This window comes from Paraburkholderia rhizosphaerae (assembly GCF_004366595.1).
Lineage (GTDB): Bacteria > Pseudomonadota > Gammaproteobacteria > Burkholderiales > Burkholderiaceae > Paraburkholderia > Paraburkholderia rhizosphaerae.
Genome location: NZ_SORE01000017.1, coordinates 1 through 57,671 on the forward strand (window position 1 = coordinate 1; position 57,671 = coordinate 57,671).

Here is a 57,671-nt window from a genome sequence, read left to right on the forward strand (position 1 = left end):
AATCAGTTCGCTATTCTGTTCGGCGAGCGATTCACCAGCGCCATGACCTGAGATCTTTTAACCGGCCTCAGCACACAAGATTTCTGACACCTCCGTGCCCGGTACGACCGACAAAGCGTATGGCACAGTGGTGGTCCAATGAAAAGAGCAATCCGCGTCGTTATCCTTTTCACAGCAACGCTTTTCATTGGAAGGCACATTGCAAACATCTACCTTGAATGGCCTACCCCGATGCCCGGGTGGCTTCGCTACCTGACGAAGTTGTGCTTACGCACTGCGGGGCTTAGCGACGTCGGCAACAACGACGACGCCGAAGTGGTGGCAACACTGATCGTCGCCTGCATCTCATGGACGTTAACCGGCCTTCTGCTTTGGCTGCTTATGGCGGCGTTTCGACGTCTGAAGAACGGTCGCAAGACCTAACGCCCACGATGCGCTCATGGAGGGGGAAGATTTTGCAGTCGCCCTCCACTCCCGTTTGTCAATCTCGCTTTCAAGCGCTAGAGTAATGAACCAAGCACTTCGTGTTGGAGCTTTCGTTACATTGACCTTCTATATCGGAAGATCAATCTCGAACAAATTTTGCTGTGGCCTGCCGGGATGCCTGATTGGCTTTTCCACACGACGATATTTGCGTTACGCGTCACAGGACCTGGCGACGTTGACAGTACTGACGACGCCGAAGTCATGGCTACGCTATTTGTTGCCATGACTTCATGGACCCTCACCGGTCTAAGCCTATGGCACCTCGCGCGCGCAGTATGACGCCGGAGAACCCGGACAAACCGCTAACACAGCGTCGCCCCCAACCCGGAATCCCTACCACCCCCCCCCCCCCCCCGCAATCCAAAAAAACACCCTCCGCATTACGTCGCATTACATCCTTTCTGCATCGCCGTCACCCGACCAGTTAAAGTGAGAGGTCACTGCCGCTGCCGAGCCAACCGATAGCAATTCGTAAGGTGTGCGTGCGGTACATAACGTCATCCTATGCACTTTGAGCACGGGCTGACACATCATTCGAAAGCCTGTTTTAATCACGATCCTGGTTGGACGGGGTGCTCCTTCTGACGGAGAACCAATCATGAGAATGCGACTGCAGTCCAGTTATGCGCCCGGCATCGGCCGGCGTACCCGCGCACGCGCGCCACGGTGTCGTCACCGTTCACCCTTACCAGCTACGAGGCACCCGTGAACGCCGTGTCGACGCCAGAAAAGAAACCGAGCCGTCGCGGTCTGCTCGCGATCGTCATCATCGCCGTTGTGCTAGTCGCGATCGTCGTCGTGCATCTGCTGCACAGCAAAAAGCCGCAGCGCGTCGCCGCCGCGCAGGTCGTCACCGTCGCCACCGCGACGCTCGGCCCGATGCCCGTCACGCTGAGTTCGCTCGGCACGATCACGCCGATCGCAACCGTCACCGTACTGCCGCAATTGAGCGGCTACCTGACCGCCGTCGGTTACCACGAAGGTCAGGACGTCGAGAAAGGCCAGTTCCTCGCGCAAATCGACCCGCGTCAGTTCGAAATCAGCAAGCAGCAGGCCGAGGCGCAACTCGCCAAAGACAAGGCGTCGCTCGCGCAGTCCAAAGCCGATCTCGCACGCTTCACGCAGCTCAACGAGCACAAATCGATCGCCGAACAGACCTTCGTCGACCAGCAGTTCCTCGTGCAGCAAAACGAAGCAGCGGTGAAGGCGGACCAGGCGAACATCGCGCAATTCGACCTCGATCTGATCTATTGCCACATCACCGCGCCGATCTCCGGCCGCATTGGCCTGCGCCTGATCGATCCGGGCAACTACGTGACCGCGTCGAGCCAGCCGGGCATCGCCGTCATTACGCAGATGAAACCGACCACCGTCGAATTCACGGTGCCGCAAAACTCGCTGGATCAGGTGCTGCGGCGCTTCAATACAGGCGCGAAGCTGCCGGTCACCGTCTATAGCAGCGACAACACCCGCAAGCTCGCGACCGGCGAGCTCTACACCGTCAACAACCAGATGGCGACCGCAACCGGCACCGTCACGCTGCGCGCGAGCCTGCCCAACGACGACGAAGCGCTGTTCCCGAATGAATTCGTAAACGTCACGCTGCTCGTCGACACCTTGCAGAATGCGGTGCTCGTGCCGACCTCGGCGGTGCAATCCGGTGCGCCCGGCGATTACGTTTATCTGGTGAACGACAACAATACGGCTTCGGTCCACAAGGTCACGATCGGGCCGACCAGCGGCCAGTACACGGCGATCATCTCGGGCCTCGCGGCCGGCCAGCGCGTCGTCACCGACGGGCTCGACCGCCTGTCGGACGGCGCGCATATCCGACCGGCTGCGGCGTCGGCTGCACCGGCGAGCGGCGCAAGCGGTGCGCAAGGTGCACACGGAGCAAGCGCCGCATCGGTACCAGCAGGTGCTTCGGCCGCGCGAACCGCGCACAGAGCGCACTCCGCACACGCAGCCGCCTCTTCAGTTGCCTCTTCAGCTGCCTCCTGAGTCGCCCGCCCCGCACCGATGAATTTCTCCCGTCTGTTTATCCTGAGACCGGTCGCCACGTCGCTACTGATGATCGCGCTGGTGCTGGTCGGCCTCGTCGCCATGAAGTTCCTGCCGGTCTCGTCGCTGCCGTCGGTCGACTACCCGACCATTCAGGTGCAGACCTTCTACCCCGGCGCAAGCCCGCACGTGATGGCAACCACCGTCACCGCGCCGCTCGAAGTGCAACTGGGCGAGATACCCGGTCTGCAGCAGATGATCTCGTACAGCTCGGAAGGCGCATCGATCATCACGCTGCAGTTCGACCTCGCGTTGAACCTCGACGTCGCGCAGCAAAACGTGCAGCAGGCGATCAACGCGGCAAACAGTTTTCTGCCCGCCGGCCTGCCCGCGCCGCCGACCTACGCGAAGGTCAATCCGGCCGACCAGCCGATCCTCACGCTCGCGGTCACATCGAAGTCGATGTCGCTGACGCAGTTGCAGGACGCGGCCAACAATCGCCTTGCGACGAAGATCTCCGAAGTGCCGGGCGTCGGCCTCGTCGCCGCGGCGGGCGGCAACGTGCCGGCCGTACGCGTCGAAGCCGATCCGCAAAAACTCGCGGGCTACGGCCTGAATATCGACGACCTGCGCACGCTGCTTGCGAACATCAACGTCAGCCAGCCGAAGGGTAATTTCGACGGCCCCGATCTCGACTACACGATCAACGGCAACGATCAGATCACCGACCCGAGCGACTACATGAACTCGGTGATCGCCTATCAGAACGGCGCACCGGTGTATCTGCGCGATGTCGCGCACGCCAGTCAGGCGCCACAGGATGTCGAACGCGGCGCGTGGTTCAACAAGGAACCGGCGATCATCCTCAACGTGCAGCGCCAGCCCGGCGCGAACGTGATCCGCACCGTGAACCAGATCATGCAGCAGCTGCCGAAGCTCGAATCGACGCTGCCGGCAGGCATGAAAGTCACGGTCGTCGCGGACAGCACCGGCGTGATCCGCTCGTCGGTACGCGACGCGGCGTTCGAACTGATCCTCGCGATCGTGCTGGTCGTCGCGGTGATCTTCGTGTTCCTGCGCAATGTGCCCGCGACGATCATCCCGAGCATTTCCGTGCCTGTGTCGCTGATCGGCACACTCGCGGTGATGTACCAGCTCAACTATTCGATCGACAACCTGTCGCTGATGGCGCTGATCATCGCGACCGGCTTCGTCGTCGACGACTCGATTGTGATGATCGAGAATATCGTGCGGTACCTCGAAGAAGGCATGGGGCCGCTCGAGGCCGCGCTCAAAGGCGCGGGCCAGATCGGCTTCACCATCCTTTCGCTGACCGTCTCGCTGATCGCGGTGCTGATTCCGCTGCTGTTCATGGGCGGTGTGATCGGCCGGCTCTTCAGCGAGTTCGCGATCACGCTCGCGGTGACCATCGTGCTGTCGGCTGTCGTATCGTTGACAGTCGTGCCGATGATGTGCGCGCGCATTCTGCGTGCGCAAGCCGAACGGCATCCGAGCCGCTTCGAACGGATCAGCGAAGGGCTTTTCAACAAGACGCTTGCCGCGTACGAGCGCGGCCTGCGCTGGGTGCTCGACCACCAGACGCTGACGCTGTTCGTCGCGCTCGGCACCGTCGCGCTCACGCTGATTCTCTACATCGTGATACCGAAGGGCCTGTTCCCGGTGCAGGACGTCGGCGTTCTGCAAGGCATCAGCGTGGCCGACAACTCAGTGTCGTATCAGACGATGGTCAAACGTCAGGCCGCGCTCGCGCATGCGATCCTGCAAGACCCCGATGTGACGTCACTGACGTCCTATGTCGGCATCGATGGCACCAACACGACGCTCAATAACGGCCGCTTCCTGATTAACCTGCGCCCGCGCGACGACCGCTCGCTCAGCGCCGAGGAAATCGGCCGCCGCATCCAGCAGGAAACTGAAAACGTGCCGGGCATCCGGCTGTACCTGCAGCCCGAACAGGACCTGACGCTCGACACGACAGTCACGAAGAACCAGTACAACTTCGTGTTGCGCGGCCCGAGCCAGGAAGCGTTCCAGCAATACGTGCCCGCGTTGATCGCGCGCATGAAGCAGATTGCGTCGATCACCGACGTTGCAAGCGACCTCAACGTGGATGGCCTCGGCGTCTATGTCGATGTGAACCGGCAACTTGCCGCGCGCTACGGCATTACCGCGGCGACAATCGACAACGCACTGTACGACGCACTCGGCCAGCGCATCGTCTCGACGATCTTCCAGCAGTCCAACCAGTATCGCGTGATTCTCGTCGCGAAGCCGGATGCGCTGCCGGACATCCGCTCGCTCGGTAACCTGTATCTGCCGAGCCAGACCAGTAGCAGCGGCCAGGTGCAGCTATCGGGCATCGCGACCATCCGCGTCGTGCATACGCCGCTCGTGGTCAGCCATCTCGCGCAGTTCCCGTCGGTGACGATCTCGTTCAATCTTGCGAAAGATGCGTCGCTGAGCGCCGCCGTGCGTTCGATCCGCGACGCGGAAAGCGCGGTGAACCTGCCGCCGTCGATTACCTCGACCTTTCAGGGCGCCGCGCAGGCGTTCGAAGACTCGCTGTCGAGCGAGGTGTATCTGCTGATCGCCGCGCTCGCGGCCGTCTATATCGTGCTGGGCGTGCTGTATGAAAGCTACATCCACCCGGTGACGATCCTGTCGACGCTGCCGTCGGCCGGCATCGGCGCGCTGCTCGCGCTGATGATTGCAGGCAGCGATCTCGACGTGATCGGTATTATCGGCATCGTGCTGCTGATCGGCATTGTGAAGAAAAACGCGATCATGATGGTCGACTTCGCGCTCGAGGCTGAGCGCGTGCACGGCAAATCGCCGCGCGACGCGATCTTCGAGGCCTCGCTGCTACGTTTCCGGCCAATCCTGATGACCACGCTCGCGGCGATGCTCGGCGCGCTGCCGATGCTGCTCGGCAGTGGCACGGGCTCCGAACTGCGCCGGCCGCTCGGCCTCGCGATTATCGGCGGCCTGACGTTGAGCCAGATACTGACGCTGTTTACGACGCCCGTCATCTATCTGTTCTTCGACCGGCTCGCGCAGCGCTTCTCACGCAAGCGCCGTGAGCGCGATAGTGATGCAGACGGTGCGCCGCGGAGCACGCCGTGAACATCCCGGCGCTGTTTATCCGGCGACCTGTCGCGACCAGTCTTCTCGCGGTTGCGATTCTGCTGTCGGGGTTGCTCGCGTATTTCCAGCTGCCGGTCGCGCCGCTGCCGAATATCGCGTATCCAGTGATCGTCGTGCAGGCGAACATGGCCGGCGCGAGCCCCGAGACGATGGCGGCCACCGTCGCCGAACCGCTCGAACGGCGCCTGGGCACGATTGCCGACGTTGCCGAACTGACGTCCACCAGCTATGTCGGTTCATCGATGATCGTTGTCGTGTTCGGTTTGAACCGCGATATCAACGGCGCCGCGCGCGACGTCGAGGCCGCGATCCAGGCGGCCCGCGCGGATCTGCCGACCACGCTTCGCGCCAATCCGACTTACCGGCAGTACAACCCGGCCAGCGCGCCGATCATGGTGCTCGCGCTGACGTCGGACACGCTGACGAAGGCACAGCTCTACGACTCCGCGGATTCGGTCATCCAGCAGCAGTTGTCCCAGGTGGACGGCGTCGGCCAGATCACACTGGGCGGCGGCGCATTGCCGTCAGTGCGCGTCGAATTGCAGCCGGGCAAACTGAACAGCTACGGCATCGGCCTCGAAGACGTACGCGCGGCGATCGGCGCGGCCAACGCGGACAGCGCAAAAGGACATATTGACCAGAACGGCCAGCGCTACGAGGTGCTGTCGAACGACCAGATCAGCAAAGCGGCGCCGTACCGCGACATCGTGATCGCGTACCGGTCGGGCGCGCCGGTGTTTCTGCGCGACGTCGCGAGCGTGATCGATTCAAACGAAAACATCCGCAACGCGGGCCTGTACAACGGCAAATCCGCGGTGCTGGTGATCGTCTATCCGCTGCCGGGCAGTAACGTCGTGAAGACGGTCGCGCAAATCCAGGCGCGTTTGCCCGCGATCGAAGCGGCGCTGCCGAATTCGATCCATGTGAACGTCGCGATCGACCGCTCGGAGTCCGTGCGCGCATCGACCGCGGATACCGGGCGCACGCTGTTTATCGCGGTGCTGCTGGTGGTTGGCGTGGTGTTCGTGTTCCTGCTGTCGCCGCGCGCCACGCTGATCCCGGCGGTCGCGCTGCCGCTGTCGATTGTCGGCACGTTCGGACCGATGTACCTGATGGGTTACAGCATCGATAACCTGTCTCTGATGGCGCTGACGATCGGCACCGGCTTTGTCGTCGACGACGCGGTCGTGGTGCTCGAAAATATCGTGCGACATCTCGAAGCCGGGCTCGACCCGAAGGAAGCGGCGATACGCGGCGCCGGCGAGGTCGGCTTCACGGTCATTTCGATGAGCCTGTCGCTGATCGCGGTGTTCCTGCCGATCCTGCTGATGCCGGGCATCGTCGGCCTGCTGTTCCATGAATTCGCGGTGACGCTGTCGATTGCGATCCTGCTGTCGCTGGTGATCTCGCTGACGATTACGCCGACCATGTGCGCGTACGTGCTGCGCCGCGAGCGCGCCGGCCATTCGAAGGCGCGCATCGCGGTGTGGATCGACGCGCAATTTGCGCGGTTTCGCGACGCGTATAGCCGCTCGCTGGATCTCGTACTCGATCATGCGGGGCTGATCATCATTTCACTGCTCGCACTGCTCGTCGCGAATGTGTTCCTGTTCCGTCTGCTGTCCGCGACGTTCTTTCCCGAACAGGACACCGGCATTCTGATCGGCCAGATCATCGCGGACCAGAGCATCTCGTTCAACGGCATGCAGAAAAAGCTCGCGCAATTGCAGGCGATCGTGCAGAAAGATCCGGCCGTCGCTTCGGTCGCCGGCTTCACTGGTGGACGCGCGCTGAATACCGCGAACGTGTTTATCGAGTTGAAACCGCTTGCACAGCGGCATCTGTCGGCCACTCAGGTCGTGAACCGGCTGCGGCCTAAACTCAGCGCGGTATCCGGTGCGCAACTGTTCCTGCAGGCGCAGCAGGACTTGCGCATCGGCGGCCGGCAGTCGGCCGCCGAATACCAGTACACGCTGACGAGCGACGACCCCGACGCGCTATTCAAGTGGGTGCCGAAGCTCGTCGCGGAACTCGGCAAATACCGTGGCCAGATTCTCGACGTGAATTCAGATCTGCAGCAACACGGGCTGCAAGCGTATGTGAATATCAGCCGTAGTACCGCGATGCGGTACGGGTTCGCGGCGAACCAGATCGACAATGTACTTTACGACGCGTTCGGACAGCGCACGGTATCGACTATCTTCAATCCGCTGAACCAGTACTTTGTCGTGATGGAAGTCGCGCCCGAGTACTGGCAATATCCGCAGTCGATCGACGGCCTTTATCTGAGCACCGCCGCCGGCAACCCGAGCGGATCGCAGCAGACGCAGATGCAGGGAGCAACCGTTTCCGGCGTCACGCAGCCGGTCGCGATCGCCGCGCCCGCCAGCGCGGCCGCCACCACCAACGCGCTCAATTCGAATGCGCAAGCCAATGCGGTGACCAACAGCATTGCGAACAGCAAAGGCGGCAGCTCGAGCGGTAGTGCCGACAGCACCGCCGCGGAAACTATGGTGCCGCTGTCCGCGATGATGACCTGGAGCAGCAGCCATACCGCGACCCAGGTCAACCACCAGGGCGGCCTCGTGGCCGGCACGATCTCGTTCAATCTGCCGGCCGGCGGCTCGCTAAGCGCAGTGGAAACGACCATCCAGAAAGCGTCGCGCGATATCGGCATGCCCGCTTCGGTGCATGGCGCGTTCGCGGGCGCGGCGCAAGCGTACGCGCAATCGATGGGCACGGTGCCGTTGCTGATTCTCGCAGCGCTGCTGGTCGTCTATATCGTGCTTGGCGTGCTGTACGAAAACACGATTCACCCGCTGACCATTCTGTCGACGCTGCCGTCCGCCGGCATCGGCGCGACTCTCGCGCTGCTGATTTTCGGCACGCCGTTCTCGGTGATCGCAATGATCGGCATCATCCTGCTGATCGGTATCGTGAAGAAGAACGGCATCATGATGGTCGACGTCGCGATCCAGTTGCAGCGCAATGAAGGCCGGGACGCGCGCAGCGCGATTCACGAAGCCGCGGTCGTGCGGCTGCGCCCGATCATGATGACGACCGCGGCCGCGGTGCTCGGTGCACTGCCGCTCGCGATCGGTATCGGCCAGGGCGCGTCGCTGCGCCAGCCGCTTGGCGTCACCGTGATGGGCGGGCTGCTGTTAAGCCAGGTGTTCACGCTTTACACGACACCCGTCATTTATCTTTATCTGGACCGCCTGCGTTCGAAGGTGGCGCGCTGGTCCGCGCGACTGCCGTGGAACCGCCGGCCCGACACTCCCGATGCAACGGATACGAGCGCATCATGAACACGACCCGCACCCTCCTCGCAATCTCGCTTGCCGCGTTGACGAGCGGCTGCATGGTCGGCCCCGACTATCACCGTCCGGCTGTGCCGGTGCCGGCGACCTGGCAGGAATTGCCCGGCTGGGAGCAGGCGCAGCCGCACGCGGCCGAGGGGCCGAAAGGCGACTGGTGGACCGCTTTCAACGATCCGTTGCTCAACGAACTCGAGCCACAGGTCGAGGTATCGAACCAGACCGTGCGCCAGAGTTATGCGAACTACCAGCAGGCGCTCGCTGAAGTGCGGCTCGCGCGCGCGGGTCTGTTCCCGATCGTCGGCGTAACCGGGTCGGCGACGCGCGAGCGCAGCCCGACCAGCGCGTCCGGCAGTTCGTCGTTCCTTCCACAAGGCGGCGGCGCGCGCATCAACAACGGCGGCTCGCTGGAGGGCAGCGCGAGCTGGACGCTCGACGTATGGGGCGAGGTGCGTCGCACGATCGAGGAAAACTCCGCAACCGCACAAGCGAGCGAAGCGACGCTCGTGAATGCGACCCTCTCCGAGCAGATCGCGCTCGCGAACGCGGTGATCGACTTGCGTATCACGGATGCGAATATCGACCTGCTGACGCAGACCGTCGAAGCGTTTCGCGAATTCCTGCGCATCGTGACCGAGCAGGACCGTGCGGGCACGGTGCCGCCGTCGAATCTGGTCCAGGCGCGCACACAGCTCGAGAGTGCGCAGGCTAGCCTGATTGCGCTTGGCGTATCGCGCGCGCAGTTTCAGCACGCAATCGCGGTGCTGGTCGGCAAGAACCCGGAAGAACTGAGCATTGCCCATAGCACCACGATGCCGACGCTGCCCGACATTCCGGCTGGCGTGCCGTCCACGCTGCTGCAGAGGCGTCCGGACATTGCCGTCGCCGAACGGCAAATGCAGGCCGCGAACGCGACGATCGGCATCGCGATAGCCGCGTACTATCCGGCCATCTCGCTGTCCGGGCTCGCAGGGTTTACGCAGTCGCCGCTCAACGGCCTGCTTCATGTCAGCAACTATGTGTGGTCGCTCGGCGCCAGCGCGAGCCAGACGATATTCGATGGCGGCCAGCGCGGCGCCCAGGTCGACGCCGCACGCGCAAGCTATGACGCGACCGTCGCGAACTATCGCGGTACGGTGCTGGCCGCCTTCCAGAACGTTGAAAACGATCTGTCCGGTTTGCGCATTCTCGCCGAGCAGGCGCAGGTGCTCGATGCCGCGGTACAGGACGCGATACATGGCACGCAGATCGCGTTGAACGAGTATCAGGCCGGCACCGTCGATTACACGACCGTCGCAACGGCCCAGGCAACGCAATTGACCGACCAGCAGAATGCATTGAACGTGCAGCAGCAAAGATTGCTGAATGCCGCCGCGCTGATTGGAGACCTTGGGGGCGGATGGTCCGGCGCATTGCATGAGCCGCTGCACCCGAACCTTGAGTCGCCGCGCGCGGCGGCCAACCCGTAGGCTTCCATCAAGCGTCCGCCTTTGCGGCTTCGATTCGCACGCCGCCGTTAATACAAGGTTTATACACGCCGCGTGTCTCTTTTCGGCAAATTAACGTCCTTCGTACTGTAATAACTTTCTTCGTCATCCCGCCGACAAATCCGTTAGCGACTGGTCACTCGCCAGTCCGCTGCGGCTTCTTGTATTTTCTGAATAGACATGAAAGACGACGCTTACCGCGATATCAACGACCTGTATCTGTCGATGGTTTCGCCGGAGGAAGTTTTAGCCAATGACATTCACGACCCGGTGATGTCCGAATGGATCGCCCGCACCTTGCCCGATCAGGCTTCCATTCTGGACGCGGGGTGTGGGATGGGTTATCACATGGTGGCGTTGCATCGCGGACTGCCTGCGAAGCAAACCGGCAAGCGCTATCAGGTGTTCGGCGCGGACTACAGCGAAAGCATGCTGAAAAGCGCTCGAGCCAATGGCCTGAAGGCCGGCATTCCTGCCGATGCATACCGGCAAAGCGCGTTTGCCGACCTGAAGCATATCGGCCCGTGGTCGGCCAAATTCGATTGCGTGCTGATCAATTACGCGATCTATAGCTTTCCGGATTCCGTGCACGATTACGACGCGTATTTCGGCGAATGCCTGACCGGGGTCAATCATGTGCTGCGTCCCGGCGGACATTTGCTATTCAATGTGCGCGACTGGGCGAGCGTCGTCAGCGGCCCGAAGGATCACGATTACATCAATACGCACGACGGTATTACCTACCACTGCCGGTATAGCTGGGAGTTCGGCCCGAACCGTCACCACAAGGCACACGTGACGATGCGCAACCGCGACTCAGATCTGAAGCGGGAAACGATGCTCAATTTCGCCGAACGCACGCCTGACGAATTGATGTCGTTGATGGAACAACACGGCTATGACTTTGTGTCGGCGCAGCCGCATGGCGCGGGCATACTGAAGTTCGACACGCTGATCGCAAGGCGGCGCGTTTAAACGCCTTCACTTCGCCGGCGGAGCCCTTGTTTTAAGGCCTTCGGCCTCCGCCCGCCGCGCTTATTACGCGACCTCGCCGGCTGCACGTGCGGCGGCAGCGGACTGTTGCGAAAGATGCCGCAACAGCTTGCTCACCATCGCAACCACCGTCAACGCGAGCAGCACGAAGAACACCGCGAGCGGCGTCAGCGCCTTCACCGACACGAAACCGGCAAGCCCCATCATCGCGGCCGACACAAGCAGCAGCGCACAGCCGAGAATCGCGCTCGTCAGGCCCGCGATGTGCGGGAACAGCGAATTACCCTTGGCCATCAGCGTCGGATACATCGCGCCTGCGCAGAATCCCATCACCAGCACCGGAACAGCGAGCGTCCACACGCGCAAGCCGACCGTCAGCGCAAGCACCAGCATCGCGATCGACGTGACGGCCATCACGCGCGCGCCCATTTTCAGCCGCTGCTCGACACTCGGTAGACGCGGGCCATGGATGCGATTCGACAGGCCACCGAGAAAGTACGTCATGCCGATACCGAGCGCAAGGTAGCCGAAATACGTCGGCGGGTAATGCAATGTGTTTTGCACCATGAACGGCCCGACGATATTGAAGACGAGCAGGATGCTGTAGCACAGGCCCTGCGCGAGAAAACAGCTCTGGAACACCGGGCTCGACAGCACCTTGCGCGTGTTGGTCATCAGTGTGCGCGGCGCGAGATGCACGCGCTGCGGCAAGGTCTCGCGATAGCGCCACAGCAACGTCCACAGCACCAGCGAATAGATGAGCAGGAACACCAGGCAGGACTTCCAGCCGAACATCGTTTGCAGATGAGCGCCGATCACCGGCGCGATAATCGGCGCAAGCCCCCACGCTATCGCCATGTAGGTGAACGCATGCATCAGCGCCTGGCCGGTGAAAGAATCGGTGATGATCGCCTTCGTCAGCAGATTGGTCGCGGCGATGCCGAAGCCCTGCAGACAGCGGGCAAGCAGGAATATTTCAAGGTTCGGCGCGGCGAGCGACAACAGACAGCCGATGGTGAACACGATCAGCCCGAACACTAGCACCGGCTTGCGCCCGTGCGCGTCGGCGATCGGCCCGAAGATCAGCTGGCCGAGCGCGTACGCGGCCATATAGCCTGACACGCTCGACTGGATCGCCTGCGGCGATGTCGCGAAGTAACGGGCCATCTCGGGCAGCGCGGGCACGTAGATGTCGATCGCGAACTGCCCGGCGGACGCGAACATACAGATCAGAACTAGCAGAAAGCGCGGCGAGTTGGGTAAATGTAAGCGCGCCGTGGCGGAGGAAGATTTGGGAATAGCCTGATTCATGAAAGCATCGTCGAAGTGGATCGCAATGACGCGGCAATTTGCGGTGCGCACTTGCGTACATCGGTCATTCGGCAGTTCGAATGTCGAACGCAACATCGTTACGGCGTCAGAACGCGTATTGTGCCCGTCTTCTTGCGTTCGATGTGACGTCCCCATCAAGCGTGTGGATTGTTTAATTGGGGCACGGCGGCGCGGAAACTTTTTTGCCCGATTGGCTCATCCTGTTCGCGCGCCACGCTCCGCGTGCACTTTCGACAAGTCCATTTCACCTACCGCAAGTTCAAAACCCTCATCAATCCAGCCCGTCACACCACCGATCATCACTTTCACCGGACGCCCTAACTCAGCCAGCCGGATTGCGCCGCGAGTCGCGCCATTGCAATGCGGTCCTGCGCAGTAAGTGACAAAGCGCGTGTCCGGCGGATAGTGCGCGAGTTTCGAAGCGATGATCTTCCGATGCGGCAGATTGATCGCGCCCGGCACGTGCCCTTGTGCAAACAGTGCAGGACTGCGCACATCCAGCAGCACGAAATCGACACCGCCCGAAGCCGCTTCCGAAAATGCCGCGTGAACATCGCTGCAATCGGTTTCGTATCGGAGCGATGCTGCAAAGTGATCCAGCGCCGCGGCACTATCAGCGGCGGGTGTGTCAAATACGGACGACATCGAAAGCTCCTGTCGTTGTTGTGGGAGGGTCGATGTCATTGTCCCGCCCCGCTCCGTTCATTGGCAGTGGCGCAATCGCCAATCTACGGTAACATCGCGCCATGTCCCCGCCTCGTCCTCATCAGGTCGTTGCCATCGCGTACGACCGCCTCTGCACGTTCGAATTCGGCTGCGTCACCGAATTGTTCGCGCTCGAACGTCCGGAACTCGGCGTCGACTGGTACCGCTTTGCCGTTTGCGCAATCGAACCCGGGCCGCTGCGCGCCGCCGGTGGCATCACCGTTTCGGCGCCGCACAAGCTCGCGATGCTCGATCGCGCCGACACGATCATCATTCCCGGCTGGCGCGACCCCGACGAGCTGCCCCCTGCCGCGCTGCTGAAGAAACTACGTGCGGCGTATGCGCGAGGCGCGCGGCTATGCTCGATCTGTTAGGGCGTATTCGTGCTTGCCGCGGCGGGCGTAGTCGACGACAAAACCGTAACCACCCACTGGCGCTATGCGAACCGGCTCCAGCAACGCTATCCGGCACTGCGTGTGCAGCCCGATGCGCTTTACGTCGACGAAGGGCAAGTGCTGACGTCAGCCGGATCGGCAGCAGGACTCGATATGCTGCTGCATCTCGTGCGTCGCGATTACGGAAGCGCGGTCGCGAACCGGGTCGCGCAACGCCTCGTCGTACCGCCGCATCGCGACGGCGGGCAGGCGCAATTTGTGCCTCGTCCGATGCCCCGCGACGAAAGCAGCCGGCTCGCAAAGCTGATGGACTGGGTGCGCAAGCATCCGGCTTTGCCGCATAGCGTCGAATCGCTTGCGGCGAAGGCGTCGATGAGCACACGCACGCTGCAGCGTCAGTTTCGCGATGCGACCGGAATGGGTCCGTACGAATGGGTGGTGCGCGAGCGGGTGGCGATCGCGCGTGATCTGCTGGAATCGAAGCCTGATGTGCCGATCGCGCGGATTGTCGAACTCGCGGGTTTCGGCTCCGAAGAATCGCTGCGCCGCCATTTCAGGTTGGTCGCGCGCACGAGTCCGGCGGCGTACCGGAAGAGATTTGGTGCACGCGACAGCGCAAGCAATGTCGATTGCGCGAATGCTGTTCTAATGGAAAAGAACTAGACGGGCCGATATATCCATTTTGGATGGCGACGTAACTTCAAAAAAAGTTGTGTGCGAAACGTTTTCCTTTCCGTCGACATCTTGCCGGGACGAAATGTTGTTTGTATGATCATCCGCGGCAATGGCAAACACACCCGAACACGACAACGCCATTCCGATAAGAATAGCTAATTATCTGAGAGCCGTGGCGGCCGCATCCAGCCGTCACCGGTACACCGAAAAATGCGATTCACATGGCAAAAGCGACAGCAGTCGCACGGGGGCCATCATGAAATCGAACGACGCATTGCTGCGTGGCATCTATACGAAGGCAGACCGGTTGATGCTCGCGGTCGTCTGGTGTCTTGTCGGCGTTTCCTGTCTGCTCGCGAGCAGCAACTTCACATGGTTCGCTGTATGGACGGTCGCGCTGCCCACTGCGGTTGTCGCATCCGCGCTGGTGTTCTGGTGCGCGGGCGCGCTCGCCACCCGGCTCGTTCTGGCGGCCAGTCTGATGACCCTGGCCGCACTCCAGATACATCAGGCACGTGGCCTCGCCGAACTGCATTTCGGCGTATTCGTGCTGATGTCCTTTCTGCTGGCCTATCGCGACTGGCGGCCGATCATCTGTGCGGCGGCCGTGATCGCGGTACACCATTTCACGTTCAACTATCTGCAACTTGCGGGCTTCGACGTGTATTGCTTCACGCAGCCTGCGTTGTCGACGGTGCTCATTCACGCCAGCTATGTCATCGCGCAGACAGGCTTGCTGATCTTTATCGCGCTGCACATGAAAACCGATGCGCAAGCGGGAAAGGAACTCGCCGTCCTCGGAGAGAACCTGTCGCGCGAGCAAGGCCGATTCGATTTGCGCTTTCCGCCAATCGCGCTCAAGGGTGACAGCAGCCGCGCACTCAAGGCGACCCTCGATGCGATTCACCGCGTCTTACAGGAAATCACGACGACAATCGACCGGATGGCCGTATCGTCGGAGAACATTGCCGCTGAAAATCAGACCCTGCTGCATGAAATCGCGACGCAGGCCGATGGGCTCAAGGCGACTAACGTCGCGATGGCGCAGATGGCGCAACGTGTCAGGGCAAGCGCCGAGCATGCGGCAACCGCGGATCGTCTCGCGAAGCAGACATCGAGTGCTGCTCAGCAAAGCGGCACTGTGGTCGGCGAGGTCGTAGGCACAATGAGCGAGATCGACGAGACAGTGAGCCGTATGGGCGACATGATCGCGACCATCGAAGGCATCGCATTTCAAACCAATATTCTCGCGCTTAACGCGTCCGTCGAAGCCGCCCGCGCCGGCGAGCATGGGCGCGGATTCGCGGTGGTCGCCGACGAAGTGCGCAAACTCGCGCAAAGGAGCGCGAGCGCGGCACACGAAATCAAGGCGCTGATCACGGAATCGCTGCAACGGGTCGAGCGCGGCTCGACACTCGCGACCGAGGCAGGCGACGCGATGCGACGTGTCGTGGGACACGTCGAAAACGTCGCGCAATTGATCCAGCATATCAGCGCTTCCAGTGACGCCCAGAGCCACGATGTCGACCAGTTCAGCCAGGGCATCGGCGACATGGACGTGGCGCTGGGCGGCAATGTCGAACACGTCAAGAGCGTCGCGTCCGCATCGGGCAGCTTGCGCGAGCAAGCCCAACAGTTACGCGGCGCGATGTCGGTGTTTCTCGTCGCGTAGCGCTAGCGCTGCGATTGCGTCAGCGCAGATCGGCGCTGATTTGCGAAACAACCCGCTGTCGCGCGGCAAATTCCTGTGCCGATCGCTGCCTGATCAGCGCGACCGCCGCAGGCGGCGCGATATCCGGGTCACCAGCACTGAACGGCGGCGCGGGCGCATATTCGAGTTCGAGCTGAATTGCTTGGGCTTCGTCGGGCCCCGCCAGTTCCGCGGCCACCGTCAAGCCGAAATCGATGCCCGCGGTCACCCCTCCTCCGGTGATCAGGTTGCCGTCACGCACCACGCGGCCGCGCGTCGGAATCGCGCCCAGCGGTTCGAGCAACGAGTGGAACGCCCAGTGTGTGGTCGCGCGCCGCCCTTTGAGCAACCCTGCCGCGCCGAGTAATAACGCGCCGGTGCACACCGACGTCACATAGCGCGCGCCAGCGGCCTGTTTCCGCACGAATTCGATGGTTCGAGCATCCTGCAGCAGATCGGTCACGCCGCTTCCGCCCGGCACGCAAATCACATCGAGCGGCGGACAGTCGTCGTAGGTGGTGCTCGGTGTCAGCACGAGCCCATTGCTCGACACCACCGGTTCGCGCGATTTCCCGATCAGTTGCGCGCTCGCGTCGGGCAGCGACGCAAGTACATCGTACGGGCCCGTCAGATCGAGTTGCTGGACCCGCGGAAACACCAGAAAGCCGATTTGCAGCGTCATGGGAATACCTCATCGAATAGTGGGAAAATGCGCACCCGCAGCAGAAGTCACGAAGTGGACAGTTCGATTCTATGCAGGTAGGCTTTGGCAAAATTGCCATTTGCCCCTCGCTTTCCGCCAGATCATGTCGAACGCTCCCCGATCCATTCTGCTGCTCGCGTTTCCAGACGTGCAACTGCTCGACGTCTGTGGCCCACTGCAAGTGTTTGCGTCCGCCAATGAAATTGCGGAGCAACGCGGGCTCGACACACCTTATGTGTGTCGCGTCGTCTCAGCCGACGGTGGCCTCGTCACCTCCGCGTCCGGCCTCGCGTTACAGGCCGATCCGATTCGCGCGGTAAAAAGACCCGTTCATACGTTGATCATTCCGGGCGGGCGCGGTGTGATTGCGGCGACGGCAGATCAGCGCTTGACGCGGTGGACGCAACGGCAAGCGACGCGTGCCACGCGGGTCGCGTCGGTGTGCTCCGGCGCATTCCTGCTCGCGGAGGCTGGGCTACTGGACGGACGCCGGGTGGTCACGCACTGGGCCCGTTGCGACGAACTCGCGAGCCGGTACCCGCGGCTTCGCGTCGAAACCGATCCGATCTTCGTTCGCGACGGCACGGTATGGACATCCGCGGGCGTCACAGCGGGAATCGATCTCGCACTCGCGCTCATCGAAGAAGACCTCGGACGTTCGCTAGCGCTCGAAGTCGCTCGCGAACTCGTTGTCTTTGTGAAGCGGCCGGGTGGTCAGTCGCAGTTCAGTGCGATGCTGTCGCTGCAAAAGGCGGATGACCGGTTTGGCGAACTGCACGCGTGGATGTCCGCGCATCTGGCTTCCGATCTGTCAGTACCGATGCTTGCGAAACGCCTGCATATGAGCGAGCGCAGCTTTATGCGTCATTACAAGGCGGAAACCGGCCGAACGCCCGCGCGCGCGGTCGAGCAACTTCGCGTCGAGGCGGCGCAGCGGTTACTCGGCGAAACGGCGTGGTCGGTCAAGCGGATCGCAACCCGATGCGGATTTGGCAGTGAAGAGACGATGCGGCGCAGTTTTGTGCGTCAATTGCGCGTGGCGCCACAAACGTATCGGGAGCGTTTTTCATTTTCATGACGCCGCCGAATTCGCAAAAACAATTGAGAAACGTGGGGTTCGATTGTCATGCGGCTTTGACCGGAGTAGTTTCTCCCCGAACAAAATCCCCCTTAACGATGTTGTGCGGGCCACGCTAGTCGCCGAATGCCTTCATGACTCGCGGAGTACCCATGAGCCAGTACCGTTCCCGTTTGCCGATGCTGGATCGCGACCAGGTGTTTCTCACCCCGGGCGGGCTGGGAACATCGTTATTGTTTCGCGAAGGGCTCGATTTACCGCATTTCGCGTCCTTCGACTTGCTCAAGGATGAGAGAAGCGCCTCATTGATCGAAGACTTTTTCGACCGCTTCGCGATGCTCGCCCGGGAACGCGGCGTCGGCATGATGCTGACCACGCCGACGTGGCGCGCGAATCGCGACTGGGGACGCAAACTCGGCTATTCCGACGATGCGCTTGCCGCCGTGAACCGGCGCGCGGTCGATCTGATGCTGAAGGTTCGCTCAAAGTGGCAGACGCCCGGCATGCCTGACATCATCGCGGGCACGATCGGGCCGCGCGGCGACGGCTATCAGGCCGATGCCCGCATGAGCGCCACCGAAGCGCGTGACTATCATCATGCGCAGATCGCAACCTTTGCGGCCACTGAGGCCGATATGGTCGGGGCCAACACGCTGACCTATGTCGACGAGGCGATCGGCATTGCATATGCAGCGCGAGCGTGCGCGATGCCGCTCTTCGTTTCGTTCACCGTCGAAACCGATGGACGCCTGCCTTCGGGTGACACGTTACAGGAAGCGATCGAACGCACCGATGCGCAGACCGACGGCTATGCAGCGTTCTTCATGATCAATTGCGCGCACCCGTCGCATTTTCAATCGGCACTGCAAGCAGGCGGCGACTGGGTGCAGCGCATTCGCGGCGTGCGGGCAAACGCGTCGCGGCGCAGTCACGCCGAATTGAACGACGCATCCGAACTCGACGATGGCGACCCCGCGGACCTCGGCGAGCACTATGCGGTACTACGCAGGTTGCTGCCGAGGCTCACGATGGTCGGCGGATGTTGCGGCACCGACCTGCGCCACGCAGATCAGATATGTCGGGCCATGCAACGCGTCAGCGGGATTGAATCGCCATCCTGATCGCCCGGCCTGCAGGTGCGCGAGTACGGTATCCTACGCCGATGCATAAATATGAAATCAATCGCGCACTCGGCCTGACCCAGATTCATTTGGCGGTATTGCTCGCAGGCTGCGCCGGCCTGTTTGCGAAATTGCTGACGGTCAATGCAGCGCAATTGACGGCCGGCCGGACGGTCTTCGGAAGCCTCGCGTTACTGCTATTCGCGTTAGCTTCCAGGAAAAGCCTGCGTCTCGCGACGAAACAGGACGCGGCTGCACTTGCACTGTCCGGCGTCATACTGGCGCTGCACTGGTACAGCTTTTTTCACTCCATTCAGGTCTCGACGGTCGCAATCGGCTTGCTCGCGTTCTCGACGTTTCCGTTATTCACAACCTTTCTCGAACCGCTCGCCTTTAGCGAACGGATCCATCGCGACGACGTGATCACCGCGCTGATCGTCACGGTAGGCCTGGTGCTCGTTACGCCGAGCCTCGATTTACGGAACGAGCTGACTCAAGGTGTGCTGTGGGGAATCCTGTCGGCATTCGCGTATGCCGTGCTCGCACTGTTGAACCGTCTTTATACGGCTCGATATCCGTCGGTTAGCATTTCGTTTTATCAACAGGCGGTTGCCGCGCTATGCATTCTTCCGTTTGCATTGCAGGCGCAAACCCATATATCGCCGACCGACTGGGTTTATCTGATCGTCCTTGGTGTGGTGTTCACCGCACTGGGGCAAGGCCTCGTGGTCGCGAGCCTGAAGCATCTCAGCGCTCAAACCACCAGCGTCGTGTTCGGTCTTGAACCCGTATACGGCATTGCGTTGGCGTGGCTGCTGATCGGCGAAACACCTGCGATCCGAACCGCGGTCGGTGGCGGCCTGATCTGCAGCGCCGTGTTCGTCGCATCGTTCAGGCGACGCTAGCATCCGCAGCGCCGACCCATGCGGCATAGAAGGACCCGCGCGTCCATTCAGACGTCACCACGCCGCATGTTTACCACTACACTTGACACTTCAGGCTCGCCCGCGCGCCGTTCAGCAACGACAGCGCGCCCCACTCTCGTCGCGTCTTCGATATGGCCTCGCCTGCTGCAGACCGTCGTACAGTGCTTGCCCGTCTCGCACGACTCGCGCCGGGCCTGGCCTCCTTCGTCCACTACCGCCGCGATGACCTGCGCCATGACATCGTGGCGGGCGTGTGCGTCGCATCGGTCGCGTTGCCGGTCGGTGTTGCGTACGCGGAGCTGGCTGGCTTCAATCCCGCTATTGGCCTCTACTCGTGCTTATGGCCGCTCGTCGCCTATGCGCTGTTCGGCACGTCGCGACAGCTGATCGTCGGCCCCGATGCGGCAACCTGCGCGTTGATCGCCGCGGCGTTGACGCCGTTCGCGGCGCCAGGCTCCGATGCGTACCTGGCGCTGTCGGCAACGCTCACATTCGTCGCAGGATTGATTTGCATCGCGGCGGGTTGGGTCGGCCTCGGCGCGTGTGCGGACTTTCTGTCCCGGCCGATTCTCACCGGCTTTATGAACGGCATTGCGATTTCAATCGCGCTGGGGCAGGTCGGCAAACTGCTCGGCTTCAAGATTGCATCGACCGGCATCATTCGCCCGTTTATCGAAATCGTCGAGAAGATCGGGCAAACTCATTGGCCGACGCTAGCGGTCGGGTCAGGCGCGTTTGCGCTGCTCATTGCGCTGCCCAAGCTAGCGCCTCGGGTGCCGACCGCGCTGGCGACGCTCGCGATTGCCGCGGGCGTCGTCGGCCTCTTTTCGCTTGATTCATACGGGGTGCGCACGATAGGCGCGGTACCGCCCGGCTTGCCATGGCTCACGCTGCCGACCCTGTCGTTCACGAAGCTCGACACACTTGTCGTCGATGCCGCCGGTATCGCGCTCATTTCGTTTTGCAGCGCGATGCTGACCGCACGAAGTTTCGCCGCGAGAAACCACTACGAAATCGACGATGACCGCGAATTCGCCGCGATTGGCGCGGCCAATATCGTGTCGTCGCTGACGCAGGGGTTTGCGATCAGCGGCGCGGACTCACGCACCGCGATGAACGATATGGCGGGCGGCCGCACGCAAATGGCTTCGCTGGTTGCGGCCGCATCGATTGGCCTGGTGCTCGTGTTTCTCACGAAGCCGCTGCAATACGTGCCGACGCCGGCGCTCGGTGCGGTGCTGGTAATGGCGGCCGTGTCGCTCGTCGATCTCGCGACACTGAGGACGTTATGGCGCGAGTCGCGCAGCGAGTTCTTCATCTGCATATCGGCAACTCTTGGCGTCGTGCTGTTCGGCTCGCTAAGAGGCATCCTGCTAGCGGTCGTACTTGCGTTGTTCCGCTTTATTCGCCTCGTCGCGCGGCCATCGTGCGAGGTGCTCGGCACAGTGGAAGGCATGAAAGGTTTTCACAGCATTGCCCGTCATGCAGACGCGCGTCAAACGCCGGGCCTTTGCCTGTTCCGTTTCAATGCGCCGATCGTCTTTTTCAACGCACGGCATTTCCGACTGTCCGTGCTCAATGCGATTGATGCGAGCGTTCCAACGCCGACATGGTTCGTGCTAGATGCGATTACCGTGACCTCCGTCGATGTGACGGGGCGACGCGTCGTCGAAGAATTGCGCGAAGAACTCGGCCGTCGCGGTGTGACCTTCGTGTTGGCCGGACGGCGAACGCAGCGGCTGGAGTGGCGCGAGAAACACGGACTGCGCCACGCCGCGGATAATCAGCTTCACTATCCGACGCTCAGAGCCGCGGTCCAGGCTTTTCACGCGATGCGCAAGCCAAAGAAGCCGTCGCAGTCGCCGACGTAGTTCGGCGTATCGACAGTCAAAGCGGGGGTACCGCGACGCCCCGGTATCACCCGACAGTGCCGGTCCCCGACGCCCGCGCCTTCCGAAACGTATCGAGCACCGTCGCCGCTTCAAACGGACCGCTCGCACTCTTCGTGCTCTTCATCAATGCATCGATGCGCTGCGCGGTATCGGTCGACGGCGCGGGCGTGTAAACCATGATGCGCATCCCCGGCGCGTCGGGCACCTCCAGCGACAACGCATCCAGTTCAAGCACCCCTGCGACCGGATGCTCGATCACCTTGCGCCAGTCGCTGCGCTTGAGCACCTCATGCTCGGCCCACCAGCGGCAGAAATCCGCATCGGTATCGTTCAGTTCTTCGACGAGGTCACGCAAAAAGACTTCGCCCGATGGCCGCAGGATGTAATCGCCGCGGAACTGCGCGAGCACGCATTTCGCGTACGCATCCCAGCCTCGAAACAGCGTGCGCGCGCCATCGTGCTGGAAGGTGAACCACAGCAGATTGCAGCGCCCGGCCGGCATCTTCCGGAAGTCGGTGAACACGCGTGTGGCCGCGTCGTTCCACGTCACATAGTTCCAGTTGCCGTCGACCACGTACGCGGGCATGTTGCCGAGTTGATCGAGCATGCGACGCACGGTATCGGTAACGTTCTGCGCAATCGGATAAGGGCCGGGCGGCGTGTAGTGATTGGCCAGTTCGAACAGATGCGTGCGTTCATGCGGTGAAAGCTTCAGCGCATTCGCGAGGCTTTCAATTGTCTTGAACGATACGTTGACTTCCCTGCCCTGCTCGAGCCACGCGTACCAGGTCACGCTAATACCCGCGCGCTCCGCGACTTCTTCGCGGCGCAGCCCGGGCGTCTTGCGCCGGCTGCCGCACGGGAAATCGACGTCTTCCGGCCGCAGACGCGCGCGCCGCGTCTTGAGGAAATCAGCCAGTTCGTTCAAACGCTGCTGCTTCTCCATCTGTCGTCTCCTCGCTATCCCTGTTACTGCCATTACTAGTAATAGCAATTGCTAGATGCACCCCGTCAACCATGCCACATTGGCGCCGTCGGGATGCACATCGAGTCCAGCACGGTAGCGCCAGATTATAGATCGCGTCAGCGCATGCGCGATGGTCGAAAAGTGCGAATTCCCCGGCAAAAACCAGAACATTTACGGAGACAATCATGCGTCGTTCGACCCGCTTTCAACGTGCGAGCGTGCTCGCCGCCGCGGCTTTCATGCTCGCCGCTCCTTTGTCCGCGCACGCGGACTACACCGGCGCGCCGCGTACGTTCCTGTTCAATCCGGCCGTGCAGATCCCGTTCTCCGATACCGCAAAGTTCAAGAAAAAGCCCCCGTATGTGATCGGCTTTTCAAACGCGGGGCTCGGCGACAGCTGGCGTGTTGTGATGCAGCAATCGTTGATGAAGGAAGCCTCGGAGCACCCCGACCTCATCAAGCAGTTGCTGATCACGAACGGCAACATGGACGATGCGAAGCAGGCCGCGGATATCCAGGATCTGATCTCGCGCGGTGTCGACCTGCTGATCGTGAGCGCGAATACGCAGAAGGCGCTCGACCCGGTCGTCACGCGCGCGATGAAACAGGGCATTCCGGTCGTGATGGTCGACCGTCGAATTTCGTCGGATAACTTTGTTTCGTTCGTCACCGGCTCCGACGCGATGATGGGCCGGTTGTGGGCGCAATGGATTGTCGAGAAGCTGCACGGCAAGGGCAATGTGATCATGCTCGCGGGCCAGGCGGGTTCGAGCGTCAGCGCGGACCGCGAAGCGGCCGCGCATCAGGTGTTCTCGCAGTACCCGGGCATCAAGGTGCTCGACACCGTGTATTCGGACTGGAGTCCCGTTAAAGCCAAGCAGCAGATGCAGGCGATGATCGCGAAATACGGACACAGCATCAACGCGGTGTGGTGCGCGCATGGCCTGCCGGTCGCGGGTTCGATCGACGCGTTCGTCGCAGCCGGTTTCAAGCCCGGTGAAATTCCGCCGCATACGACCGCCGACCTCAACGGGCCGCTGCAACTTGCGCTGAAGTACAAGATCCCGATGCTCGAAATCGGCTATCCTCCATCGATGGGCAGCACGTCGCTCGATGTCGCGCTCAAGGTGCTGCAAGGGCAGTCGCTGCCGAAAATCTACGAAATCAGCCCTCAGATCGCGCTGACGCGCGGCGATGAAACAGCGTCGGTCCCGCATCCGGATCAGTACATCGACCAGGTCGTCGATGCGAAAGGGCCGCCCGACGAGATTATCGATAGCGGCATGGGGCCGGGCTACAACCCGTCGACATTCAAGGTCAAGCTGCCGGGTGAGAAATGAACGAACGCGCACCCAGCGCCGCGGGTGAGCATCGCGGTGCCTCATCGCAGCCCGATGTGATCGAAGCGGTCGGCATCACCAAGCAGTTCCCCGGCGTCAAGAGTCTCGACGCGGTGAGCTTCGGCGTGCGCGGCGGCGAGATTCATGCGCTGGTCGGTGAAAACGGCGCAGGCAAATCGACGCTGATGAAAGTGCTCGCGGGCGCTTACACGCCGGACGACGGCGAACTACGCTTCGATGGGCAACCTGTGCAGTGGAAATCGCCTGCGGACGCGAAAGCGCGCGGCATTCACATCATCTATCAGGAACTCGTGTTGTTCCCGCAGTCGAGCGTCGCGCAGAACATCCTCGCGGGAATCGAACCGCGTACGCGGCTGGGTTCCATCGATCATCGCGCGATGAACGAACGCGCCGCGGCATTGCTTCGCGAACTCGGCGTGCAACTCGATCCGCGTGAGCGCGTCGGTGCGCTGTCCGTGGCCAACCAGCAGATGGTCGAGATCGCGAAGGCGATGGCAAGCGAAATTCGCGTGCTGATTCTCGACGAGCCGACGGCCGTTATCGCCGGCAAGGAAGTGCAGCTGCTGTTTCAGCGCTTACGCGTGCTGCGCGAACGCGGTGTCGCGATCATCTACATCTCGCACCGCCTCGATGAAATTTTCGAGCTTTGCGACCGCGTGACCGTGATGAAAGACGGCTGCAAGATCGGCACGCAGCCGGTGGCGGACACGTCGCACGACGCGCTCGTCCGGATGATGGTCGGCCGCGAAATGAAAGACATCTACCCGCCGAAGGCTCATCAGGATAGCAACGGTACGGTACTGATGAAAGTCGCAGGCCTGCATGTCGGCAGCCGCGTCGTCGATGCGTCGCTGTCGGTGCGCGCCGGCGAAATCGTCGGTCTCGCCGGCATGGTCGGCTCCGGGCGCACCGAGCTCGCATCGGGCATCTTCGGCGCGCTGCCCGCACGCGGCAGCATCGAGGTACGCGGCACGCACCACACACGCATGACGCCTGCCACGGCAATCCGGCTCGGCCTCGGCTTCGTCACCGAAGACCGCAAGTCAGAAGGCCTGCTGATGTACCTGAATGTCGCGCAAAACGTCACCGCAGCGACGTTGCGGCGCGTGTCGCGTTTCGGGCTGCTGCGCGCGAACCATGAACGCGCCGCGGGCGCGCACGCAATTCGTGAATACAGCGTTGCCGGCGCCCGGCCGACCGGCAGCGTCGCGACGCTATCGGGAGGCAACCAGCAGAAAGTGCTGATCAGCCGCTGGGTTCGCGTATGCACCAGCGTGCTGATTCTCGACGAACCGACGCGCGGCGTCGATATCGGCGCGAAGGCGGAAATCTACCGGCTGATGCGGCAACTGACGGAGCGCGGCCTCGGCATCCTGATGATCAGTTCCGAGCTGCAGGAAGTGATCGGCATGTCCGACCGCGTACTGGTGATGCGCGAAGGGCGTATCGCCGGCGAGCTCAGCGGCGAGCGGATGACCGAACAGCAGATCATGGCGCTCGCGACGGGCTCGCGGTCCACACCCACCGGAGGGGCTCATGCGTCTGCTCACTGACAACCCGCCCGCGTTTTTCCGGCGCCACGTCGCACCGAACGGCGCCGGCTATATCGTCGCGGGTCTGATCGTCGTGTTGCTGGTTGCGGGCGCAAGCGTCAGCGACCGCTTTTCGACGCTTTCGAATCTGCTCAATATCCATCAGCAGTCGACCGGGCTCGCGCTCGTCGCGCTCGGCCAGACGCTTGCCGTGCTCACCGGCGGCATCGATCTGTCCGTCGGCTCGCTGATCAGCGTAACCGCGACGCTCACATCCGGCCTGTCGGACAGCACGCAAGGCGCATGGCAAATAGCGATTGCCGCCGCGCTTGGTTTGTCGATTGTCGTTGGCCTGCTGAACGGCCTGCTCGTGCTTTGGCTTCGCGTGCATCCGCTGATCGTCACGCTCGGCATGGGTGCGGTGCTGCAAGGCGGCATCCTGTACTACGCGAACGGCCCGGCCGGCGCCGTGCCGGACGGCTTCGACGCATTGGCCTACGGCCGATACGCAAACCTGCCCGTGACCGCCACCATCGTACTGCTGCTGTACGTCGCCATGTCGTACTTCATGCGCAACACGCGGCTCGGACGCTACGTGTACCTCGTCGGCGATGACGACAACGCAGCGACGCTAGCGGGCATTCCCCGCAAGCGCGTGATTCTGTTCGTCTACACATTCTCAGCGTTCTGCGCGGGTTTGACGGGCGTCTACCTCGCGGCCCAGTTCGGCTCCGGCCAGCCATATCTCGGCGCGAACTACACGCTCGCGTCCATCACCCCCGTGGTGGTTGGCGGCACGATTCTGAGCGGCGGACGCGGTGGCGTGATCGGCACGCTACTCGGCGTGTATCTGCTCAGCATGCTGAACAACCTGATCAACTTTGCCGGCGTGCCTTCGCAATACCAGTTGATCGTGCAAGGCATCGCGATCATCGCCGCTGTATGCGTGAACGTTCAGCAGAAACGGAGGATCGCATGAACCCGGTGGCTCCGCGTCGTGATACCGCGCCCGCGCGCGCCCTTCCGCTGGCGCTCGTGCAACGCTACGGTATCTATCTGTTTCTGGTGCTGCTTATCGCGTTGTCGGGCGCATGGTCGCCGACCTTCCTGCGCATCGACAACGTGCTCAATATGCTCGTGCAGTTCGCTCCGCTCGGCATCGTGGTTATCGGGCAGACGTTCGTCATTCTGGTCGGCGGACTCGACCTCTCCGTTGCGTCCGTAATGGCGACGGCTGCCGTCATCGCGACAGCATTCGACAGCACCAACCACTCCGCGCCCGCCATTTTCGGCATCACGTTCGTTCTATCTGTGGGCGCTGGGCTGCTCAACGGCCTGCTCGTGACGAAGCGCCAGGTATCGCCGTTCCTCGCGACGTTCGCGACAGCCGTCGTGCTTGACGGCTTGCGCTTTGCGTACACCCAGGGCGCACCGTCAGGCAACGTGCCGCCGCTCTTTCACGTGATGGGCACGGGCTCGATTGCCGGTATCCCGGTCAACGTGCTGATGCTGGCGGTATGCGCTGCGCTATTCGGCACGCTGCTGCATCTGTCGACATTCGGGCGCCGCGTGTACATGGTCGGGGGCAACCCGATCGCCGCGAAGCTGGTCGGCGTCAGCCCGGATACCGTGCGTATCGCCTGCTATGTGATCAGTGCGCTGCTTGCCGGGCTCGCCGGCCTCACGTTATCCGGCTACGTCGGCATCGTCGATAACTGGGTGGGGCGCGGCTTCGAGCTCGACTCGATCGTCGCCGCGGTGATGGGCGGACTCGCACTCTCCGGCGGCCGCGGCTCGTTGCCTGGCGCGCTGGCGGGCGCCGCGATCCTTGTCATCGTGTTCAACATCGTGCTGCTGCTCGGCATGCCGGTGCAGGCACAGATCATCGTGAAGGGCGCCATCATCATCGCCGCATCCGCGTGCTACGTGAGCCGCCAGCGCCGCTGACATTTTCCAGTTGCATAAGGCCATCTGAAATGGCCCGTTCATCATAGGAGTCGAGACATGAGAGCTGTACGTTTCCATTGTGCCCATGATATCCGCGTCGAAAACGTGCCGGACCCGACCGGCATGGGCGCGAATCAGATGATTGTGAAGCCGCTATGGTGCGGCATCTGCGGCACCGATCTGCATGAATACCAGGCAGGCCCGATTGTCGTGCCGACCGAGCCGCACGCGTTGACCGGCGCAAAAGCGCCGCAGGTGCTGGGCCACGAATTCAGCGCCGAAGTGGTCGAAGTCGGCAAGGACGTGAAAAACGTCCAGCGCGGCGACCGGATCTCGGTGATGCCGCTCGCGTCATGCGGCCAGTGCTACTACTGCGTGCGCGGCATGCGCCATCTGTGTACGAAGATGGGTTGCGTCGGCTTGAGCTGGGATGGCGGCGGCATGGCCGAATACACCGTGCTCAACGACTATCACGCGAATCGCCTGCCCGATAACGTGAACGACAAACAGGGCGCGCTGATCGAACCGGCGGCCGTCGCGCTGTACGCGGTGGACCGCGGCGACGTGACCGTCGGCTCGACTGTGCTGATTACCGGCGCGGGACCGATCGGCGTGCTGGCCGCGCTCGCGTGCCATGCGGCGGGCGCGACGAAGATATTCGTTAGCGAACCGAATGCGGCACGCGCTGCGAAGATGGCCAGTTTCGGCGTGACGACCGAGATATTCGATCCGTCGGACGGTGAACTGCCGCAAAAGATTCGCGACCTGACCGACGGCGTCGGCGTCGATGTCGCGATCGAATGCGCGGGTAACCAGCATGCGCTCAATGCCTGCGTCGATGCGGTGCGCTCGGCCGGCGCGGTCGTGCAGGCAGGCCTGCATGTCGGCAAGGCGAGCGTCGACCCGATGAAATGGTCACTCAAGGACATCCGCATCGAAGGGACGTGGTGCTATCCGGTGACGATCTGGCCGCGCATCATCGGCATGATCGCGAACGGCAAATTCCCGGTGGAAAAACTGATCCACGATCTGATCGATGCGGACGACGTCGTTGAAAAAGGCTTCGATGTGTTGAGCGACAAAGGCAGCGACAAGATGAAGATTCTCATCAATCCTCAGACACGGTGACGACATGGCGCAACATCAACAGCAGGACAACGCACGCATCGGCTGGCTTGGCCTCGGCAAAATGGGCACGCCGATCGTGCGCAATCTGCTCAATGCCGGATTCGATGTAACCGTCTACGACGTCGATCAACAGCGCGTGGACGAAGCCGTGCAACTCGGCGCACATCGCGCCGCCGACATTCCAGGCGTCGCGCGCGCCGCGCAACGCGTGTTCTCGATCATTCCCGATGACGCGGTGCTACGAAAGGTCGCACTCGGCAAGGATGGCGTCATCGCAAACGCAAACGGCGGCGCGGTTTATATCGACATGAGCACCGTTTCGCCGGCCGTGTCCGGCGAAGTCCGCGATGCCGCGCGCGGCCGTGGAGTCAGCTACATCTGCGCGCCGGTGTCGGGCAGCACGGTGCTCGCGGAGAAAGCGCAGCTGACCGTTTTCGCATCCGGTCCCGAGCAGGCGTATGCGCATACGTTGCCGGTCTTCCAGGCCATTTCGGCACGCCAGTACTACGTTGGCGCTGACCAGCAGGCGCGCTATCTGAAACTCGCGATCAATCATCTGGTCGGCTCGACCGCGGTGCTGCTCGCCGAAGCACTCACACTCGGCACGAAGGGCGGCGTAGACTGGACCGACATGCTGACGGTCATCGGCGATAGCGTGGCCGCATCGCCGCTCGTCAAATACAAGCTGGGGCCGCTGAAGGAACGCGACTTCTCCGCAGCGTTTTCGGCAAAGCAGATGCTGAAAGACATGTCGCTCGTCGTCGATGCCGGCAACGAGGCCGGTGTACCGATGGCGGCCGCGGCGCTCGTGCGCGAGCAGTTCGCGCAGTACGCGCAAGGCGATGGCGCGGAACTGGACTTCTTCTCGATCGTCCGCGCGGTCGAAGCGCACGCGGGTATTGCCCGCTAATTGCCCCCTGGGCCCACCAAACTCTCTGATTCCTTTCTGGAGCCACCATGCACTACACCGTCTACTGCCTCGATCACGACAACATGGTCGAGCGCCGGCTAGCGCACTACGAAGCGCACAAGGCCTATCTCGCGACCGCGCCGGTCAAAATGGTGATGTCGGGTCCACTGCTCGCCGGCGACGAAAAGACTATGATCGGAAGCTTCTTTCTGTATGAAGCCGACGACATTGGCGACGTGACGCGCTTTAACAGCAACGACCCTTTCAACAAGGTGGGAATCTGGCGCACGGTCGATATCCGACCGTTTCTGAAGCGCGTCGACAACCGCTAACCGTACATCGGATTCGACCATGCGAAATCTCGACGAGAACACGATCACTGAAGCCGTTCTGGCTCGTCATGCGCAAGCCACCGACGAACGGCTCAAACACATCGTGACGAGTCTGGTAAAACACCTGCATGCGTTCGCGCGCGAAGTGAACCTGACCGAGAGCGAGTGGGAAGCGGGTATCCGCTTTCTGACCGAAGTCGGCCATATCACTGACGAGCATCGCCAGGAGTTCATTCTGCTATCGGACACGCTCGGCCTGTCGATGCTGGTCACCGCGCTCGCGCATCGCAAGCCTGCAGGCTGCACCGAAGCGACCGTATTCGGCCCGTTCTTTGTCGACAACGCGCCGCCCTATAACAATGGCGACGATGTCGCGAACGGTGCGCCCGGCGAGCCCTGTTTCGTGTCGGGCGCCGTGCGCGGGCCCAACGGCGAGGCGGTAAGCGGCGCGCGCATCGAGGTATGGCAAGCAGACGCCAAGGGCCTCTACGACGTCCAATACAACGACACCGGCACGCACCGCGCGCGCGGCGTGTTGCACAGCTTGCCGGACGGCCGTTATCACTTCCGCTCGATCGTCGCCGAACCGTATCCGATTCCACATGACGGCCCGGTCGGACGCATGCTTGATGCGCTCGGGCGGCATCCATGGCGGCCCGCGCATCTGCATTTCATGATCACCGCGCCCGGTTACGAGCGGCTCGTCACGCATGTGTTCCGCGAAGGCGACCGCTACCTCGACTCCGATGCGGTGTTCGGCGTGCGTTCGTCGCTGATCGCGCAATGGCACCGGCATCCGGCCGGCACCGCGCCTGACGGCACCGCGATGGCCACACCATACAGCACGCTCGAGTTCGACTTCGTCCTGAACCGCTCGACATGATCTCATTCACTTACACCAGCCGGCCCGGCCGAATCGTGTTCGGCACAGGTTCGCTCGACCAGCTTGCGGCCGAACTCGATGAACTGTGCATCCGCCGCGCGCTCGTTCTATGCACGCCGGAGCAGCGCTTTCTCGCTGACCGCGTGCGTAAGCTTGCGGGCGAGCGCTGCGTCGATATCTTCGATCAGGCAGTGATGCACGTGCCGGTCGAAACCGCCCAGGCCGCCGTGGGCGCCGCACACGCCGCGGGCGCGGACGGACTCGTCGCAGCGGGCGGCGGCTCCACGCTCGGTCTCGCGAAAGCGATCGCGCTCGAAACCTCGTTGCCGATCCTCGCGATTCCTACGACTTATGCCGGATCTGAAGTCACGCCGATCTACGGCTTGACCTCCGCCACCGAGAAGAAAACCGGCAAGAGCTATCGCGTGCTGCCGCGCACCGTGATTTACGATGCGTCGCTGACGCTCACGCTACCGGCAGCGCTCTCGGCAACCAGCGGCCTGAATGCGATTGCGCATGCCGCCGAAGGGCTGTACGCACAGGATGCGAACCCGGTGATGTCGCTGTTTGCCGAAGAAGGGATACGCAGCCTCGCGCGCGCGTTGCCGAAAATCGTCGCGCGGCCCGACGACATCGAAGCGCGCGAACTCGCGCAATATGGCGCATGGCTGTGCGGAACGGTGCTCGGCAATGTCGGCATGGCGCTGCATCACAAGCTCTGTCATACGCTTGGCGGAAAATTCAATCTGCCGCATGCGGAAACTCATGCGGTGATGCTGCCGTACTCGATGGCGTTCAATCTGCCGGTCGCACCCGACGCGCAGCAGCGCCTCGCGCGAGCACTCGATGCGCAAGATCCGGCCGCCGCGTTGCACGCGCTCGGACGCGCGCTCGGCGCGCCGCCTTCGCTGAGCGCGCTCGGTTTGCGCGCAGCGGACCTCGACACCGCCGCGAGCGCCGCGATGCAGGCGCCCTACTACAATCCGCGACCGCTCTCTTACGACGCGGTCCACCGTTTGCTGCAATTCGCACTCGAAGGCATCCAGCCGGACTGCCGGATATTCGAACGCGAATAGCGCACTTTCCCCCGCGTAACAGGCATTTTTTTGATCTCACTGACCATGGAAAAAAAGGCACTCATCATCGGTGCGACGGGTATTGTCGGCGGCAATCTCGCGCAACATCTGCTCACGCGAGGCGACTGGCGCGTGACCGGGCTTTCTCGCGGGCGCACCGCGCTTCACGCCGGCGTCGAATCGGTCGCGGCCGATCTGACTTCGCCGGAATCGGTGGCCCACGCATTGAGCGGCCGCGACTTCAGTCACGTGTTTTTTACCGCGTGGTCGCGGCAGGCGAACGAACGCGAGAACATCCGCGTCAACGGCGCCATGGTGCAACACGTGCTGGACGCCGTCGGGCCGACCGGCAAACTGCAACACGCGGCGCTCGTCACCGGGCTCAAGCACTACCTCGGCCCGTTCGAAGCGTACGCGCAAGGCAATGTGCCGCTGACGCCGTTTCGTGAAGAGCAAGGCAGGCAGCCCGTCGATAACTTCTACTATGAGCAGGAAGATCGTGTGTTCGACGCGGCCCGCAAATACGGCTTCGGCTGGAGCGTGCATCGTCCGCATACGATTATCGGCTTCGCGTTAGGCAACGCGATGAACATGGGCGTGACGCTCGCCGCTTATGCGACGTTGTGCAAGGAGACGCAGCAGCCGTTCGTGTTCCCCGGCTCTCCCGCGCAATGGAACTGCCTTACCGATATGACCGATGCGCGACTGCTCGCACGCCATCTGGAATGGGCGGCCACCTCGCCGAACGCGCGCAATGAAGATTTCAACGTCGTAAATGGCGACGTGTTCCGCTGGAAATGGATGTGGTCTCGTATCGCGAACTACTTCGGTATCGACGCGGCGCCATTCGACGGACAAACGCGGCCGCTCGAAACACGCATGCAGCATGCGGGCAAGCAATGGGCGGAGATCGCCGCGCGCCATCAGTTGAAAGAGCCCGCCATCGACCGGCTGGTATCGTGGTGGCACACGGATGCGGACCTTGGTCGCCCAATGGAAGTGCTGACCGATATGACGAAGAGCCGCAAAGCCGGCTTTCTCGACTACCAGAGCACGCCGGATGCGTTCTTCGAACTGTTCGACCGCCTGAAGGCCGAGCGGATTATTCCGGCGTAAACGCAGTCACGCGCGTCACGCGGGTTACGCGCATCCGGCTCGCGGGGGCGCGTGCATCACGAGCACGCGCCCCCGTGCGCCGACCTGCAAGAATCGCTGCGTCAGATCACATTAATCGCTACATCGATGTTGCCACGCGTCGCCTTCGAATACGGGCAGATCTGATCGGCCGCATGCACGATGGCCTGCGCTACATCGCGTGCAATGCCCGGCATGCTCACTTCGATGCGCGCGGCGAGCAGATACGCATCACCGCTCTTGCCGAGATCGACCGCGATATCCAGCGCGAGGTCGTGCGGCAGTTCGACCTTCTGTTCTTTCGCCGCGAGCCCGATCGCGGAAATCAGACACGCCGACCATGCGCCCGCGAACATTTGCTCCGCGGTCGGATGCGCTTGAATGGCCGGGAATGCGTATTCCGGCAGTGCGCGATTGCGCGGCGCCGACAGCTTGATGTCGAGACGCTCTTCGCGTCCGCGCGAATGGGCGTCGTGGTTGACGGTCGTGTGCGTCTTGCCAGTGGTCAGGACAGTGTCGATTCGGGTCATTGTGAACTCCTTGGTTCGGTGGGTAGACAGGTATGCCGCCATTTAAATCGCATGCGATCTAATCGCATGGACCGAATAATGGTCGATCAACCTGAAAAAGTCAATCGCATGCGATTTAATCGTTCGATATAACCGATAGCGGCAGCCAAACGGCCCGTGGCGCCGGGACGCCTCGCGCCCCGCGCGTAGGGGCGCCGCAAGAATGCCTGGCCGCGTTGCGGCAACTCGACTACCCTCTCCATTGGATTGTTGGCCGAACGATTTCAAGCGCGGCGTTGCTGCGCCGCTGGAGGACTATCCGCGATGAGCAACGAGCGAGAGTCAGACCCGGACAACGCGACGCCCGCCCGGCAGTCAACCGACGACACGAGCGGTTTCGACGACACCCCGATCGTCGAGGACCCGAGCGTGCGCGATCATCCGCGTCACGCGCAGATGTTTCCGGTGCTCACCGACGCGGAAGTCGAGCGAGTGAGCCGCTTCGGCAGCCTGCGCCGCTTCGCGGCGGGCGAACTGCTGTATCGCGCGGGCAACCCGTGTCCGGGCATGTTTCTGCTGCTCTCCGGCAAGGTGCGAATTGTCGGCCGCGACGGTCTCGGTCACGAGCGGATTATTTACACCTATACGCATCGCGGCGATTTCACCTCCGATGTCACGCAGCTGTCGAACAAGCCCGCCGTGGTGGACGCGCATGTGATCGAAGACGTCGAAGCCGTGTTGCTGCGAGCCGACGAGATCAGCAACATGATGATCAGCGAGGCCGACATCGGCGAGAAGATCATGCGCGCGCTGATTCTGCGGCGCGTGCTGGTGATCGAGCGCGGCCACGGCGTCGTGCTGGTCGGTTCGTCAAGCGACGCGCGGCTGCTCGCCTTGCAGAATTTTTTGCGCCGTAACGTATTTCCGAACATGACGCTCGATGCGAACGTGGATGCGGAGGCCATTGCACTGCTCGAACGCCTGATGCCGCAGCCTGACGATTTGCCGCTGGTCGTCTGTCCGGATGGCACCGTGTTGCGCAATCCCGATGAAGGACAACTCGCGTCCTGTCTGGGGCTCGTGCCCGACTTCGATCCGAACCATGTGTACGACGTCGCGATCGTCGGCGCGGGACCGGCCGGACTCGCCGCAGCCGTCTATGCGGCATCCGAAGGCCTGTCGGTCGCGGCGCTCGACTGTCGCGCTCCGGGTGGCCAGGCGGGCACCAGCTCGCGCATCGAGAATTACCTCGGTTTTCCGACCGGCATTACCGGCCATGCGCTTGCGGGCCGCGCGTTCGTTCAGGCGCAGAAGTTCGGTGCGCATATCGGCATTCCGTGCGAAGTTACCGCGCTGTATTGCGACAAACAGCCGCCGGTCATCGAGCTTGCGGATGGGCGCCGCATCACCGCGCGGGCGGTCGTGATCGCGAGCGGCGCCGAATACCGGCGTCCCGCGGTCGACGGGCTCGAGCGCTTCGAGCGCAGCAGCCTCTACTACTGGGCCACACCGATCGAGGCGAGGCTATGCCGCAAGGAACCGGTGCTGCTGGTCGGCGGCGGCAATTCGGCGGGACAGGCGATCGTCTTTCTCGCCTCGCACGCCGAACACGTTCACGTGCTGCTGCGCGGCGCGAGCCTGTCGAACAGCATGTCGCACTACCTGACCGAACGCGTGACGTCACTGCCGAACGTAACCGTTCATACGCGCATCGAATTGACCGCGCTCGAGGGCGATGCGCGTCTTGAACGGGTGCACTACCGCGGGGCCGGCGGCATTGAAGGCAGCATGACCACGCATCACCTGTTTGTATTTATCGGTGCGGAGCCGAATACCCGTTGGCTGAAGCCATGCGGTGTGCAGCTCGATAGCAAAGGGTTCGTGCTGACCGGCACCGACCTCGCGGAAGCAGGCGTCCCGACGATGCCGTTGCAAACGAGTGTCGAAGGCGTGTTTGCGATCGGCGATGTGCGCGCGGGGTCCACCAAACGGGTCGCATCGGCAGTCGGTGAAGGGGCGGCGGTGGTCGCGCAGATTCACAGTTTGCTTGCGGCGCAGCGGGTGCCGCAGCATGCGCGCCGCTGAAGCCGCGCTTTATTTGCGAAGTGCGTCCATTGCATCGCGAGCGCTCGCGCGGCGCGCCGCTTCCTGCACGCCGCGAACGGCCGCGGCAACGATCAGCCCGGTAAACAGCACACCGATCAAACCGAGCACCACTGCATCGATCTGGCCGAATGCCGTAGTGGGCACCACGTCGCCGTAACCGATCGTCAGCGCGGTGATCGCGCAAAAATAGACCGTTTGTCCGATCGGCGCCTGGGCTTCGATTCACCGTTTCGACCGGCCCTCCGAAGTGATACATGCCGATCGTCAGCAACACGAATAGCACCAGTATCGCGGCGAGAAATGGGCGCAGGTACCAGAGTGTCGTGCTGAATTCATGCACGATCTCGCGAGGCCGCAACCGCGTGGTTCTCTCTGTTGTCTGATGCTCCATCGAAGCACCTCTCAGGAATACGTCAGGCATTTCCTGTCGCTCGCGGCGCGCGTTCAACCGCGAACCGGGTCATGACGACCACCGAAATACTCGAAAAGCTGAAGCACGCCGCACGCGTAGACCGTCACCGCGATAAACAGCGCCATCCGCACCACGAACGCGGTGTAGACATCCTTGCCGGCCACACTGTCCTGCACCGATTGGCCGAGCAGGATGATCAGCGTGACCAGTCCGTTCAGCCAGAATCCGGGCGAATAACGCGTCGGGCTGATCCGATAAAGCTTGCGGCCGATCAGCAAGCCGAACAGCAGCATCCACAGTGAGAACATCCACAGATCGACGAAGAGCTTCAGCGCAAACCAGAACACGATCGCAAGCAGTCCGCCGAGCAAGGTCGAGCCGAGCAGTTCGCGCGCGGCGCCGCGCGCTGAAATCACGCAGCTCTGCCGGCCGAGACTGACCGATTTCATGATGATCGGCATGTAACTGGCCGGATCGTTCATCGCAAGCAGCCACGCAGGCATCACGATCAATGCGGCGCGCAGCGCGATACGCCGTGCCGCTTCGTCAGTTATCGCTTTCGCCTCGCCTGGTGGACGCACGCTCTGTTGCTCGGGAAACAAAGCGTGACTCACCGCCGACATCAGTACCGCAAGCAGCAGCCCCTTCACCAGTGCCCCCGTGACGGTTAAGCCCAACTGGAAATCCTTGGTGCCGGCCGCCGTGATCATCGTCAGACCTGCCGCCAGAAACGTGGCGACGAGATTATTCCCGCCGCGCAGACCGTAGTAAAAAGCGAGGAAAAGGCCCAGGCCGACCAGCAGCACGCCGGCCACCGCGTAATACCGCAGCAACGGCACCATCAACAAGCCGCTGCCGGTCGTCGCGCCAACGATCAGCGCGAGCGCCAGCCCAGCCTTCAAGTTGAGCGGCCGGTTCTGCGTCGCCAGCAGAAAGACCGCGAACACGGGTGCAATCACCGGAATCGGCAAATCCAGCCCGAAACTGATCGCGACGCACAGCGCGGTGCCAGCGGCCATGCGCAGTGCGCGTTGACCGGACGGAAGGAGCTGGCGCGACATAGGTGGCATCAGTAGAGATACGAGACCCAGCTCATCGCCCGGATCAACACCCGGCCGAGCGGATTGAGCGGGTTGCCTTGCGTCGGAAACGCCATTACCTCCGCTTGCCCGCCCACACGAATGTCACGCAACCGCGAGCGCTCATCCTTCGTGAACTCGACGATCACCGGAAAGCGTTGCGCCGGGCGCAGCCAGTCGCGGCTGTTCTGCACGGTCGGCAAGCTGCCGGGCGGCGTGCTTTGCCCGACACTGACGCCATATCCGATGCTGCGCACGCGACCGTCGAACAGTTCGCCGGGCCGCGAGTCCAGCGCAATGGCCACCGGCGTGCCCGGCTTCAGGTGCCCCAGATTGTTCTCGGTCATATCGGCGCTGATCCATACATCGCGAATCGCGATCAGCGTCATCACCGGGTTGCCGGCCGCCGCAAACTGGCCAACTTCAGTACGCAGATCCGTGATGACGCCCGCTGAGCGCGCGCGTATTTTCGTATTCGCGAGATCGAGTTCGGCCTTTTCCAATGCCGCGGCGGCGCTGCGCAACTGCGCATTCCCGGCTTCGCTGCCGCCTTGCTGTTCGCGCGCGCGTTCCACTTCCGCGCGGGCCGCGTCCACCTGGCTGCGCGCCTGGTCGTACGTCGCGCGCGCCACTTCCAGGCGCCGCAGTGACACCGTGCCTTCATCCTCGCGGTATAGCCTTTCGAGCCGCTCGCTGTCCTGGCGCGCCTTCACTTCATTGGCCATCGCTGCCTGTAACGACGCGAGCGCCGACTGGATGCCCGCCGTGCTCGCGCCGATCTGTCTGCGCGTCGACTCGAGATCGGCCCGCGCGCGATCGACGGCAATGCGGTATTGCTCGGTGTCGACCTCGAACAACACGTCACCCGCGTTCACCTGATCGTTGTTATGCGCGAGCACGCGGGTGACGCGCCCCGACACCTCTGCCGCGACCGGCACGACATTGGCTTCGATGCGCGCCTGTTGCGTATAAGGCGTGAAGCGGTCCGCGAGCAGATACCAGATCAGACTCACCGCGATCACGCCCATGACCCACCTCACCGCCTTTTTCGACGGATCGGCGGCAGGCGCGGGCTGATCCGGCTGCTTCGCGGTGGTGGGCTCGGGCGTGTCGCTCATCGGGACGTCGTTCCGGACGAAGGAGAAGTGGCCGCCGGCGCGTTCGTCTCGTCCAGCAGATCGCCCCAGTCGGTGCGTTGCTGCATCTGCTTGCGAGTCGCCGGATCGATCAGCGGCTGATCCGAATACCAGCCGCCGCCGACTGCCTTGTAAAGCGCGATCAGACTGCCCACCGCATTGCCACGGTTGACGATATACGCGTCCTGCTGCGCAAACAGCGCGCGCTGCGCATCGAGCACCCGCTGGAAGTCCGAGTACCCTTCGCGATAGATCGTACTGGCGAGCGACAGCGAACGCCGCGCGGCCGCTTCCGCGTCGTACAGGATCGTATCGCGCTGCAACGCGGCGATCATCGCGGTGGCGGCATCGTCGGCTTCGCGCGCCGCCTCGCGTACGGTGTTCTGATAAACGACGATCAACTGCTGCAGACGGGCATCCTGCACGCGCACGTTGTTGGTGATCTTGCCGTGGTCGAATAGATTCCACGTGACGCTCGGGCCGGCGATCACGGCGAGCGTGTTCGGCGACCCCGTCAGCGAGCTGGCGCTCCACACCAGCGAGCCGAGCAACGACACCGACGGGTACAGGTCCGCTTCCGCGACGCCGATCTGCGCGGACTGCGCGGCCATCTGCAACTCGGCCGCGCGGACATCCGGCCGGCGCAGCAGCAGATCGGCCGGCACGTCCTGCAATACCGCGCGGCCGACGAGCGGAACCACGCCCGCCTTGTCCGGCTGCAAGTCGATTTCCGGCAACGGGCCAGGTGGCCTGCCAATCAGCACGCATAGCGCATGACGCGCGAGCACGATCTGGCTTTCGAGGTCCGGCACGCTGCTCAGCGTGCCCAGATACTGCGTCTTGGCCTGCTGCAGGTCCAGTTCGTCGCTCTCGCCGCTTTTGAACAGCTTCTGTGTGATTTCATAGCTGCGCTTTTGCAGCCTCGCGTTTTCACGCGCAATCCGCAGCCGCGCTTGCGCGGTGCGCAGCGTGAAATAGGTATCGGCGACCTGCGCGTGCATCAGCACCAGCACGTCGTCGCGGTTCGCCTGCGAGGCAAAGAACGAAGCATCGGCCGACTCGATAGCGCGCGCGAAACGCCCCCAGAAATCCAGCTCCCAACCAATACTGAAGCCGGCCGCATACTGCCAGTAACCGCCCGAGCGCGGGTTGAAGCCGTCGGAGCGTTTGCGTGCCGAGTAAAGCACGTCGGCATTGGCCTGCTGCACTTGCGGATATCGACCCGCGACCGCGATGCCGAGTTGTGCGCGCGCCTCGATCACGCGCAGGCCGGCAATTTTCAGATCGCCATTATTCGCATCGGCTTGCGCAATCAGTGCTTCGAGATTCCGGTCATGGAAAATGGTCCACCATTGCCGCGCGTCGGGTTCCAGCTTCTGCTCGGTGACCTGCCTGATCGACTCGCTGGTCCAGTGTTCGCTCCAGCTCTCGCGCTGCGGCTGAAAATCCGGTCCTACACGGGCACACCCGCTCAGACACGCTGCACTGAGGAGCGCTAGCCAACAGGAACGCAAGATCGCGGACACGGCTCGGCCCCGACCGGGTCACATGTGTTCTTCTTCCTTTGGCACCGGTTGCGGTTGTGGCTGGTCCCGGACCCAACGCCAGAACAGCTTATAGCCGACCGCGAGCAACACCGGGCCGATAAACAGCCCGATCACGCCGCCTGAAACCATGCCGCCCAGCGCGCCGATCAGCACGACGGGCATCGGCACCGCGACGCCGCGGCCCAGCAGCAGCGGCTTGAGCACGTTGTCAGCGAGCCCCGCGACAAACACGTAGACCGAGAAAACGATGGTCGCCACACTGACGCCCTCGGTCACGATCACAAAGATAATCACCGGAACCGTGATCAGCGTTGCAGGTAACTGCATGATGCCGATCAGCAATACGGCGAGCGCTAGCAGGCCCGCGCCGGGAATGCCCATCACGACGAAACCGATGCCGATCAGCAGCATCTGGATAAACGCGATGCCGACCACGCCTTGCGCGACCGCACGAACGGTGGCCGTGCAAAGGTCGGCGATCTGCTCGCCGTTTTCCGGTCCAGATATGCGCGATGCAATCTGAACCGCACTCTGATGGCCCTTCTCGCCATAAGCCATCAGAATGCCGGCGACGATCAACGCGACAAAAAACACCAGCAGCCCAGCGCCCAGCCCGGTGACCATCCCGAGCAACGCGAGGCCGGCTTTCTTGAACTCCGGCGCGAACTTATGCACCAGACCGGTGAGATCGGTCGCAGCCTGCTGCCAGAAGTCGAACACGCGCTGGCCGATCAGCGGCCAGCTAGCCACCGATTCGTCCGGTGGCGGAATGCGGAAGCTGCCGCTTTTCACAATCATCATCGCATGCTGGATCGAATCGGCAACCGCAACACCGAGCAGATACGTCGGCAACAGAATAATCGCAAGCGCGACCAGTATGATCAAGGTGGCAATCCCGCCATCCTTGTTGCCGAACGTGCGTCTGAGTCTGACCTGAAGCGGATAGAGCGTGATGGCGAGAATGACCGCCCAGGCCATCAGGTCGAGAAAAGGAACGAAGACCCGAAAGCAGAATATGGCCAGCACAGCGATAAGGCCGGCGCGGATCAGCACATCGAGCAACTCTTTGGACAATACCCGTTGGGTAGTCGGCGTGGGCAGCATCGATCGTCTCCTCGCGGGCGCCGCGGGATACCCGACGGCAACCAGGCTTCGCAAGGACCCGGGCGTTCGGCATGGGACCGCCCGTAGCGCCTTGCGCCAATCCGGCGGGAACATTGCCGGAACCGGTACTACGAGAAACTTATTTTGCCAACGATGCGTGGTTCTTTTCGAGGCCGGACAGCGCACTGCCGCCCGATCGAACAGGTGGAATGAACTCGCCTGTCTGAGTCTAGGACACTGGTGAAAAAGGGACAACAGCCGCGGGGCTGGCTTTTGATCTGCACAAAATCGCGTTAACCGTCCGCTGAAAAATCAACGACAGCGGTTCGATCACCGCCCGCCCGCGTTCGGCTATTTAGTACGGATGGCCAACTAAATTCGATAATCGGTTCGCTTCGCGACATCGCTCGCCAATCTGAACACCCGCACGGCCTCTTCGAGCACACGCGCCTGTTCATCCATGCTCGCGGCTGCGGCCGCCGCCTGCTCGACCACCGCGACGTTTTGCTGGGTCATCTCATCCATTTGTCCGATGGCTCGATTGACCTCGCTGATGCCGGTGCTCTGCTCATTGCTCGCACGCGTAATCTCACCCATCAGCGAAACCACATTGCCGACCGCCGTGACGATTTCAGCCATATTCCGGCCCGCCGCGTCGACCAGGTCGCCGCCCGCGTCGACGTTGCCGACCGAGTCGGAAATCAGCGTCTCGATCTCTTTCGCGGCAGTCGCGCTGCGTTGCGCGAGACTGCGCACCTCGGCGGCGACAACCGCGAAGCCACGCCCCTGCTCACCGGCGCGCGCGGCTTCGACTGCCGCATTCAACGCGAGAATATTGGTCTGAAATGCGATCGCGTCGATCACGCTGATGATGTCGACAATCTTGTGCGAGCTGCCCCGAATCAACGACATCGTGTTGACCACATCGCCGACCACGGTGCCGCCTTTCACCGCCAGATCCGAAACCGACGCGACATGTTCGTGCGCGTTGGTCGCATGATCGGCGTTGGCGCGGACCATCGTCGTCAATTGAGCCATCGCCGATGCCGTCTGCTCGAGCGAGCCCGCCTGCGCCTCGGTGCGCGACGACAGATCCGCATTGCCGGCCGCGATCTCGCGAGCGGCGATCGCAATCGTGTCGGACGCACGCCGCACGTTATCAACCACGCCCGCCAGGCCAACGCTGATGCCGTTGATCGCCTGCATCAACTGGCCGAGATCGTCGCGCCGGTTCACGTGCACTTGCGCGGTCAGGTCGCCGGCCGCCAGTCTTTCCGCGGCGGCCTTCGCTTCGCGCAGTTGCGTGCCGAGACCGCGCCGGGTCGTCACGAAGATTAGCGCGCTGACGAGCAGCGCGCCAAGCAACCCGCCGCCGACAATCCACGTCTGCTGCAGCGGCGTTAGCGCGCGTACGGCGTTGGCGCTGGCGTCATCGGCCAGCACCACCGTGTGCAGCAGCCATGCATAGGCAAGCAGAATAACGGCCGTGACGGCAAATGCCTCCAGCGCCAGCTTGCCGCCGATCGACAAAGTCCACGCTTCACTGACATCGAGGCCGACATATAGCGCGCCGATCACTCGCCCGGCGCTATCGCGGATCGGCTCGTACTGCGTCATATATTGCTTGCCGAACAGCGTCGCGTAGCCGGTATAGGTCTGTCCGTCGCGCAGCAGCCGCCACGCGGGATGCGAACGGTCGAGTTGCGTGCCCACCGCTCGCTCGCCGTTCTGCTTTTTGACCGACGTCGTAACCCGCACGAAGTCTTCGCCTTTAATGACGAACAGCGTCGCGGTCGACCGCGTTGCGTGCGTAAAACGATCGACCTCGGCGTAATTGAGGTTCAACAGCGCATTGCCGCATAGCAGCCGTGGCGTCACGGCGCCGTGAATAGCGATACCGTTTGATTCATCCCGTATGAAAGGAGCGGGAAAATACCCGGCAAGCGTTTTCGCGTGGCGGCCCACCTGGACTCGTAGCGGCAACAGAGGGTTCATGGCTTTTGTTATGGAGGACTGTTGACTGGGTTAGCAAACCAATATGAATCAGACTCCTTTGCGCCCGCTATTAGAGAGAAAAAAGAATCAGATGGCAATCGTGGTTTAAATCTAGATTTCAATCGCCAACGATCGTTTTAAGAAACGCGCACTGCCTTCGTGCATGGCCGGATTGATCAACGCGCCGGCATCGACGCCAATGCCGATTGCGCCTTTTGCAGCCATTCACGGTTATGGTCCCGTGCGTGGCGCGGCCAGTATTTGGCGTCGTGCACGATGTCCGCATACAGACTGCGCGCCCGCTCGCGGTCTGCCTGGTCGCCCTGTTTAACCAGCCAGTCGGCGAACAGACAGCGCGGCGCGGCGTCGCCCGCGCACCTGAGCGCCGCTTCGAAAGCCGCGCGTGCATCCGCCGACCCAAGCGCCGCGAGCGTGCGCGCGTAAAGCAGCGCCGGTTCGCCCTGCTTGCGTGCCTGCGGGTTCGCGTTGAACAGACGCGTCAAGGTTGCGCTCGCGGCTGCATGCTGGCCCACCGCGAACTGGGCCTGCGCGAGACCGATCAACAGGCCTGGATCGTCGGCAAACGGGCCGTTGGCAGCCGCCTGATACTGTTCGAGCGCTTCGCCGGCCCGGCCAGCGGCCAGCAATGCGGCGCCGAAGCGCATTCTGTGCTGAACCGTCGGCGCGCGATCGAATTCGGCGCGCGCCTCGCGCAGCGCACGATCGGGGTCGACAAACTGCGAAATAGCCCGTGACGCCGCGTAGCCGCCACGCGACTGGCGCAAGCCCGGCAGCAGCACCGCAAAGAAATACACGACACTGCCAAGCAGCGGAAAAATGAAAAGTATAAAAAGCCAGTAAATATTCTGCCTCGTATGGACCGCATGCACGGCGAGGCAGATTGCGATGATGACGTGTAGACCGATTCCAAAATAGGACATGTGAATTAAGCGTTCGAGCGCGCCGGCAAACGGCTGGCCACTCATTGTTATGGGACGAGCGCCATTTTACTGCGTCGGCTGTGCCGTCACTATTTGATTGCCACGACGCTTTTCCGGTCCGCGGTGTAAGTATGCGGTCCGAATTAATCTGTTTTGCGCCGACCCGCCGAGCACCCGGTCTACACAATGACCTTGAGACTCGTATAGATCAGGCGCACGCCGATTACCAGCAGAATCGCGCACGACAGTTGATGGAACAGCGTCGCGTTCAGGCGGCGGTTGAGCCGGATGCCCGCATAGGTGCCCAGCACCGCAATCGGCGTGAGGAGAAGGCTTGTCAGCAACGTCGTGCGGGTAAACAGGCCCAGCATCGAAAAACTCATCAGCTTGGTGAGGTTGACCACCGCGAAGAATGCCGCGGTGGTCCCCGCAAAGCGGCTGTTGCTCAGCCTGAACGGCAACAGGTACATCGTCAGCGCCGGTTCGCCGGCGTTCGCCATAAAGCTGGTAAAGCCGGACGTCGCGCCCCAGAACAGACACGAAACCGGCCGCACCCGCGGGGCGGCCTCGTTATGCGGCGCCGTATCCAGCGCGATACGACGCGGGCTCCACCAGCGCCGCCGGACAAAGTCGACCGAGATCAGACCGACCGCGAGTCTCAGCCACGCTTCGTCAAGATGATGGATGGCCAACGTGCCGATACCGATGCCAACCAACGCGGCGGGAATCGCGAGGCGCAGCAACGGCCAACTCCATTTGCCGCGGTATTGCCACAGTGCGATCAGGTCGGTGATGCATAGCATCGGCAGCAGAATCGTCACCACTTGCGGCACCGGCAGGACCAGCGCCATCAACGGCACGGCCACCACACCCAGACCCAACCCGAACCCGCCCTTTGAAAGACTGGTAAGCAGGAGTGCTGGAATACCTAGCGCGTAAAACCACACATTGTTCACTACGTACGCATTCAACATCGGATGACACTGCAGTCAATTCGGCAAATACCGCGAGTTGCCATACTACGACAGTCGAATCCCAAATGCGAACGATTATTATTGACGTATGTACATATGACCGGAGAGGGCGGCGCCTGTCCCCGAATAGCGCCGATGTGCAGCACTCGAACTTCGCGATGCAAGCCACCCATTCGCGTGCGCTCCATTCCCGGAAATCTTGTGACTATTCGCTAAAGGCCGCCACACGGGGCGCAAGCATGCTCGCTTGCAGGCCGGTTACACAGCCCATACCATAAGCGCCGGTTTGACAACTTCAGGCCAGCTACCGTGCGTACTGTTCAAATCCTGCTGCAAACGACGATCCCGACTGCCGACAACGACTGGTCAATTGCGCGATTCAGCCGTTTGACCGAATTGCTGCGGGCCTATCACGACAATGACGAGCGCGTGACATTCAACGTCGTCGCTCGCGACCGCGATCCGCTCGGGCAACCCGATCCGGTGCTGTCACGCCTCGATGAATCCGAATTCGACGAGTTGTGGCTCTTTGCGGTCGATGTCGGAAACGGCCTGACCGCTGAAGACTGCGCGGGCATCACGCGCTTTCGCCAGTCAGGCCGCGGCCTGCTCGTGACCCGCGACCATATGGATCTCGGCTGTTCGCTGTGCACGCTCGGCGGCGTGGGTAAGGCGCACCATTTTCATACGCGCAATCTGCATCCCGACGAATCGGCACGCGTGGTCGATGACCCGTACACCACGGACATCTCGTGGCCCAATTTTCACTCGGGCGCGAACGGAGACTTTCAGGAAGTCGCGATCGTCGGCCCGACGCACCCTGTGCTCGCGAACCCCGGCGCGCCCGACGGCGTGATTCGCTTCCTGCCGGCCCATCCGCACGAAGGCGCCGTCAGCGCGCCGGAAGACGAGCCCGCTCGCGTGATCGCGCGCGGCATCAGCAAGGCGACCGGCAAGGCCTTCAATCTCGCGGTCGCGTTCGAACCGTCGCCGCGCGGAGGTCCCGCGGTCGCGCAAAGCACCTTCCACCACTTTGCCGACTACAACTGGGACCCGCGGCTGGGTTGCCCGAGTTTTGTCAGCGAGCCGCCGGGCAACGGCATGCAGACCGAGCAGCAGGCGCTAAGGGACACCGAACGCTATGCGGTCAACGTCGCGCTCTGGCTTGCCGGAGAGCTCTGAAGCCCGCCGTCGCAGGCACTGCAAGGCAACGCGTCCCGCGCGCAGATAGCCGCCGCGCCTGGCGGCGGCAGCGCATCTGATACGCGGGGGACGCGCGGCATCCCGCTTGACCGCGAGTATCGGCTATAAAAGGGACGTGACGACGTATTCAGCGCTCGGCGTCTTCGTCGTCGCTGTGTATCACATGCAGGCTCGTGGTCGCCATCGCCCTCGGCGAAACGCCGCCGGAATGCTCGGCTAAAGTGAGCCGCGTTCACAAAACCGCATCGGAATGCCAATTCCTTGATATGCATCCGGCGTCCGCCGGGTCTTGTCAGCAGCTCAGCCGCCATTTCGAGTCGATGACATAGCACATAGCGCATCAACGAATGGCCATCGGCGCGAAATAGCCGATGCAAGTGGGCCTGGGATGCGCCGATCGCCGACGCGATCAGTGCGACGCTCAGCTCGATATTGCCTATGTGTCAGGCGTCAACGACACATTGCCCACTTCAGGTCGCATCAGGCCGAGCGGCCCGAGACTCCAGTCAAGAACGACCGCATCTTCGGACCCGCCAAGGCCGAATTCGACCTGCATGCCGTCGACTCGAAACGCGCGTTGATGGCGACGATCAACGGGTTCACCGTCATGACGGATAGCGCCGCCTTCGAATGGCTCCAGGTCCATGCGCTGCCGGGAACATGGCGGGATGCCGGGATCGGGCATTCGGTGGGCCAAAAGATACAGCACGCCTGAATATGACACGCACAGGCAAATGCGCTGCGACGATCAGGCAACTCGAACCTCGCCTGGCGCAACGAACGTTATCCGCCCGCGTTCGTCACGCGCCACACCGCATTGCCGACATCGTCCGCAATGATCAGCGCGCCGTCCTGGGCCTGAGCCAGACCGACCGGCGCACCATGCAGCTGCTTCTGGTCGTCCGATGCGAAGCCCGTCACGATCGGTTTTGGGTCGCCGACCGGTTTGCCGTTATCGAACGCGACATACGCGACCTCGTAGCCGCTTAGCGGCGAACGATCCCAACTGCCGTGCTCGCCGATAAACGCGCCGCCGCGATACTGCGCGGGCAGGCTGCTACCGGTGTAAAACAGCAACCCGAGCGGCGCGACGTGAGAGCCGATCGCATAGTCGGGCTTGACGGCCTTCGCAACCAGGTCCGGACGCTGCGGCTTCACGCGTGAGTCCACATGCTGGCCGTAGTAGCTGTACGGCCAACCGTAGAACGCGTTTTCCCGCACCGACGTCAGATAGTCGGGAACGAGATCCGCGCCGATCTCATCGCGTTCGTTCGCAATCGCCCAGAGCTGCCCGGTTTTCGGTTCCCATTGCAGTCCGGTCGGGTTGCGTATTCCCGCGGCATAGATGCGGCTGCCACCGGTTGCGATATCGACTTCCAGCACGTCTGCGCGCCGGTACTCGACGTCGAGCCCGTTTTCGCCGACGTTGCTGTTCGAACCGACGCCGACAAACAGCTTCTTGCCGTCCGGGCTCGCCAGCAGTGCCTTTGTCCAGTGGTGGTTAACCGTGTCCGGCAAGTCGGTGAGTTCGACGCCGCGCTCCGCAATGCTTGTCTCGCCGGTTTTGTACGGAAACTTCAGGATCGCATCCGTATCGGCAACATAGAGCGTATTACCGACCAGCTGCATGCCGAACGGCGAATGCAGATGGTCGATAAACACGTACTTGTCCCATTGCCCGCTGCCGTCCTGACGCTCGCGCAGTAACGTAATGCGATTCGCGCCTTTGGCCTTTTTTCCCGAGCGCGCCTCGATCAGCCCGGCAATCAATTGCTTCGGCGTGGTCACCGCCTCTTCGTTCGGGCTATTCGATTCCGCCACCAGAATGTCGCCGTTCGGCAGCGCATAGACCTGCCGCGGATGGACCAGCCCGGACGCGATCTTCTCGATCTTCAGGCCCGCGGGTACTTTCGGCGTTTCGCCGCTCTGCCAGCCGACAAACTTCGGCACCTGCATCGGCGGCGCGAAGAAATTACGCGCGGCCGGCAGCGGCGGATTGGCGCCGGCCTGATGATCGGCGTCGAACCGTGCGTGCTCGTTGCATCCGCTCACCAGCGCCGCGACGGCGATGACCATGACGCTACCCGATGTGATCTTATTCATGAGCGACAACCTCCCTGAATACGAATTTGTCGAGGGCGACCACGATATGCGTGATGCTCAGCAACAGTACCGTAGCCACCGACAGAATCAGGTTTTGCGGAACCATTGCGTATGCATCGCGGCTATGCACGAATGCATTGGCGATGGCCGCGGCAATCGCAAGCAGGTTCAGCCAGAAGTCGAGTCGCTCGATAGCGGTAATCGGGTATCTCGACGGTAGCCATACGTGACAAAGATTGATCACACGCGGAATGATCGCGAACACCAATCCGACTGTGACTAGCCACGCGGCGCCCTTTCCCCAGAAAACATTGCCGGTGATCGCGAAAATAATGTCGAAAATCAGCGTGCCGACGAACAGGCCAAATGGAATCGGATTGAGGAGATCGAAGATAGCCGTGGCTATTCTCGACCGATATGTCGGGCTAGTGGGGGTCATGGAAGAGTCCTTCGTAGAAGACACGGGATGCGTTAAATCACGCGTCGCACACGACATGCCCGAACCATTCAGCATGCGATCAAGCGCCACGGGCACGGCATCACTGCCGGGCATGGCGTCTGCTGTCACGCTAATAGAGGCATGGATGCCCGAAGGAAGAGAAGATGAAGCGATTCTTTTACGTTGCCCTTGCAGCCGTTGCGCTGGTATTTAGCGCAGCCGGATGCAAGAAGGTACACGACGCAGGCAATGACAGCATGAATTCGGGCAATAGCCACATCACGTCGTCGGCTGGAGCGGCCGGTTCGCTGCAGGACTCGGCGCTTGCGAGTTCTCCGGCCGCCGCCATCGCGAGCGATGTCACCGCGTCGGGTGCGCGGCCCTAGCGCCTGTAGCATCTATTGCGTCTATAGCGCGACGACGCATCGCTTTCATGTTTAGACGCCAAAGCGCGCGGCCAGATCGACAAGATCCTCCGCAATCCAATCCCACTGTCCTTCCGCGCGCAAATCGCTGGTCTGTGCCGGCCCATGCTCGCGGGGCCGCGCAATAAAGGCCGTGCGGAACCCGCACTTCTGCGCGGCCGCGAGGTCGCTATTGTGGGCCGCGACCATGCAGACACTTTGCGGCGGCAAGGCAAGCACGTCTGCAGTTCGCAAATAAGCATCAGGTGAAGGCTTATAAGCCTGCGCGACTTCCGCGCCGAGAATCGCGTCCCATGGCAAGCTGCCATGTTTGGCCATATCGATCATCAACCTGATATTGCCGTTCGACAGCGGTGCGATGATGTGCCGCGATTTGAGCCGGCTCAGCCCCTGAACCGTATCCGGCCACGGATCGAGCCGGTGCCATGCGAGATTGAGTTCGTCCAGTTCCAGCGCCGGCACACGCTGACGATCGATACCGAACACCGGCAGCACCTGCTCGAGATTTTCGCGGTGCAGCACATCGAGCCTTACAAACGGCCGCTCGCCTTTTCGGATTTTCTCCATCGCGGGCTGGTAGAGCCCACGCCATGCGTCCGCGAATGCGTCAGCTTCATCCGCGCCGCGTCCATGCCGTTGAAGAAATTGCGCCGCTTCACGCGCAACCCCGCTGCGCCAATCGACCAGTGTGCCGAAAACGTCGAATACGAAAGCCTTCACGTCTTTCATCCCGTTTACCCCCGTAGATCCTGCATTGCCGACGATCGTCGCCCCTTTACACGCCGCCGGGCGACAACCGCGTAAACCCTTCCCGATCCCACTCTTCCGAGCCAACACCCTGGTGAACAAAGAACAGACCATCCGGGTCGTATTTGCGCTTTACCTCGCGAAGCCTCGAATAATGCTCGCCCCAGTAAGCGCGCGGCCAGTCTTGCTGAAAGAAGCTGCTTTCCGACACATAGGCACCCGCTTGCGGCGCGACCACGCGCAACGATCTTGCGGCTTCGCGAATACGTATGGCCGCTTCGCGCGCAGCCATTTCATCGATCGTTGTGCCCGGCATGCCGGCAAACGCGGGTGGCCCTTCGCCAGCGATGATCGCCAGGGCGAACGCATTCAACACATCCGGATTCATCGCGGTATCGCGTGCCGCCTGACGTGCTTCTTCCGGCGCACCGGCTAAGCCCTTGTTAAAGTGCAGCGACACGTTCCACTGCTGGCTCGCTTCAAATAACGCGTCCGACAACGACGCGCGCGCCGACCCATCCAATAGCGATGCCGGCAGCCACATCGATTCATATCCGTGAAGAAACTGACCGGCCTCGCGTTGGTTCGAAGCCCAAAACACATCACCTGGCGCCGCACCGCGCCGGCTATCGCCGATCATCACGCCCGGCGCATTCTTCATGACGAACGCCGGGTCCCAAAGATGACGCGCGGGAATGGCGATAACCTGTATCGGCTCGATCACCGTGAAATCGGCTTTCGAATTGGCGAGCGAATCCAGAAACGGTTTCCAGACACGCGTGGCCTCCTCGCGATCGAGGCCTTGAAACAGCATTGAAATGCGTAGTGTCGAATTGGGCCGCATCGACACGGTCTCGCCCCAATGTTCGTTTAACAGGTTGGCCGCATAGAACGACAGAAAGCGGTCAATCAGGCGCCGGAATGCGGCCGGCGACGATGCATTGATTGCCGCGGAAACGACACCGACATAGTCCGGCAACGGGTGCGTCTTTAGCGTCACGCTCGTCACGACGCCAAAGCTGCCGCCGCCGCCGCCCTTGAGCGCCCAGAACAGATCCGGATCAGTGCGCGCATTGACGATGCGTTCGACGCCATCGGCGCTCACCACCTGCGCTTCCAGCAGCGACCCGGCCGCAGTGCCGAATTTCTTTGAAAAACTGCCGAATCCGCCGCTCTGCACCAGACCCGCGACGCCGACCGTCGCGCATCCGCCGCCTTGCACGTAGCGGCCGCCCTGTGTCGTCACTGCGTCGTACACGTGCATCCAGATTTCACCGGCGGCCACGGTAACCGCGGGCTGAGGTGGCATATCGCCGACACAGTCCAATGGAACGAATGCGTCGTACAGGCGAATGCCACGCATCCGGCGAGTCCAGATCAGCAGCGAATCCGCTGCGTTCGATGTGCCCTGATAGCTATGACCACCGCCCTTGATGACCAGCCGGAGCCGATGGTCGCGCGCAAACCGGACCGCCTCCGCGACATCGTTCGATTGCTCGGCGGCGACCGCATACGGGCCAGGCGTTGAACTCCACGCGTCGATCCAGCCCGACGTTTGCGTCAAAGCCGGTTCGTCACCGAGAAAATAAGGGTTGTTCAGTTGCTTGATGATGTTGCGACAGGCTGCATCGCGCGGGGCGTGCCGGCATACGTCGAGTGGCGACGTCACGTCGAGCAGGCGACCGCCGACGCGTTGGTTGAGCGCCGCCCATTCGGTTCGCGATGGCCAGTCGGAATCCGCGACGCGTACACGTTGCGTGGTTCTGCTAGCGGGCAGTGTCGACTCCTGCCCCGCGGCCAGCGATCCGAACCGGCCGACATACCCGGTTGCCGCGAGGCCGAGCGTCGCGTTGATCAGTGCTCTGCGCGTCAATGAAGCCATACGTGAATGCCTCCATGATGTTGTTCTGCTGACAGGGCGACAACGTAACGACACTAACCCGACAGCAAAAACAATATCTGAAAGCCGGCCGGCTTTCCACTGCGCGAGCGCGCATGTTCAGCGTGGAATGCTCGCACGGCGATGCGTTACCCGAAGTGCATCACGAGGTTGCACACTCAACCAGTTTCGATCACGACGCGCAGCACCGCTTTCCAGCTGAACTGATTAACTGGTCGCGGCCTGCGCGACGAATGGCTCGATGTTTCGCATCGCACGTTCGACATACTCGTCTTTCTCTCCGACCGGCGCGACGTAGTGAATCGCGCTGCGAGCGGCTTCGATCCCTTCCAGACGCGCGATGACCCACACGGCCAGATACTGCGACGCGAGACAGCCGCCTGCGGTCGCGACGTTTCCATTCGCGACGAACGGCTGATTGACGACCTGAACCCCAGCCTCTTCGACCCAAGGCCTGGTGGTCAGATCCGTGCATGCGGGCACGTCCTGAAGAAGCCCGAGCTTCGCGAGCACCAGCGTCCCCGAACACTGCGCGCCGAGCAACTGCCGCGTCGGGTCGAGTTTGAGACGCGCCATCAGCGCTGGATCCGCCACCACTTCCCGGGTCAACCTGCCGCTTCCGATGATCACCGCATCGGCACGCGATGCATCTTCCAGCGTCGCTTGCGCTTTCAGCACAACGCCATTCATCGAGCGAGCTTCGTGCGTCGGGCAGGCGATCGACACGCTCCAGCCGGGCTTTGTCACACGATTCAGTATGCCGGATGCAATCAGCGAATCGAGTTCGTTGAAGCCGTCGAACGTCAGAATGGCAATACGCATGGTGTTCTCCCGGTGGGGCGATCAAGGGTGACGTGCAGTGCATGCTACGGGCAAAAACAAATACAATCAAAAAATTGTCATGGATACATTCCTGATGCCCACGCCCCGTTACAAGCAACTGGTCGACAAGCTCGCGGCCGACATCCGCAGCGGCCGTCTCGCGCCCGGCACGCGCCTGCCCACTCACCGGCAGCTGGCCGCGACAGAGGGACTGGCGCTCGTGACCGCCACGCGCGTCTACGCGGAACTGGACGCGATGGGGCTCGTCAGCGGTGAAACGGGACGCGGCACGTTTGTCAAGGAAGCGTTGCTTCCGCGGGGTCAGGGCATCGATCAGGTGGCGATCGCCGCAGATACCGTGGACCTGAATTTCAACTATCCGGCGCTGCCCGGCCAGGCCGATCTGCTGCGGACTGCGCTGCGGCAACTGTCATCAGCGGGCGATCTCGAAGCGTTGCTGCGCTATCAGCCGCATGGCGGACGAAAACACGAGCGAGCGCTGGTTGCCCGACACCTGGCACGCAGTGGTCTGTCCGTCACCGAAGATCAGGTGCTGCTGGTGGACGGCGCGCAGCATGGCCTCGCGACCACCGCGCTGGCGCTGCTGGAACCGGGCGACGTAGTGGCAGTCGACGCGCTGACGTACCCGGGCTTCAAGCTGCTCGCGCAAGCACACCGGCTGGAACTTGCGCCTTTGCCCGGCACCGCCGATGGTCCCGAGCTGGACGCACTCGACGCGCTGTGCAAGCGCCGTCGCGTGCGCGCGATCTACACGATGCCGACGCTTCACAACCCGCTCGGCTGGGTGATGAAAATGCGCAAACGGCGCGCATTGGCAGCGCTCGCCCGCCACTACGGATTGCTGATCATCGAAGACGGCGCCTATGCGTTTCTCGCCGAAGACGCTCCGCCGCCGCTCGCGACGCTTGCGCCGGATCTGACCGTATACGTTTCGGGGTTTTCAAAGAGTGTCGCGACCGGTCTGCGGGTTGGCTACGTCGCCGCGCCGCGCGAATTCGTGCCGAAAATCGAGCGTGCGATCCGGGCAACAACATGGAACACGCCGGGCGTGATGACCGCCATTGCGTGCGGTTGGCTCGAAGACGGAACCGTCGAGCGCCTCGAAGCCGAGAAGCGCAACGACGCCGCTGTTCGACAAGCGATAGCGGCCGATGCACTGGGCCGGCTGAAACGGACCTGCCATCCGGCGTCGTACTTCGTTTGGCTGCCGCTGCCCGCCGACGCGCGCGCGGATCAAATCGCAGTGGCGCTAATGCGCGAACGGATCTGGGTATCGACGGCCGAGCCGTTTTCCACCACGAAGCAAGCACCCCACGCGGTACGCCTGGCTCTCGGATCGGTTGACCCGGATACGCTAAAAGCCGCGCTACTTCGCGTCAAAGCGGTCATTGCCGATCACACGTACTAGAACGCACCCCGCTGCTGCTTTGCACAAAAATTGACTTCCTCCCGCCTGGGGCTTACCCGAATGCAAAAAAGTATCGGTCGGCGGCTTTAATTTCAGTGGTGAGATAGCTTCGATGACGCTAATTTCCAATCATGGCAATCACGGCAAACATGCGAGCCACCCAACAAGCAAAAGCCGGCGCAGGAGGCAGACAGATGCAGGCCATTCGCGATACCACGACCAGTCAGAACCCTCGTCGCGCCAATCGCGCCGAGCCGGATCTCGAACTGGTCGCCGTGCCTCGCGACGAATCGTTCAAGGTGTGGTCGCACGGCTATCCGTATCGCACCGTGCGCTGGCACTTCCATCCCGAGTACGAAATTCACCTGATCACGGCAACCACCGGCAAATACTTCGTCGGCGATTACATCGGCAACTTCGAACCCGGCAATCTGGTGATGATGGGATCGAATCTGCCGCACAACTGGGTCAGCCATGTGCCGCACGGCGAACGCGTCGACGAACGCTGTCTGGTGCTGCAATTCGACGCCGACTTCGTCGCGCGCGCGATTGCCGCGTTTCCGGAGTTCAAACGGGTCGAGTCGCTGCTCGATGCATCTCGTTGGGGCCTGCTGTTTTCCGCTGAAACCGGTGCGGCCGCCGCACCGATGATGCGTGAGATGCTCGGCGCACAGGGACTGCGGCGCGTCGCGCTATTTATCGAACTGTTCGACCTGCTTGCGCAACGCGGCGAACCGGTCAAGCTCGCGAGCGCCGCGTACCGGGCGGACCCCGCTCGCTACGCGGAGACGCGAATCAATCACGTGCTGTCGTATATCGACAAGAACCTGTCGCAGGAATTGCGCGAATCGGAACTGGCCGGACTGTCGGGGCAAAGTGTCAGCGCGTTCTCGCGCTATTTCCGCCGGCATACCGGCGTGCCGTTCGTTCAGTACGTGAACCGTCTGCGCATTAACTTCGCGTGCCAGTTGCTGATGTCGGGCGAACTCAGTATTACGGACATCTGCTATCGCGTCGGCTTTAATAATTTGTCGAATTTCAATCGCCAGTTCCTGTTGCTCAAGGAGATGTCGCCGTCGCGGTGGCGCGCGTGGCAGCAGCTCAATGCGGCGAGCGCGACGGAATCGTCCAGCACCGCTCAAGAAGCGGAAGCGATCAGCTAGCGTGTGTTTCCCCCGGCATACCTTGAAACGCAGTGCGCCTGGTCGTGTGCTCCAGACCGGCGCTCACCCGTAGCCCTAGTCCCTCCGATAGCCGTCACGCAGCACCCTGCTTCATGCAGACATTTTTCTAACAATGAAATGGAGACACACGATGACCCGACCATCCACCCATCTGATCCGCGCCGGCGCGCTAAGCGTCGCGCTGCTGGGCGCCACCGCGGCATTCGCCGCGCCGAGCGGCACGGTCGCGTTTTTGATGCCCGACCACGCATCGACGCGCTACGAACAGCATGACTTCCCCGGCTTCAAGGCGGAAATGGCCAAGCTGTGTCCCGATTGCAAGGTGCTCTATCAGAACGCGAACGCCGACGTCGCGCAGCAGCAGCAACAGTTCAATTCGGTGATTGCCCAAGGCGCGAAGGTGATCGTGCTGGATCCGGTCGATTCGACCGCGGCGGCGTCGCTGGTGCATATGGCGCAGGGTCAGGGCATCAAGGTCATCGCGTATGACCGGCCCGTGCCGTCCACCCCTGCCGACTACTACGTGTCTTTCGACAACGAGGAGATCGGCAAATCGATCTCGCAGTCGCTCGTGCAGCATCTGAAGGACACCGGCGTGTCGGCCAGCAAGGGCGGCGTGCTGGAAGTGAACGGCTCGCCGACCGATGCGGCCGCGGGACTGATCAAGAAGGGCATTCACGAGGGCCTGCAGGGCAGCGGCTACAAGACGCTGTCCGAGTACGACACGCCCGAGTGGGCGCCGCCGAAGGCACAGCAATGGGTAAGCGGACAGATCACCCGCTTCGGCCCGCAGATCGTCGGCGTCGTCGCGGCCAACGACGGCACGGCCGGCGGCACGATCGCGGCGTTCAAGGCGGCCGGCGTCAATCCGGTGCCGCCGGTAACCGGCAACGACGCAACGCTGGCCGGCTTGCAACTGATCATTGCCGGCGACCAGTACAACACGATCCTGAAGCCCAGCGAAATCGTCGCGGCGGCCGCCGCGAAGGTAGCTGTCGGCTTCCTGTCCGGCCAGGCGCCGAAGGGCGAAATCACGCTGTTCAAGACGCCGACCCAGCTGTTCAAGCCGGCGGTGATCACGCAGAAGAACCTGAAGACGGAAGTCGTCGACAAGGGCATCGCGAGCGCGAAGGAGCTGTGCACCGATCGCTATGCCGAAGGCTGCAAGAAGCTGGGCATCACGAACTGATCCTGCTTCAGCGCGGTATTGACGCGTGTTGACGCGGTATCGGCGCGACGCAGCCGGGCACCCCGCCCCGCTGCGTCACGCCGGAGAAAAAGAGGGACCTCTCCCATGACTGAGAACTCGACCACCACCGTAGAACCCGGCGCACGATCCAGCGCGACACGCGGCGAGCTGGTGCTGAGTCTGCGCGGCGTCTCGAAGCATTTCGGCGCGGTCTCCGCGCTGACCGATATCGAGCTCGACGTGCACGCCGGCGAAGTGGTCGCGCTGGTCGGCGACAACGGCGCCGGCAAATCGACCCTCGTGAAGATTCTCGCGGGCGTGCATCAACCGAGCGCCGGCACGATTACATTTGGCGGGCGCGAAGTGACGCTGTCCGACCCGGGCACCGCGCTCGACCTCGGCATCGCAACGGTCTTCCAGGACCTCGCGCTGTGCGAAAACCTCGATGTCGTCGCGAATATCTTTCTTGGCCGCGAGCTCAGTCCGTTGCGCCTCGATGAAGTATCGATGGAAGTGCGTGCGTGGACGCTACTCAACGAGCTGTCCGCGCGCATTCCGAACGTACGCGATGTGGTCGCGTCGCTGTCCGGCGGACAACGGCAGACCGTCGCGATCGCGCGCTCGCTGTTGCTCGACCCGAAGCTGATCATGCTCGACGAACCGACCGCCGCGCTCGGCGTCGCGCAGACCGCGGAAGTGCTGAACCTGATCGAGCGCGTGCGCGATCGTGGTCACGCGGTGATCATGATCAGCCACAACATGGAAGACGTGCGCGCCGTTGCCGATCGCATCGTCGTGCTGCGCCTTGGCCGCAACAACGGCGTCTTCTACCCCGACTCGTCGAACGCGGAGCTGGTGGCCGCGATCACCGGCGCGACCGAGAACGCGGTGTCGCGTCGCGCGGGCCGCCGCCAGGCGCAACAGGACGTCTAAAGTCCGCTTTCAATGGGAACGATCATGAGCAAGGAAACACGACACGCTCCGGAACCGTCGCCGTTGCTGGACCGCAGCGATGTCCGCGTGAAGCATGCGGCCGGCATGCGCGACACGCTCGGCGCGTTTGTCGACCGCGTGCGCTCCGGCGATCTCGGCTCGCTGCCGGTTATCGTCGGGCTGGTCATTATCTGGACCGTGTTCACCAGCCTGAATCCGGTCTTTCTGTCCGCCAACAACCTGGTGAACCTGCTGTTC

General features: G+C 62.3%; 48 protein-coding genes and 2 pseudogenes (1 of these 50 running past the window's edge). 31 read left to right on the forward strand and 19 right to left on the reverse strand.

Annotated elements, in window-relative coordinates; genetic code table 11:
• Positions 1–138: 138 nt before the first annotated feature.
• The 6 genes from BX592_RS21185 to BX592_RS21210 all read left to right on the forward strand — a co-directional run bounded on the left by BX592_RS21185 (position 139) and on the right by BX592_RS21210 (position 11,431).
• The gene (locus BX592_RS21185; RefSeq protein ID WP_134194166.1) at positions 139–423 is read left to right on the forward strand and encodes a hypothetical protein; all 285 of its coding nucleotides are present in this window, start codon (positions 139–141) and stop codon (positions 421–423) included.
• 768 nt (positions 424–1,191) lie between these two features.
• Positions 1,192–2,487, forward strand: a complete 1,296-nt coding sequence (locus BX592_RS21190) for an efflux RND transporter periplasmic adaptor subunit (protein ID WP_134194168.1) — start codon at positions 1,192–1,194, stop codon at positions 2,485–2,487.
• Positions 2,488–2,505: 18 nt separating this feature from the next.
• Positions 2,506–5,631: an efflux RND transporter permease subunit gene (locus tag BX592_RS21195; protein ID WP_134194171.1), complete on the forward strand. Its 3,126-nt coding sequence runs from the start codon at positions 2,506–2,508 to the stop codon at positions 5,629–5,631.
• Complete coding sequence (locus tag BX592_RS21200) at positions 5,628–8,960, forward strand: efflux RND transporter permease subunit (RefSeq protein WP_134194173.1); 3,333 nt, start codon at positions 5,628–5,630, stop codon at positions 8,958–8,960. The genes BX592_RS21195 and BX592_RS21200 overlap by 4 nt, the downstream gene beginning before the upstream one ends.
• The gene (locus BX592_RS21205) at positions 8,957–10,438 is read left to right on the forward strand and encodes an efflux transporter outer membrane subunit (RefSeq protein ID WP_134194175.1); all 1,482 of its coding nucleotides are present in this window, start codon (positions 8,957–8,959) and stop codon (positions 10,436–10,438) included. Before BX592_RS21200 ends, BX592_RS21205 begins: the two co-directional genes overlap by 4 nt.
• Positions 10,439–10,636: 198 nt before the next feature.
• Entirely contained in the window at positions 10,637–11,431 is a 795-nt protein-coding gene (locus BX592_RS21210) for a class I SAM-dependent methyltransferase (RefSeq protein WP_134194177.1), read from the forward strand.
• Positions 11,432–11,494: 63 nt separating this feature from the next.
• Here the strand turns inward: BX592_RS21210 and BX592_RS21215 are convergent, their stop codons facing one another.
• A complete protein-coding gene (locus BX592_RS21215; protein ID WP_134194179.1) occupies positions 11,495–12,760 on the reverse strand; it encodes a multidrug effflux MFS transporter in 1,266 nt (421 codons plus the stop codon).
• Between the two features lie 216 nt (positions 12,761–12,976).
• Positions 12,977–13,426, reverse strand: a complete 450-nt coding sequence (locus BX592_RS21220) for a rhodanese-like domain-containing protein (protein ID WP_134194181.1) — start codon at positions 13,424–13,426, stop codon at positions 12,977–12,979.
• A gap of 101 nt (positions 13,427–13,527) precedes the next feature.
• Here BX592_RS21220 and ftrA point away from each other — a divergent pair.
• A pseudogene (ftrA, locus tag BX592_RS21225) lies at positions 13,528–14,544 on the forward strand (transcriptional regulator FtrA).
• A 268-nt stretch (positions 14,545–14,812) separates the two neighbouring features.
• Positions 14,813–16,228 carry a methyl-accepting chemotaxis protein gene (locus BX592_RS21230; protein ID WP_134194183.1) on the forward strand — a complete coding sequence of 472 codons (1,416 nt, stop codon included), beginning with the start codon at positions 14,813–14,815 and terminating at the stop codon, positions 16,226–16,228.
• Positions 16,229–16,247: 19 nt separating this feature from the next.
• Here BX592_RS21230 and BX592_RS21235 read toward each other — a convergent pair whose 3' ends face one another.
• Positions 16,248–16,928, reverse strand: coding sequence for a DJ-1/PfpI family protein (locus tag BX592_RS21235; protein ID WP_134194185.1), 681 nt, complete (start codon positions 16,926–16,928; stop codon positions 16,248–16,250).
• Between the two features lie 124 nt (positions 16,929–17,052).
• Here BX592_RS21235 and BX592_RS21240 point away from each other — a divergent pair, with 124 nt between their 5' ends.
• The 4 genes from BX592_RS21240 to BX592_RS21255 all read left to right on the forward strand — a co-directional run bounded on the left by BX592_RS21240 (position 17,053) and on the right by BX592_RS21255 (position 21,945).
• Positions 17,053–18,027: a GlxA family transcriptional regulator gene (locus BX592_RS21240; protein WP_134194187.1), complete on the forward strand. Its 975-nt coding sequence runs from the start codon at positions 17,053–17,055 to the stop codon at positions 18,025–18,027.
• A 152-nt stretch (positions 18,028–18,179) separates the two neighbouring features.
• Positions 18,180–19,148, forward strand: a complete 969-nt coding sequence (locus BX592_RS21245) for a homocysteine S-methyltransferase family protein (protein ID WP_134194189.1) — start codon at positions 18,180–18,182, stop codon at positions 19,146–19,148.
• A 41-nt stretch (positions 19,149–19,189) separates the two neighbouring features.
• A complete protein-coding gene (locus tag BX592_RS21250) occupies positions 19,190–20,053 on the forward strand; it encodes a DMT family transporter (protein WP_134194191.1) in 864 nt (287 codons plus the stop codon).
• A 152-nt stretch (positions 20,054–20,205) separates the two neighbouring features.
• Positions 20,206–21,945 (forward strand): SulP family inorganic anion transporter, encoded by a 1,740-nt coding sequence (locus BX592_RS21255; RefSeq protein ID WP_134194193.1) that lies wholly within the window; start codon positions 20,206–20,208, stop codon positions 21,943–21,945.
• A 46-nt stretch (positions 21,946–21,991) separates the two neighbouring features.
• Here BX592_RS21255 and BX592_RS21260 read toward each other — a convergent pair whose 3' ends face one another.
• The gene (locus BX592_RS21260; RefSeq protein ID WP_134194195.1) at positions 21,992–22,912 is read right to left on the reverse strand and encodes a helix-turn-helix transcriptional regulator; all 921 of its coding nucleotides are present in this window, start codon (positions 22,910–22,912) and stop codon (positions 21,992–21,994) included.
• Between the two features lie 206 nt (positions 22,913–23,118).
• Between BX592_RS21260 and BX592_RS21265 the strand changes: the two genes are divergently transcribed.
• Genes BX592_RS21265 through BX592_RS21310 form a run of 10 tightly spaced genes read left to right on the forward strand, consistent with a single transcriptional unit; the run spans position 23,119 to position 33,218 of the window.
• A complete protein-coding gene (locus BX592_RS21265; RefSeq protein ID WP_134194197.1) occupies positions 23,119–24,273 on the forward strand; it encodes an ABC transporter substrate-binding protein in 1,155 nt (384 codons plus the stop codon).
• Positions 24,270–25,847, forward strand: a complete 1,578-nt coding sequence (locus tag BX592_RS21270) for a sugar ABC transporter ATP-binding protein (RefSeq protein WP_134194199.1) — start codon at positions 24,270–24,272, stop codon at positions 25,845–25,847. Before BX592_RS21265 ends, BX592_RS21270 begins: the two co-directional genes overlap by 4 nt.
• Positions 25,831–26,805, forward strand: a complete 975-nt coding sequence (locus BX592_RS21275; protein WP_134194201.1) for an ABC transporter permease — start codon at positions 25,831–25,833, stop codon at positions 26,803–26,805. Before BX592_RS21270 ends, BX592_RS21275 begins: the two co-directional genes overlap by 17 nt.
• On the forward strand, positions 26,802–27,773 hold the full coding sequence (locus BX592_RS21280; protein ID WP_134194203.1) for an ABC transporter permease: 972 nt from the start codon (positions 26,802–26,804) through the stop codon (positions 27,771–27,773). The genes BX592_RS21275 and BX592_RS21280 overlap by 4 nt, the downstream gene beginning before the upstream one ends.
• Positions 27,774–27,830: 57 nt before the next feature.
• Positions 27,831–28,901 (forward strand): 2,3-butanediol dehydrogenase, encoded by a 1,071-nt coding sequence (locus BX592_RS21285; RefSeq protein ID WP_134194205.1) that lies wholly within the window; start codon positions 27,831–27,833, stop codon positions 28,899–28,901.
• Between the two features lie 4 nt (positions 28,902–28,905).
• Entirely contained in the window at positions 28,906–29,811 is a 906-nt protein-coding gene (locus BX592_RS21290; protein ID WP_134194207.1) for an NAD(P)-dependent oxidoreductase, read from the forward strand.
• Positions 29,812–29,858: 47 nt separating this feature from the next.
• Entirely contained in the window at positions 29,859–30,143 is a 285-nt protein-coding gene (locus tag BX592_RS21295) for a YciI family protein (RefSeq protein WP_134194209.1), read from the forward strand.
• 19 nt (positions 30,144–30,162) lie between these two features.
• Entirely contained in the window at positions 30,163–31,026 is an 864-nt protein-coding gene (locus BX592_RS21300; RefSeq protein WP_134194211.1) for an intradiol ring-cleavage dioxygenase, read from the forward strand.
• Entirely contained in the window at positions 31,023–32,102 is a 1,080-nt protein-coding gene (locus tag BX592_RS21305) for a maleylacetate reductase (RefSeq protein ID WP_134194213.1), read from the forward strand. The genes BX592_RS21300 and BX592_RS21305 overlap by 4 nt, the downstream gene beginning before the upstream one ends.
• 45 nt (positions 32,103–32,147) lie before the next feature.
• Entirely contained in the window at positions 32,148–33,218 is a 1,071-nt protein-coding gene (locus BX592_RS21310; RefSeq protein WP_134194215.1) for an SDR family oxidoreductase, read from the forward strand.
• A 101-nt stretch (positions 33,219–33,319) separates the two neighbouring features.
• Here BX592_RS21310 and BX592_RS21315 read toward each other — a convergent pair whose 3' ends face one another.
• Positions 33,320–33,766: an Ohr family peroxiredoxin gene (locus tag BX592_RS21315; RefSeq protein WP_134194217.1), complete on the reverse strand. Its 447-nt coding sequence runs from the start codon at positions 33,764–33,766 to the stop codon at positions 33,320–33,322.
• 303 nt (positions 33,767–34,069) lie between these two features.
• On the opposite strand from BX592_RS21315, the gene BX592_RS21320 reads away from it, so the two are divergent.
• On the forward strand, positions 34,070–35,830 hold the full coding sequence (locus BX592_RS21320; RefSeq protein ID WP_134194219.1) for an FAD-dependent oxidoreductase: 1,761 nt from the start codon (positions 34,070–34,072) through the stop codon (positions 35,828–35,830).
• A gap of 9 nt (positions 35,831–35,839) precedes the next feature.
• On the opposite strand, the pseudogene BX592_RS35235 reads toward BX592_RS21320, so the two are convergent.
• From BX592_RS35235 to BX592_RS21360, 8 genes and pseudogenes are all read right to left on the reverse strand, one after another.
• Positions 35,840–36,242, reverse strand: a pseudogene (locus tag BX592_RS35235) (potassium channel family protein).
• A 53-nt stretch (positions 36,243–36,295) separates the two neighbouring features.
• Entirely contained in the window at positions 36,296–37,324 is a 1,029-nt protein-coding gene (locus BX592_RS21330; protein ID WP_377681526.1) for a DUF2955 domain-containing protein, read from the reverse strand.
• 8 nt (positions 37,325–37,332) lie between these two features.
• Positions 37,333–38,460: an HlyD family secretion protein gene (locus BX592_RS21335; RefSeq protein WP_134194223.1), complete on the reverse strand. Its 1,128-nt coding sequence runs from the start codon at positions 38,458–38,460 to the stop codon at positions 37,333–37,335.
• Positions 38,457–40,004: a TolC family protein gene (locus tag BX592_RS21340; RefSeq protein WP_377681525.1), complete on the reverse strand. Its 1,548-nt coding sequence runs from the start codon at positions 40,002–40,004 to the stop codon at positions 38,457–38,459. The genes BX592_RS21335 and BX592_RS21340 overlap by 4 nt, the downstream gene beginning before the upstream one ends.
• Before the next feature lie 18 nt (positions 40,005–40,022).
• Entirely contained in the window at positions 40,023–41,129 is a 1,107-nt protein-coding gene (locus BX592_RS21345) for an AI-2E family transporter (RefSeq protein ID WP_134194225.1), read from the reverse strand.
• 372 nt (positions 41,130–41,501) lie between these two features.
• The gene (locus BX592_RS21350) at positions 41,502–43,124 is read right to left on the reverse strand and encodes a methyl-accepting chemotaxis protein (RefSeq protein ID WP_134194227.1); all 1,623 of its coding nucleotides are present in this window, start codon (positions 43,122–43,124) and stop codon (positions 41,502–41,504) included.
• Positions 43,125–43,300: 176 nt separating this feature from the next.
• Positions 43,301–44,065: a tetratricopeptide repeat protein gene (locus BX592_RS21355; protein WP_134194460.1), complete on the reverse strand. Its 765-nt coding sequence runs from the start codon at positions 44,063–44,065 to the stop codon at positions 43,301–43,303.
• 179 nt (positions 44,066–44,244) lie between these two features.
• Positions 44,245–45,039 (reverse strand): sulfite exporter TauE/SafE family protein, encoded by a 795-nt coding sequence (locus BX592_RS21360; RefSeq protein ID WP_134194229.1) that lies wholly within the window; start codon positions 45,037–45,039, stop codon positions 44,245–44,247.
• Positions 45,040–45,348: 309 nt separating this feature from the next.
• Between BX592_RS21360 and BX592_RS21365 the strand changes: the two genes are divergently transcribed.
• On the forward strand, positions 45,349–46,221 hold the full coding sequence (locus BX592_RS21365) for a hypothetical protein (protein WP_134194231.1): 873 nt from the start codon (positions 45,349–45,351) through the stop codon (positions 46,219–46,221).
• Here BX592_RS21365 and BX592_RS35240 read toward each other — a convergent pair.
• Entirely contained in the window at positions 46,179–46,682 is a 504-nt protein-coding gene (locus tag BX592_RS35240; protein WP_134194462.1) for a helix-turn-helix transcriptional regulator, read from the reverse strand. The two genes, BX592_RS21365 and BX592_RS35240, sit on opposite strands and share 43 nt — an antisense overlap.
• A 140-nt stretch (positions 46,683–46,822) precedes the next feature.
• Between BX592_RS35240 and BX592_RS34875 the strand changes: the two genes are divergently transcribed.
• Positions 46,823–46,957 carry a hypothetical protein gene (locus tag BX592_RS34875; RefSeq protein WP_279589201.1) on the forward strand — a complete coding sequence of 45 codons (135 nt, stop codon included), beginning with the start codon at positions 46,823–46,825 and terminating at the stop codon, positions 46,955–46,957.
• A 68-nt stretch (positions 46,958–47,025) separates the two neighbouring features.
• On the opposite strand, the gene BX592_RS21375 is transcribed toward BX592_RS34875, so the two are convergent.
• Both BX592_RS21375 and BX592_RS21380 read right to left on the reverse strand, forming a co-directional pair.
• On the reverse strand, positions 47,026–48,345 hold the full coding sequence (locus tag BX592_RS21375; RefSeq protein WP_134194233.1) for a PQQ-dependent sugar dehydrogenase: 1,320 nt from the start codon (positions 48,343–48,345) through the stop codon (positions 47,026–47,028).
• Positions 48,338–48,784, reverse strand: a complete 447-nt coding sequence (locus BX592_RS21380; protein ID WP_134194235.1) for a DUF2231 domain-containing protein — start codon at positions 48,782–48,784, stop codon at positions 48,338–48,340. The genes BX592_RS21375 and BX592_RS21380 overlap by 8 nt, the downstream gene beginning before the upstream one ends.
• 164 nt (positions 48,785–48,948) lie before the next feature.
• Between BX592_RS21380 and BX592_RS21385 the strand changes: the two genes are divergently transcribed.
• Entirely contained in the window at positions 48,949–49,170 is a 222-nt protein-coding gene (locus BX592_RS21385; protein WP_134194237.1) for a hypothetical protein, read from the forward strand.
• A gap of 51 nt (positions 49,171–49,221) precedes the next feature.
• On the opposite strand, the gene BX592_RS21390 is transcribed toward BX592_RS21385, so the two are convergent.
• From BX592_RS21390 to BX592_RS21400, 3 genes are all read right to left on the reverse strand, one after another.
• Positions 49,222–49,938 carry a haloacid dehalogenase type II gene (locus BX592_RS21390; protein ID WP_134194239.1) on the reverse strand — a complete coding sequence of 239 codons (717 nt, stop codon included), beginning with the start codon at positions 49,936–49,938 and terminating at the stop codon, positions 49,222–49,224.
• A gap of 46 nt (positions 49,939–49,984) precedes the next feature.
• Positions 49,985–51,838, reverse strand: a complete 1,854-nt coding sequence (locus BX592_RS21395) for an FAD-binding oxidoreductase (RefSeq protein ID WP_134194241.1) — start codon at positions 51,836–51,838, stop codon at positions 49,985–49,987.
• Between the two features lie 225 nt (positions 51,839–52,063).
• Entirely contained in the window at positions 52,064–52,678 is a 615-nt protein-coding gene (locus BX592_RS21400) for a DJ-1/PfpI family protein (RefSeq protein ID WP_134194243.1), read from the reverse strand.
• A 94-nt stretch (positions 52,679–52,772) separates the two neighbouring features.
• On the opposite strand from BX592_RS21400, the gene BX592_RS21405 reads away from it, so the two are divergent.
• From BX592_RS21405 to BX592_RS21425, 5 genes are all read left to right on the forward strand, one after another.
• Complete coding sequence (locus BX592_RS21405) at positions 52,773–54,107, forward strand: aminotransferase-like domain-containing protein (RefSeq protein WP_134194245.1); 1,335 nt, start codon at positions 52,773–52,775, stop codon at positions 54,105–54,107.
• Positions 54,108–54,301: 194 nt separating this feature from the next.
• Positions 54,302–55,270, forward strand: a complete 969-nt coding sequence (locus BX592_RS21410; protein ID WP_134194247.1) for an AraC family transcriptional regulator — start codon at positions 54,302–54,304, stop codon at positions 55,268–55,270.
• A gap of 151 nt (positions 55,271–55,421) precedes the next feature.
• Positions 55,422–56,480: an ABC transporter substrate-binding protein gene (locus BX592_RS21415; protein ID WP_134194249.1), complete on the forward strand. Its 1,059-nt coding sequence runs from the start codon at positions 55,422–55,424 to the stop codon at positions 56,478–56,480.
• A gap of 105 nt (positions 56,481–56,585) precedes the next feature.
• A complete protein-coding gene (locus tag BX592_RS21420; protein ID WP_134194251.1) occupies positions 56,586–57,413 on the forward strand; it encodes an ATP-binding cassette domain-containing protein in 828 nt (275 codons plus the stop codon).
• Positions 57,414–57,437: 24 nt separating this feature from the next.
• On the forward strand, positions 57,438–57,671 hold the 5' end (the start) of the coding sequence (locus BX592_RS21425; RefSeq protein WP_134194253.1) for a sugar ABC transporter permease. The gene runs 1,026 nt beyond the window's last position; the window shows 234 of its 1,260 coding nt (coding positions 1–234); the start codon lies at positions 57,438–57,440; its stop codon lies off the right edge, out of view.

What these genes read in the sequence shown, in the direction of transcription:
- BX592_RS21185 (WP_134194166.1), top strand. Translation starts at nt 139, where the DNA reads ATGAAAAGAGCAATCCGCGTCGTTATCCTTTTCACAGCAACGCTTTTC.
- BX592_RS21195 (WP_134194171.1), top strand. Translation starts at nt 2,506, where the DNA reads ATGAATTTCTCCCGTCTGTTTATCCTGAGACCGGTCGCCACGTCGCTA.
- BX592_RS21205 (WP_134194175.1), top strand. Translation starts at nt 8,957, where the DNA reads ATGAACACGACCCGCACCCTCCTCGCAATCTCGCTTGCCGCGTTGACG.
- BX592_RS21210 (WP_134194177.1), top strand. Translation starts at nt 10,637, where the DNA reads ATGAAAGACGACGCTTACCGCGATATCAACGACCTGTATCTGTCGATG.
- BX592_RS21215 (WP_134194179.1), bottom strand. Translation starts at nt 12,760, where the DNA reads ATGAATCAGGCTATTCCCAAATCTTCCTCCGCCACGGCGCGCTTACAT.
- BX592_RS21220 (WP_134194181.1), bottom strand. Translation starts at nt 13,426, where the DNA reads ATGTCGTCCGTATTTGACACACCCGCCGCTGATAGTGCCGCGGCGCTG.
- BX592_RS21230 (WP_134194183.1), top strand. Translation starts at nt 14,813, where the DNA reads ATGAAATCGAACGACGCATTGCTGCGTGGCATCTATACGAAGGCAGAC.
- BX592_RS21235 (WP_134194185.1), bottom strand. Translation starts at nt 16,928, where the DNA reads ATGACGCTGCAAATCGGCTTTCTGGTGTTTCCGCGGGTCCAGCAACTC.
- BX592_RS21240 (WP_134194187.1), top strand. Translation starts at nt 17,053, where the DNA reads ATGTCGAACGCTCCCCGATCCATTCTGCTGCTCGCGTTTCCAGACGTG.
- BX592_RS21245 (WP_134194189.1), top strand. Translation starts at nt 18,180, where the DNA reads ATGAGCCAGTACCGTTCCCGTTTGCCGATGCTGGATCGCGACCAGGTG.
- BX592_RS21250 (WP_134194191.1), top strand. Translation starts at nt 19,190, where the DNA reads ATGCATAAATATGAAATCAATCGCGCACTCGGCCTGACCCAGATTCAT.
- BX592_RS21255 (WP_134194193.1), top strand. Translation starts at nt 20,206, where the DNA reads ATGGCCTCGCCTGCTGCAGACCGTCGTACAGTGCTTGCCCGTCTCGCA.
- BX592_RS21260 (WP_134194195.1), bottom strand. Translation starts at nt 22,912, where the DNA reads ATGGAGAAGCAGCAGCGTTTGAACGAACTGGCTGATTTCCTCAAGACG.
- BX592_RS21265 (WP_134194197.1), top strand. Translation starts at nt 23,119, where the DNA reads ATGCGTCGTTCGACCCGCTTTCAACGTGCGAGCGTGCTCGCCGCCGCG.
- BX592_RS21270 (WP_134194199.1), top strand. Translation starts at nt 24,270, where the DNA reads ATGAACGAACGCGCACCCAGCGCCGCGGGTGAGCATCGCGGTGCCTCA.
- BX592_RS21275 (WP_134194201.1), top strand. Translation starts at nt 25,831, where the DNA reads ATGCGTCTGCTCACTGACAACCCGCCCGCGTTTTTCCGGCGCCACGTC.
- BX592_RS21280 (WP_134194203.1), top strand. Translation starts at nt 26,802, where the DNA reads ATGAACCCGGTGGCTCCGCGTCGTGATACCGCGCCCGCGCGCGCCCTT.
- BX592_RS21285 (WP_134194205.1), top strand. Translation starts at nt 27,831, where the DNA reads ATGAGAGCTGTACGTTTCCATTGTGCCCATGATATCCGCGTCGAAAAC.
- BX592_RS21290 (WP_134194207.1), top strand. Translation starts at nt 28,906, where the DNA reads ATGGCGCAACATCAACAGCAGGACAACGCACGCATCGGCTGGCTTGGC.
- BX592_RS21295 (WP_134194209.1), top strand. Translation starts at nt 29,859, where the DNA reads ATGCACTACACCGTCTACTGCCTCGATCACGACAACATGGTCGAGCGC.
- BX592_RS21300 (WP_134194211.1), top strand. Translation starts at nt 30,163, where the DNA reads ATGCGAAATCTCGACGAGAACACGATCACTGAAGCCGTTCTGGCTCGT.
- BX592_RS21305 (WP_134194213.1), top strand. Translation starts at nt 31,023, where the DNA reads ATGATCTCATTCACTTACACCAGCCGGCCCGGCCGAATCGTGTTCGGC.
- BX592_RS21310 (WP_134194215.1), top strand. Translation starts at nt 32,148, where the DNA reads ATGGAAAAAAAGGCACTCATCATCGGTGCGACGGGTATTGTCGGCGGC.
- BX592_RS21315 (WP_134194217.1), bottom strand. Translation starts at nt 33,766, where the DNA reads ATGACCCGAATCGACACTGTCCTGACCACTGGCAAGACGCACACGACC.
- BX592_RS21320 (WP_134194219.1), top strand. Translation starts at nt 34,070, where the DNA reads ATGAGCAACGAGCGAGAGTCAGACCCGGACAACGCGACGCCCGCCCGG.
- BX592_RS21330 (WP_377681526.1), bottom strand. Translation starts at nt 37,324, where the DNA reads ATGTCGCGCCAGCTCCTTCCGTCCGGTCAACGCGCACTGCGCATGGCC.
- BX592_RS21335 (WP_134194223.1), bottom strand. Translation starts at nt 38,460, where the DNA reads ATGAGCGACACGCCCGAGCCCACCACCGCGAAGCAGCCGGATCAGCCC.
- BX592_RS21345 (WP_134194225.1), bottom strand. Translation starts at nt 41,129, where the DNA reads ATGCTGCCCACGCCGACTACCCAACGGGTATTGTCCAAAGAGTTGCTC.
- BX592_RS21350 (WP_134194227.1), bottom strand. Translation starts at nt 43,124, where the DNA reads ATGAACCCTCTGTTGCCGCTACGAGTCCAGGTGGGCCGCCACGCGAAA.
- BX592_RS21355 (WP_134194460.1), bottom strand. Translation starts at nt 44,065, where the DNA reads ATGTCCTATTTTGGAATCGGTCTACACGTCATCATCGCAATCTGCCTC.
- BX592_RS21360 (WP_134194229.1), bottom strand. Translation starts at nt 45,039, where the DNA reads ATGTTGAATGCGTACGTAGTGAACAATGTGTGGTTTTACGCGCTAGGT.
- BX592_RS34875 (WP_279589201.1), top strand. Translation starts at nt 46,823, where the DNA reads ATGGCGACGATCAACGGGTTCACCGTCATGACGGATAGCGCCGCCTTC.
- BX592_RS21375 (WP_134194233.1), bottom strand. Translation starts at nt 48,345, where the DNA reads ATGAATAAGATCACATCGGGTAGCGTCATGGTCATCGCCGTCGCGGCG.
- BX592_RS21380 (WP_134194235.1), bottom strand. Translation starts at nt 48,784, where the DNA reads ATGACCCCCACTAGCCCGACATATCGGTCGAGAATAGCCACGGCTATC.
- BX592_RS21385 (WP_134194237.1), top strand. Translation starts at nt 48,949, where the DNA reads ATGAAGCGATTCTTTTACGTTGCCCTTGCAGCCGTTGCGCTGGTATTT.
- BX592_RS21390 (WP_134194239.1), bottom strand. Translation starts at nt 49,938, where the DNA reads ATGAAAGACGTGAAGGCTTTCGTATTCGACGTTTTCGGCACACTGGTC.
- BX592_RS21395 (WP_134194241.1), bottom strand. Translation starts at nt 51,838, where the DNA reads ATGGCTTCATTGACGCGCAGAGCACTGATCAACGCGACGCTCGGCCTC.
- BX592_RS21400 (WP_134194243.1), bottom strand. Translation starts at nt 52,678, where the DNA reads ATGCGTATTGCCATTCTGACGTTCGACGGCTTCAACGAACTCGATTCG.
- BX592_RS21405 (WP_134194245.1), top strand. Translation starts at nt 52,773, where the DNA reads ATGCCCACGCCCCGTTACAAGCAACTGGTCGACAAGCTCGCGGCCGAC.
- BX592_RS21410 (WP_134194247.1), top strand. Translation starts at nt 54,302, where the DNA reads ATGCAGGCCATTCGCGATACCACGACCAGTCAGAACCCTCGTCGCGCC.
- BX592_RS21415 (WP_134194249.1), top strand. Translation starts at nt 55,422, where the DNA reads ATGACCCGACCATCCACCCATCTGATCCGCGCCGGCGCGCTAAGCGTC.
- BX592_RS21420 (WP_134194251.1), top strand. Translation starts at nt 56,586, where the DNA reads ATGACTGAGAACTCGACCACCACCGTAGAACCCGGCGCACGATCCAGC.